Annotated in this window: 57 protein-coding genes (1 of these 57 only partly in view); 25 read left to right on the top strand and 32 right to left on the bottom strand. The window is 61.6% G+C overall.

Annotation, left to right across the window (positions count from 1 at the left end):
* From AC1DNW_RS28770 to AC1DNW_RS28755, 4 genes are all read right to left on the bottom strand, one after another.
* Positions 1–319, bottom strand: the 5' end (the start) of a protein-coding gene (locus tag AC1DNW_RS28770; protein ID WP_477855147.1) for a GTP-binding protein. It extends 914 nt beyond the left edge of the window; the window shows 319 of its 1,233 coding nt (coding positions 1–319); it begins with the start codon at positions 317–319; its stop codon lies beyond the left edge, outside the window.
* Between the two features lie 22 nt (positions 320–341).
* Positions 342–5,633, bottom strand: coding sequence for a DUF4082 domain-containing protein (locus AC1DNW_RS28765; protein WP_477855146.1), 5,292 nt, complete (start codon positions 5,631–5,633; stop codon positions 342–344).
* 264 nt (positions 5,634–5,897) lie between these two features.
* Positions 5,898–6,428, bottom strand: coding sequence for a dihydrofolate reductase family protein (locus AC1DNW_RS28760; RefSeq protein ID WP_113312258.1), 531 nt, complete (start codon positions 6,426–6,428; stop codon positions 5,898–5,900).
* A gap of 253 nt (positions 6,429–6,681) precedes the next feature.
* Positions 6,682–6,912 (bottom strand): hypothetical protein, encoded by a 231-nt coding sequence (locus tag AC1DNW_RS28755; protein ID WP_113312257.1) that lies wholly within the window; start codon positions 6,910–6,912, stop codon positions 6,682–6,684.
* Between the two features lie 328 nt (positions 6,913–7,240).
* On the opposite strand from AC1DNW_RS28755, the gene AC1DNW_RS28750 reads away from it, so the two are divergent.
* On the top strand, positions 7,241–7,714 hold the full coding sequence (locus AC1DNW_RS28750; protein ID WP_477855145.1) for an NUDIX domain-containing protein: 474 nt from the start codon (positions 7,241–7,243) through the stop codon (positions 7,712–7,714).
* Positions 7,715–7,776: 62 nt separating this feature from the next.
* Here AC1DNW_RS28750 and AC1DNW_RS28745 read toward each other — a convergent pair whose 3' ends face one another.
* Together AC1DNW_RS28745 and AC1DNW_RS28740 are read right to left on the bottom strand one after the other, a co-directional pair.
* Positions 7,777–8,745: an MBL fold metallo-hydrolase gene (locus AC1DNW_RS28745; RefSeq protein WP_477855144.1), complete on the bottom strand. Its 969-nt coding sequence runs from the start codon at positions 8,743–8,745 to the stop codon at positions 7,777–7,779.
* 394 nt (positions 8,746–9,139) lie between these two features.
* Complete coding sequence (locus AC1DNW_RS28740; protein WP_113301926.1) at positions 9,140–9,520, bottom strand: winged helix-turn-helix transcriptional regulator; 381 nt, start codon at positions 9,518–9,520, stop codon at positions 9,140–9,142.
* A gap of 155 nt (positions 9,521–9,675) precedes the next feature.
* Here AC1DNW_RS28740 and AC1DNW_RS28735 point away from each other — a divergent pair, with 155 nt between their 5' ends.
* Positions 9,676–10,068 carry a DoxX family protein gene (locus tag AC1DNW_RS28735; protein ID WP_477855143.1) on the top strand — a complete coding sequence of 131 codons (393 nt, stop codon included), beginning with the start codon at positions 9,676–9,678 and terminating at the stop codon, positions 10,066–10,068.
* 35 nt (positions 10,069–10,103) lie between these two features.
* Positions 10,104–10,850 (top strand): SDR family NAD(P)-dependent oxidoreductase, encoded by a 747-nt coding sequence (locus tag AC1DNW_RS28730; protein ID WP_477855142.1) that lies wholly within the window; start codon positions 10,104–10,106, stop codon positions 10,848–10,850.
* Between the two features lie 37 nt (positions 10,851–10,887).
* Here AC1DNW_RS28730 and AC1DNW_RS28725 read toward each other — a convergent pair whose 3' ends face one another.
* The 3 genes from AC1DNW_RS28725 to AC1DNW_RS28715 form a co-directional block, all read right to left on the bottom strand.
* On the bottom strand, positions 10,888–11,412 hold the full coding sequence (locus AC1DNW_RS28725) for a hypothetical protein (protein WP_477855158.1): 525 nt from the start codon (positions 11,410–11,412) through the stop codon (positions 10,888–10,890).
* A 100-nt stretch (positions 11,413–11,512) separates the two neighbouring features.
* Positions 11,513–12,094 carry a dienelactone hydrolase family protein gene (locus AC1DNW_RS28720; RefSeq protein WP_477855141.1) on the bottom strand — a complete coding sequence of 194 codons (582 nt, stop codon included), beginning with the start codon at positions 12,092–12,094 and terminating at the stop codon, positions 11,513–11,515.
* 138 nt (positions 12,095–12,232) lie between these two features.
* Positions 12,233–13,366 carry an FAD-dependent oxidoreductase gene (locus tag AC1DNW_RS28715; protein ID WP_477855140.1) on the bottom strand — a complete coding sequence of 378 codons (1,134 nt, stop codon included), beginning with the start codon at positions 13,364–13,366 and terminating at the stop codon, positions 12,233–12,235.
* 83 nt (positions 13,367–13,449) lie between these two features.
* Here AC1DNW_RS28715 and AC1DNW_RS28710 point away from each other — a divergent pair, with 83 nt between their 5' ends.
* Positions 13,450–14,154 (top strand): TetR/AcrR family transcriptional regulator C-terminal domain-containing protein, encoded by a 705-nt coding sequence (locus AC1DNW_RS28710; RefSeq protein WP_113311898.1) that lies wholly within the window; start codon positions 13,450–13,452, stop codon positions 14,152–14,154.
* Between the two features lie 77 nt (positions 14,155–14,231).
* On the opposite strand, the gene AC1DNW_RS28705 is transcribed toward AC1DNW_RS28710, so the two are convergent.
* Positions 14,232–17,789, bottom strand: a complete 3,558-nt coding sequence (locus tag AC1DNW_RS28705; protein ID WP_477855139.1) for a type 2 periplasmic-binding domain-containing protein — start codon at positions 17,787–17,789, stop codon at positions 14,232–14,234.
* 755 nt (positions 17,790–18,544) lie between these two features.
* Positions 18,545–18,796 (bottom strand): KTSC domain-containing protein, encoded by a 252-nt coding sequence (locus AC1DNW_RS28700; protein ID WP_113301916.1) that lies wholly within the window; start codon positions 18,794–18,796, stop codon positions 18,545–18,547.
* Between the two features lie 261 nt (positions 18,797–19,057).
* On the opposite strand from AC1DNW_RS28700, the gene AC1DNW_RS28695 reads away from it, so the two are divergent.
* From AC1DNW_RS28695 to AC1DNW_RS28685, 3 genes are all read left to right on the top strand, one after another.
* Positions 19,058–19,420 carry a hypothetical protein gene (locus AC1DNW_RS28695; RefSeq protein WP_162748638.1) on the top strand — a complete coding sequence of 121 codons (363 nt, stop codon included), beginning with the start codon at positions 19,058–19,060 and terminating at the stop codon, positions 19,418–19,420.
* Positions 19,421–19,648: 228 nt separating this feature from the next.
* Positions 19,649–20,200, top strand: a complete 552-nt coding sequence (locus AC1DNW_RS28690; protein WP_477855138.1) for a terminase small subunit — start codon at positions 19,649–19,651, stop codon at positions 20,198–20,200.
* Positions 20,201–20,206: 6 nt separating this feature from the next.
* The gene (locus AC1DNW_RS28685; protein WP_113311899.1) at positions 20,207–21,691 is read left to right on the top strand and encodes a terminase; all 1,485 of its coding nucleotides are present in this window, start codon (positions 20,207–20,209) and stop codon (positions 21,689–21,691) included.
* A 165-nt stretch (positions 21,692–21,856) separates the two neighbouring features.
* On the opposite strand, the gene AC1DNW_RS28680 is transcribed toward AC1DNW_RS28685, so the two are convergent.
* Complete coding sequence (locus AC1DNW_RS28680) at positions 21,857–22,318, bottom strand: Lrp/AsnC ligand binding domain-containing protein (protein WP_477855137.1); 462 nt, start codon at positions 22,316–22,318, stop codon at positions 21,857–21,859.
* A gap of 110 nt (positions 22,319–22,428) precedes the next feature.
* Between AC1DNW_RS28680 and AC1DNW_RS28675 the strand changes: the two genes are divergently transcribed.
* On the top strand, positions 22,429–23,382 hold the full coding sequence (locus AC1DNW_RS28675) for a DMT family transporter (protein WP_477855136.1): 954 nt from the start codon (positions 22,429–22,431) through the stop codon (positions 23,380–23,382).
* Positions 23,383–23,596: 214 nt separating this feature from the next.
* Here the strand turns inward: AC1DNW_RS28675 and AC1DNW_RS28670 are convergent, their stop codons facing one another.
* On the bottom strand, positions 23,597–24,910 hold the full coding sequence (locus AC1DNW_RS28670) for a Clp protease/crotonase-like domain-containing protein (RefSeq protein ID WP_113311895.1): 1,314 nt from the start codon (positions 24,908–24,910) through the stop codon (positions 23,597–23,599).
* Positions 24,911–25,460: 550 nt separating this feature from the next.
* Between AC1DNW_RS28670 and AC1DNW_RS28665 the strand changes: the two genes are divergently transcribed.
* Complete coding sequence (locus tag AC1DNW_RS28665) at positions 25,461–25,775, top strand: hypothetical protein (protein WP_477855135.1); 315 nt, start codon at positions 25,461–25,463, stop codon at positions 25,773–25,775.
* A 112-nt stretch (positions 25,776–25,887) separates the two neighbouring features.
* Here the strand turns inward: AC1DNW_RS28665 and AC1DNW_RS28660 are convergent, their stop codons facing one another.
* Positions 25,888–26,415, bottom strand: coding sequence for an RBBP9/YdeN family alpha/beta hydrolase (locus AC1DNW_RS28660; RefSeq protein WP_113311897.1), 528 nt, complete (start codon positions 26,413–26,415; stop codon positions 25,888–25,890).
* Between the two features lie 105 nt (positions 26,416–26,520).
* On the opposite strand from AC1DNW_RS28660, the gene AC1DNW_RS28655 reads away from it, so the two are divergent.
* Entirely contained in the window at positions 26,521–26,997 is a 477-nt protein-coding gene (locus AC1DNW_RS28655) for an Lrp/AsnC family transcriptional regulator (RefSeq protein ID WP_113311900.1), read from the top strand.
* Between the two features lie 543 nt (positions 26,998–27,540).
* Here the strand turns inward: AC1DNW_RS28655 and AC1DNW_RS28650 are convergent.
* Positions 27,541–29,133 (bottom strand): hypothetical protein, encoded by a 1,593-nt coding sequence (locus AC1DNW_RS28650; RefSeq protein WP_477855134.1) that lies wholly within the window; start codon positions 29,131–29,133, stop codon positions 27,541–27,543.
* 190 nt (positions 29,134–29,323) lie between these two features.
* On the opposite strand from AC1DNW_RS28650, the gene AC1DNW_RS28645 reads away from it, so the two are divergent.
* From AC1DNW_RS28645 to AC1DNW_RS28635, 3 genes are all read left to right on the top strand, one after another.
* Positions 29,324–29,899, top strand: a complete 576-nt coding sequence (locus AC1DNW_RS28645) for a transglutaminase-like cysteine peptidase (protein WP_477855133.1) — start codon at positions 29,324–29,326, stop codon at positions 29,897–29,899.
* A gap of 297 nt (positions 29,900–30,196) precedes the next feature.
* A complete protein-coding gene (locus tag AC1DNW_RS28640; RefSeq protein ID WP_477855132.1) occupies positions 30,197–30,820 on the top strand; it encodes an outer membrane protein in 624 nt (207 codons plus the stop codon).
* A gap of 313 nt (positions 30,821–31,133) precedes the next feature.
* Positions 31,134–31,598: a DUF3597 domain-containing protein gene (locus AC1DNW_RS28635; RefSeq protein WP_113311943.1), complete on the top strand. Its 465-nt coding sequence runs from the start codon at positions 31,134–31,136 to the stop codon at positions 31,596–31,598.
* A 120-nt stretch (positions 31,599–31,718) separates the two neighbouring features.
* Here AC1DNW_RS28635 and AC1DNW_RS28630 read toward each other — a convergent pair whose 3' ends face one another.
* The 4 genes from AC1DNW_RS28630 to AC1DNW_RS28615 form a co-directional block, all read right to left on the bottom strand.
* The gene (locus AC1DNW_RS28630) at positions 31,719–32,015 is read right to left on the bottom strand and encodes a YkgJ family cysteine cluster protein (protein WP_113302091.1); all 297 of its coding nucleotides are present in this window, start codon (positions 32,013–32,015) and stop codon (positions 31,719–31,721) included.
* Between the two features lie 107 nt (positions 32,016–32,122).
* A complete protein-coding gene (locus tag AC1DNW_RS28625) occupies positions 32,123–36,373 on the bottom strand; it encodes a P-loop NTPase fold protein (RefSeq protein ID WP_477855131.1) in 4,251 nt (1,416 codons plus the stop codon).
* Positions 36,374–36,456: 83 nt separating this feature from the next.
* Positions 36,457–36,702, bottom strand: a complete 246-nt coding sequence (locus tag AC1DNW_RS28620; RefSeq protein WP_113312178.1) for a hypothetical protein — start codon at positions 36,700–36,702, stop codon at positions 36,457–36,459.
* Complete coding sequence (locus tag AC1DNW_RS28615; protein ID WP_113312179.1) at positions 36,702–37,145, bottom strand: hypothetical protein; 444 nt, start codon at positions 37,143–37,145, stop codon at positions 36,702–36,704. Before AC1DNW_RS28615 ends, AC1DNW_RS28620 begins: the two co-directional genes overlap by 1 nt.
* 231 nt (positions 37,146–37,376) lie before the next feature.
* Between AC1DNW_RS28615 and AC1DNW_RS28610 the strand changes: the two genes are divergently transcribed.
* Positions 37,377–37,580 (top strand): hypothetical protein, encoded by a 204-nt coding sequence (locus AC1DNW_RS28610; RefSeq protein ID WP_113312180.1) that lies wholly within the window; start codon positions 37,377–37,379, stop codon positions 37,578–37,580.
* Positions 37,581–37,593: 13 nt separating this feature from the next.
* Here AC1DNW_RS28610 and AC1DNW_RS28605 read toward each other — a convergent pair whose 3' ends face one another.
* Positions 37,594–37,893: a hypothetical protein gene (locus tag AC1DNW_RS28605; RefSeq protein ID WP_113312181.1), complete on the bottom strand. Its 300-nt coding sequence runs from the start codon at positions 37,891–37,893 to the stop codon at positions 37,594–37,596.
* Positions 37,894–38,020: 127 nt separating this feature from the next.
* Entirely contained in the window at positions 38,021–38,161 is a 141-nt protein-coding gene (locus tag AC1DNW_RS28600; RefSeq protein ID WP_162748659.1) for a hypothetical protein, read from the bottom strand.
* Between the two features lie 587 nt (positions 38,162–38,748).
* Between AC1DNW_RS28600 and AC1DNW_RS28595 the strand changes: the two genes are divergently transcribed.
* Positions 38,749–39,012, top strand: coding sequence for a hypothetical protein (locus tag AC1DNW_RS28595; protein ID WP_113312183.1), 264 nt, complete (start codon positions 38,749–38,751; stop codon positions 39,010–39,012).
* 130 nt (positions 39,013–39,142) lie between these two features.
* Positions 39,143–39,661 (top strand): hypothetical protein, encoded by a 519-nt coding sequence (locus AC1DNW_RS28590; RefSeq protein WP_113312184.1) that lies wholly within the window; start codon positions 39,143–39,145, stop codon positions 39,659–39,661.
* Positions 39,662–39,722: 61 nt separating this feature from the next.
* Here AC1DNW_RS28590 and AC1DNW_RS28585 read toward each other — a convergent pair whose 3' ends face one another.
* From AC1DNW_RS28585 to AC1DNW_RS28570, 4 genes are all read right to left on the bottom strand, one after another.
* Complete coding sequence (locus tag AC1DNW_RS28585; protein ID WP_113302084.1) at positions 39,723–39,941, bottom strand: hypothetical protein; 219 nt, start codon at positions 39,939–39,941, stop codon at positions 39,723–39,725.
* Complete coding sequence (locus AC1DNW_RS28580) at positions 39,938–40,690, bottom strand: COG4280 domain-containing protein (RefSeq protein ID WP_113302083.1); 753 nt, start codon at positions 40,688–40,690, stop codon at positions 39,938–39,940. The genes AC1DNW_RS28585 and AC1DNW_RS28580 overlap by 4 nt, the downstream gene beginning before the upstream one ends.
* Before the next feature lie 315 nt (positions 40,691–41,005).
* A complete protein-coding gene (locus tag AC1DNW_RS28575) occupies positions 41,006–41,812 on the bottom strand; it encodes a COG4705 family protein (RefSeq protein ID WP_113302082.1) in 807 nt (268 codons plus the stop codon).
* 24 nt (positions 41,813–41,836) lie between these two features.
* Positions 41,837–42,115, bottom strand: a complete 279-nt coding sequence (locus tag AC1DNW_RS28570) for a hypothetical protein (protein WP_113302081.1) — start codon at positions 42,113–42,115, stop codon at positions 41,837–41,839.
* Between the two features lie 283 nt (positions 42,116–42,398).
* On the opposite strand from AC1DNW_RS28570, the gene AC1DNW_RS28565 reads away from it, so the two are divergent.
* From AC1DNW_RS28565 to AC1DNW_RS28555, 3 genes are all read left to right on the top strand, one after another.
* A complete protein-coding gene (locus AC1DNW_RS28565) occupies positions 42,399–43,076 on the top strand; it encodes a winged helix-turn-helix domain-containing protein (protein WP_477855157.1) in 678 nt (225 codons plus the stop codon).
* A 156-nt stretch (positions 43,077–43,232) separates the two neighbouring features.
* The gene (locus tag AC1DNW_RS28560; protein WP_477833066.1) at positions 43,233–44,624 is read left to right on the top strand and encodes a HAMP domain-containing sensor histidine kinase; all 1,392 of its coding nucleotides are present in this window, start codon (positions 43,233–43,235) and stop codon (positions 44,622–44,624) included.
* A 22-nt stretch (positions 44,625–44,646) separates the two neighbouring features.
* On the top strand, positions 44,647–45,204 hold the full coding sequence (locus AC1DNW_RS28555; protein WP_113302079.1) for a dual specificity protein phosphatase family protein: 558 nt from the start codon (positions 44,647–44,649) through the stop codon (positions 45,202–45,204).
* Positions 45,205–45,401: 197 nt separating this feature from the next.
* On the opposite strand, the gene AC1DNW_RS28550 is transcribed toward AC1DNW_RS28555, so the two are convergent.
* Positions 45,402–45,782, bottom strand: a complete 381-nt coding sequence (locus tag AC1DNW_RS28550; protein ID WP_113312186.1) for a pentapeptide repeat-containing protein — start codon at positions 45,780–45,782, stop codon at positions 45,402–45,404.
* 612 nt (positions 45,783–46,394) lie between these two features.
* Positions 46,395–47,102, bottom strand: coding sequence for a phosphatase PAP2 family protein (locus AC1DNW_RS28545; protein ID WP_113312187.1), 708 nt, complete (start codon positions 47,100–47,102; stop codon positions 46,395–46,397).
* 311 nt (positions 47,103–47,413) lie between these two features.
* Between AC1DNW_RS28545 and AC1DNW_RS28540 the strand changes: the two genes are divergently transcribed.
* The 3 genes from AC1DNW_RS28540 to AC1DNW_RS28530 all read left to right on the top strand — a co-directional run bounded on the left by AC1DNW_RS28540 (position 47,414) and on the right by AC1DNW_RS28530 (position 49,965).
* Positions 47,414–47,938, top strand: coding sequence for a hypothetical protein (locus AC1DNW_RS28540; RefSeq protein WP_113312188.1), 525 nt, complete (start codon positions 47,414–47,416; stop codon positions 47,936–47,938).
* Between the two features lie 101 nt (positions 47,939–48,039).
* The gene (locus AC1DNW_RS28535; RefSeq protein ID WP_113302074.1) at positions 48,040–48,432 is read left to right on the top strand and encodes a COG4315 family predicted lipoprotein; all 393 of its coding nucleotides are present in this window, start codon (positions 48,040–48,042) and stop codon (positions 48,430–48,432) included.
* A gap of 177 nt (positions 48,433–48,609) precedes the next feature.
* On the top strand, positions 48,610–49,965 hold the full coding sequence (locus AC1DNW_RS28530; RefSeq protein ID WP_113312189.1) for a carbohydrate porin: 1,356 nt from the start codon (positions 48,610–48,612) through the stop codon (positions 49,963–49,965).
* A gap of 30 nt (positions 49,966–49,995) precedes the next feature.
* Here the strand turns inward: AC1DNW_RS28530 and AC1DNW_RS28525 are convergent, their stop codons facing one another.
* Complete coding sequence (locus tag AC1DNW_RS28525; RefSeq protein ID WP_113302099.1) at positions 49,996–50,448, bottom strand: Lrp/AsnC family transcriptional regulator; 453 nt, start codon at positions 50,446–50,448, stop codon at positions 49,996–49,998.
* A gap of 120 nt (positions 50,449–50,568) precedes the next feature.
* Here AC1DNW_RS28525 and AC1DNW_RS28520 point away from each other — a divergent pair, with 120 nt between their 5' ends.
* Positions 50,569–51,546, top strand: a complete 978-nt coding sequence (locus AC1DNW_RS28520) for a nucleoside recognition domain-containing protein (RefSeq protein WP_477855130.1) — start codon at positions 50,569–50,571, stop codon at positions 51,544–51,546.
* 236 nt (positions 51,547–51,782) lie between these two features.
* On the opposite strand, the gene AC1DNW_RS28515 is transcribed toward AC1DNW_RS28520, so the two are convergent.
* On the bottom strand, positions 51,783–52,664 hold the full coding sequence (locus tag AC1DNW_RS28515) for a hypothetical protein (RefSeq protein ID WP_477855156.1): 882 nt from the start codon (positions 52,662–52,664) through the stop codon (positions 51,783–51,785).
* Positions 52,665–52,957: 293 nt separating this feature from the next.
* Between AC1DNW_RS28515 and AC1DNW_RS28510 the strand changes: the two genes are divergently transcribed.
* Together AC1DNW_RS28510 and AC1DNW_RS28505 are read left to right on the top strand one after the other, a co-directional pair.
* A complete protein-coding gene (locus AC1DNW_RS28510) occupies positions 52,958–53,164 on the top strand; it encodes a hypothetical protein (RefSeq protein WP_113312271.1) in 207 nt (68 codons plus the stop codon).
* A gap of 125 nt (positions 53,165–53,289) precedes the next feature.
* Positions 53,290–54,081, top strand: a complete 792-nt coding sequence (locus AC1DNW_RS28505; protein ID WP_113302070.1) for a potassium channel family protein — start codon at positions 53,290–53,292, stop codon at positions 54,079–54,081.
* A gap of 57 nt (positions 54,082–54,138) precedes the next feature.
* On the opposite strand, the gene AC1DNW_RS28500 is transcribed toward AC1DNW_RS28505, so the two are convergent.
* The 3 genes from AC1DNW_RS28500 to AC1DNW_RS28490 all read right to left on the bottom strand — a co-directional run bounded on the left by AC1DNW_RS28500 (position 54,139) and on the right by AC1DNW_RS28490 (position 56,317).
* Positions 54,139–55,050 (bottom strand): ankyrin repeat domain-containing protein, encoded by a 912-nt coding sequence (locus AC1DNW_RS28500; RefSeq protein WP_113312270.1) that lies wholly within the window; start codon positions 55,048–55,050, stop codon positions 54,139–54,141.
* Between the two features lie 104 nt (positions 55,051–55,154).
* Positions 55,155–55,358 carry a hypothetical protein gene (locus AC1DNW_RS28495; RefSeq protein ID WP_113312269.1) on the bottom strand — a complete coding sequence of 68 codons (204 nt, stop codon included), beginning with the start codon at positions 55,356–55,358 and terminating at the stop codon, positions 55,155–55,157.
* Positions 55,359–55,516: 158 nt separating this feature from the next.
* Complete coding sequence (locus AC1DNW_RS28490) at positions 55,517–56,317, bottom strand: SDR family NAD(P)-dependent oxidoreductase (protein ID WP_477855129.1); 801 nt, start codon at positions 56,315–56,317, stop codon at positions 55,517–55,519.
* Between the last annotated feature and the right edge of the window lie 125 nt (positions 56,318–56,442).

Here is a 56,442-nt window from a genome sequence, read left to right as displayed (position 1 = left end):
TGCCGGTGCCCTCGATCAGCAGATAGTCGAAGCGGCCGGCGGCGGCGAGCCGGCGCACCTCGCTCAGGAGATCGTCGCGCAAGGTGCAGCAGATGCAGCCATTGGTGAGCTCCACCAGCGTCTCGTCCGTCCGCGACAGGTTGGCGCCTCCGTCGCGCACGAGATCGGCATCGATATTGATCTCGCTCATGTCGTTGACGATCACGGCGACCCGGCGCCCCTCGCGATTGCGCAGGACATGGTTGAGGATCGTCGTCTTGCCGGCGCCGAGAAAACCGGCAAGGACCGTCACCGGAAGTCTGTTGTCTGCACGCGTCATCGGTACTCCCCGCCCGCTTCCTTTACGCCGCGAGCTGCGGTCTGAATGCTACGTCCACGTAGTAGTTCGTGCTGTTATAGCTGGCGCTCGGGAACAGCCCGCTCGACCCATAGGCATAGACGCCGTTGCTGCCGCCGAGCCCCCTCAGGTCGCCGTTCGTCACATCGGCGCTGAAGTAATTGCCGGTCGCCGAATAATTGCCGTTGGTGCTGTAGGAAACGACGTAGGTCGTATCCGCTGCGACCGCGACCTGATGGGTGAGTGTCGCGGTCTGCCAGCCGCTTGCCGTTTCGTTGTCGAAGCTGACACTGCCGAGCAGCGTGCCCGAGGAGGTCCAGAGATAGCCGGAATGCGGGCCTGTATTGTCGGCCCCCTTGTAGAAGCGGATGCCCGTGACCCAGCCTGCGGTATCGGCCTGGAATTTCATGCCGAGATTGACCGGCTGGTTGTCGTTGGTCGAAACGATTGCAGGGGTCGCGCCGGCGCTGAAGAGGTTCTGCTCAGGGCCGGGATTGTTGATGGCAAGCGAGACATCGGCCGTTGCCGTGCCGCCATGGCCGTCGGCGATGGCATAGCTGAAGCTCGCAGGCCCGGTATATCCCGCAGTCGGCGTGAAGGTGATGGTCTGCGCCTGGCTGTCATAGGAGACCGAGCCGTTGACCGCGCCGCTGACGCCGGTGATCGAGATCGCATCGCCATCGGCATCACTGTCATTGGCGGTGAGCGCCGAAGCCTGGATGGTGATCGGCGTGCMGACATTGGTCGAGAAGCCGCTGTCGTTTGCGGCGACCGGACCCGCATTCTGCACCGGCTCCCGGTAGAGCACATCGACCCAGTAATTGGTCGCATTGTAGCTCGCCGTCGGAAACAGGCTGCCCGTGCCATAGGCATAGAGGCCGTTGCCGCCGCTTGCCGTGCTCGACGGCGCCGTCAGCGCGCCATTCGTATGGTCCGACGTGAAGTAGTTCGCGGTTGCCGAGTAGAAGCCGTTGGAATGGTAGCTCGCCACATAGGTGACGCCTGCCGAAACGGCGATCGGCTGCGCGAAGGTCACTGTCTGCCAGCCGCTGGCCGTCTCGCTGAAGAAGGTCGCCTGCCCCAGAAGCTGGCCGCTGCTGGTCCAGAGCGAGCCGACATGCGTGCCGGTGTCCTGCGCGCTCTTGTAGTAGCGCAGTCCGGTGATCTCGCCACGGGCCGACGCGATGAACTTGACGCCGAGTTCGACGGACGAATTGTCGTCGGTAGCGCTTGCCGGTGCGTCGGAAGCCGAAAACAGGCCCGTGCCGTCAGGCTGCTGTCCGACATTGAGGCTGACGGTAGCCGAAGCCGTGCCGCCATGCCCGTCCGAGATCGAATAGGAGAAGCTTGCCGAACCCGTATAGCCTGCTGTCGGCGTGAAGATGACGGTGTTGTTCTGGCTGTTGAAGGTCACCGTTCCGTTGACCGCGCCGTTTGCGCCGGTGATGCTGAGTGGATCGCCATCGGCATCGCTGTCATTGGCGAGCAGGTTGGCAGCGGCAATCGACAGGGCCGTGTTGGCATAGGTCGTATAGCCGTTGTCATTGGCCGCGACCGGCACCATGTTGCCCGTCGACTGGTTGTAGACGACATCGACCCAGTAGTTCGTCGACTGGTAGCTCGATGTCGGGAAGGTCGAGCCAGATCCGACGGCGTAGACGCCGTTCGCACCTGCTAGCGCCGTCAGCGAGCCGTTGGTATGGGCCGTGTTGAAATAGCCTGCCGTCGCCACATAGCTGCCGGTCGTGTGGTAGGAGGCGACATAGGTCGCACCCGCCGTGATCTGCAGCGGCGTGGAGAAGATCGCGGTCTGCCAGCCGGAGTGCGACTCGTTGATAAAGGTAACAGTGGCAACGAGCGTGCCGTCCGCCTTCCAGATGGAGCCGGTATGCACACTGGTATCGCCGGCAGCCTTGTAATAGCGGATGCCCGAGATCGTGCCGCTTGAGGAAGCGACGAACTTCATGCCGAGTTCCATCGCCGTATTGTCGTTCAAGCCGCCGCCGGTCGGTCCCTCGCTGCCCGTAAACAGCGTCTCGCCGGCCGGACCCGGCTGAACGGTGAGGCTGACACTGCCCTGATCCGTGCCGCCGCGCCCGTCCGACAGCGTATAGGTAAAGCTTGCCGGGCCTGAATAATTGTTGGCCGGTGTGAAGATGATGGTTCCGGTCTGCGTGTTGAGAGCGACCGTGCCGTTCAGCGCATTGCCGACGGCGGTAATGGTCATCGCATCGCCGTTGGGATCGGTATCGTTTGCCACGAGCGCGGCAATAGAGATCGTCAGGTTCCCGTTGTGGCCGATGATCAGCCCGCTGTCGTCGGTCGCGACCGGTTGGCTGTTGGGGCCGGCATCGAAGACCACGTCCACCCAGTAATTGGTGCCGCCGGGGCTCTGGCCTGGGAATGTGCTGGCATTGGTGCCGTAGGCGAAGACGCCGCCGCCATCGACGGCCTTCAGCGCGCCGCTGGCATAGGGCTCGTTGAAATAGTTCTCGGTGACGGAGAAGAACCCGTTGCTGTGATAGGAGGCCACATAGGTCGTGCCGGCCGCGATCTGGATCGGACTGGAGAACATCACCGTCTGCCAGCCGGAAAGCGATTCATTCACCGACACGCCCGTTGCCAGCAGCGTTCCGTTGCTCGACCAGAGGCTGACGACATGCTCGCCGATGTTGTAGAAGCCCTTGTAGAAGCGGATGYCCTGCACGGCGCCAGCCGTCGTTGCCTGAAAGCGCAGGCCGAGCTCAACCGGATCGCGGTCGATCGCCACTTCGGTTGCCGGCTTTTCCGCAAGCGTCCACAGGCCCTGGGTGCCCGGCAGCACGACGGTGACCTGCTTTCCGACCGAAGGCGTTTCAAGGTTCACGCTGTCGTCGACGGCGCGCGACATGATCGTATAGGTGCCACTTGCCTGGACGACCCAGTTAAAGCTCCAGCTCTCGCGGCCGGTCGCCTTGAACCAGTGCTGTCCGCCATCAGTGGAGACTTCCACGCCGGCGATGATGCCGCCGCCGAAATCCTGCGCCGTACCGGTGATCGTCACGTGCTGGCCTTCGAGGAAGCTCGCGCCAATGATGGGCGAACTGATCGACGAGGTCGGCTTCAGCGTGTCGGTCGATTGCGTCGCCAGGATCAGGCTCGCATCGAGCGTGGTCGGCTGGATGCCCATGTCGGCGAACATGTTGACCATCGCCTGCTGGACGTTGCGATCGGTCGATGTCGTCGGCCCCTGGTGGTTGTCGCTGAGCCCCCAGGACCAGAAGACGGTGCCGGCGCCGAAGACGAGCGCGCCGCTTGCCGCCCGGTACATGGTGAGGCTGTGGGTGGCGACGGCCGAACCGACTGTCGCGCCGTAATCGCGCAGATAGGTGTCCACCGAGATGGACGAAAGCGACAGATTGACGAGCCCATCCGGCCGGAAGCCGTTCTCGACATCGGAATCCCACTCGTAGCCGAGCAGGTTCTGCACGAGATTGTAGGTATCCCCTTCGTTCAGCTGGGAGACTTCGGTATTGCGCCAGAAGCGCAGGTTCGAATAGTCGTAGGGGATGGAGATCGTATCCTGGCGGTAGCTGTCCACCTGGAACATCGTGCCCGTCAGCGAATTCTCCGGCTCCTGGCCCGCATCGGCATAGCGCGGATCGCGCCAGGTGCCGGTGCCGACATCGCTCGGGTCTGTGCTCGTGCCCCAGGTCTCCTTGTAGCAGACCATGGTGCGGTAGGCCTGGCCGCTGCCGTCGATGCTGCTTTCCCAGCGGACCTTCCAGTAACACTCGTTGCCGCTCCAGAAGGCGAGATTGACGCCGGAATCACGCGCGGCCTCGACATTGGCGCGCTGCTCTGCCGACCAGTATTCGTCATGGCCGACGGAGAGATAGGCATCGTGATTGAGCAGCAGCGCGCCGTTGCGCGAGGCATCGACGCCCGAAATATAGGACACGTCGTAGCCGTTCTGCTCCAGCCAGGAGATGGCGGAGGATTCGACGCCGAAGATAAAATCGTGCGAGCCGCCGATCGGGCTCGTATTGGTGATGATCGGCCTGTTGTAGCTGACCGCCGAGGCGCGGCCGATTGCGGTCAGGCCGCAGCTGCAGTTCGGCGGCAGGTAGCCGATCATGTCGGCCGGATCKACGGGGACTTCGCCGTAATAGAGGCTGGCGCCGCCCCAGGCATTATAGGCCTGCCATGTCGTATCGGACGTCTGGAAGACGATATCGCTGGTCGAGGCGTCGTCGCGCACGACGAAGGGGATGATGCTGGCATCCTCGACCCCGTCCTCGCGCACCAGCTTGGCGAAATAGACGCCCGAGACGAAATCGTCAGGAATCTGCCAGCTCGCCGACACGGACCAGTTGCCGCAATCGATGAGGCCGAGCGACATGTCGACGATCGGATGCGGCTGGATCTGCGCCGTGGTCAGCGATTTCTCGATCGAGTCGACCTTGCGCGCCCCGTCCCCGCCATAATAGCCCATGCGGTAGATATCGATGCGGTAATGGGTGGAATCCGTGGCGATCTTGAAATCGACCGTCCCGCCGATATTGGTGCTGATTTCAGTGGCGAAACCCTGGATCGTGCCGTTGCCGTCGCCTTCGATACCCCACTCGCTGATCGGGTTGCCCTGTTTCAGGTTTTCGAGCGCGATCTTGTTGGGCCCCGCCGCGGCCGCAGCCGTCGCCATCGGTGCCACCAGTGCTGTCGGGGCCGCCTCGGTCGTCTCGGCGGAAACGTCCTGGCTCGACTCCACCGAGATGGAAGCTATCGAGGCCTGAAGGCGCACCGCAGCAATGTTGACACTGCTGGCGGAACCGACCGGTGCCGCCGTGCTGGTGCTGCCGGTACCGGCATCGCCGGTAACACCCGTCAGCGCCGGAGCGACAGGCAGTGTCGCAGCCTCCTCGAGCGGATCCGGGCCAAGCACGGTGCGTTGCGATGTCGAGGAAGGTGTCTGGAAGACCGTCGCAGCCGACGCCGTCTTCGTGGACGTGTCCTGCGTGCCGCCATCGGCCGCAGGCGCCGGCATCACCGACGACGATGTCGGGGACGATTGCATGTCGCCTGATGGGATCAGGGGAGATGTGACCGTGCCGGTAAAGGAGGATTGGACTGTTGCGCTGCCCTGTTTGGCAAAGCTTGGGGAACCATCGGTACTCGTGGAAGATACGACCGTCGCGGATCCCAGAACTGCACTCCAGGCAGAGGGTGCACGACCGATACTCAACGCTCCACCAAATGTACTCAGGTACTCACGGTTACTAACATGAATTCTCCGCATCAGCGGCGTCCCCTTCCGCATCGCCGGCCCTTCGACCGCTATTGCAAGACGCTCATTCTGGCACCTTTCCTAAGGGAACGTACGACAGCAATCCGGGGTATGAGGGTGGTGCCTCCCTACGTCCATGTGATGACCCTCCCGCCTGCCCGAGCTGGCATGGCGGCATGGCCTTCTCCAGCGCCGGTCATCCCGCCCGTCAGCGCAAAGCGCCTCCACGACGGGACGGGCTTTTCGGAAGCGCCAGGAGTGCGGCGATGCAGAGGACGACGGCGGCTGTTATCGCCGTCAGGCCGGAACGTAGGTCAGCCTGATCACGTCCTCGTCGAGACGATCGCTGGCGACAAGGCGGAGCGGCGGCCGGGGGCCGGCGAAGAAGGGCGTGCCGTGGCCGAGCACGACAGGGTGGAGGTACAGTTGATACTCATCGATAAGGCCAAGATCGGTCAGGCTTCGCGCCAGGTCTGATCCGCCAACGCCGATCTCCCCGGTAAGCCGCGCCTTCAGCCCGCGAACCGCCGCCTCCAGGTCATCATCCACAAGCGTGGCATTGGGTCCGACCGATGTCAGCGAGCGCGATACGACCCACTTCGGGTGGCCCCGCCACGCCGCCGCGAAGTCGCGGGCCGCCGCATCCCAGTCGGCATGGTCTTCGTCCCAGTAACGCATGATCTCGTACAGGCGGCGACCGTACACGCTGCCCGTCAGGTCGCGCACTTTTTCGATGAAGTGACGGAAGAGCGTGGGACCGGGCGCAAATCGCTGGTGGTCGATATAGCCGTCCAGCGACTGGTTCATTCCGAACACAAGCTTGGCCATGCCCTTTTCCTCCTCCCAGACGCCACGCCACGGCGGCGGCTCTGATTGCACGATACAATCAGCTGCAGAATAGCTTGACTGGTTTCAATCCGCAATCGGTTTTTGGGATACGCATGAACACTCATTTCTCGCGCTGCCCGATCAATCCACTAGAGCAATTCCAGCAAAAGTGGGAACCGGTTTTGCATCCGGAATTGCTGAGAAAACAATAAGCTAGAGCATTGAAGGCGAGTCCGTTTTCGCCGGAAAGGCTCTAGATATCGGCAAGCCTGAGTTCGATCAGCTCACGCGCCAGCTCGTAGGTTCCGTCCTCGTCGTCGCCGGAAGCCTCGTCGATCAACTCGGCGGCGGCGCGATAGACTTCCCGCTCTTCTTCGGGGGAAAGCAGGCCCTTATTGCCAAGAGCGGAGATGAGTGAGTTCAGAACGGCCGCGGCCGACAGTGTAATGGCCTCGGATGTGAGACGCGTGGATTCTGAAGACATCTTTATTCCTCGATCGGTAGAACAACGCCTAGACAATACGTTGGGCCTGCAACAAGTTCCAAGTGGAGGCCCGACGCGAGATCGGCTTGATCTTATCGCGACAATAACGGCTCCACCACCCCTGATGATTGCAAGAATTGCGCCGGACCTCACTGGTAGATTTTATCTTGCGGACGCCATCATTTAGGCCATCCTGCCGGGGAGTTTCCGTAGTGTGCAACTTGACCTGCGTGGGAATGGCACAGTCTTTGGTAGCGGATTTGTGTCATGGAGTTGATGGTGTGCGCTGCCTGTCGGAGGATGGGCTCTATCCATTTGGAGGGGAAACATGGAATCCAGTCAGGATCGCTTCTTTCAGGCCGTGGCATCGAGGCAGATCCCAAGGATCAGGGTTGCGGGCATCGTGGTGGAGGACGGAAAACTGCTGGTTCAGCAGCCCGCCGACGATCCATCCTCCTGCTATGCCTTCATCGGCGGCGAATATGAGATCGGCGATACGTTCGAGACGCGGCTGCGCAGGGAATTCGAGGAGGAGACGAATGCCAGGGTGACAGAGGCGCGTTACCTTTTCTGCGTCGAGAACCATTTCCGCTATCGCGGCCGGATCATCCAGCAGGCCGAACACTATTTCCTCGTGTCGCTGGATCGCCATGACGTCGTCAGCCGCGAGACGCACCTGAAACAATATTGGCTGCCGTTATCGTCACTCGCCGAATTGGACCTGCGGCCTTTGGTGGTGAGAGATGCGGTGGCGCGCGGAAGCTACCGGACGGACAGGCACCTTATCCAGATGCCTGATTGATGCCGTACAGCCTCTTGCCGGGAGGCACCCGGCAAGAGGCATGGCGTCATAACCGGTAGCGGTCAGTAGTCCCAGAATATCGGTACCCAGCGAAAGGCTTCGCCGTCGACTGCCACATGGCCGATCGAGGGGAACGGCAGATGGGTGGCCACCAGCAATTCGCCGGTCGCTGCCAGCTCGCGCAGAAGCCGGATACGAACGCGGACCGCCTCCTCGGGATCGTGTTCGAAACCGTTGAACCAGTCGGGATGTTCGAACCCGACGGCGAACACGGCGTCGCCGGCAAACATCAGCTTGTCGCCGCCGGATGCCACGCGCACCACGCTATGCCCGGGGGTGTGGCCGCCGGTGCGGGTGACGACCACGCCCGGCGCCACCTCATATTCCTCATCGAACAGCCGTAGCTGGCCTTTATACTCATCGGCAAAGCGCTTGGCGGCCGCCCGGAGCGCATCCGGAAAGCCCGGCGGCATGGAGACGTGGGAGAAATCGGGCGACTCCCAGAATTTGACCTCGGCGGCAGCCACGTGGATGCGCAAGTCAGGACGCAGCCGCTCCTTCACCCCTTCGACGAGCAGCCCGCCGACATGGTCCATGTGCATGTGGGTCAGCACCACGTCCGTCACCGATGCCAGATCGATGCCTGCGGCTTCCAGTCGCTTGATCAACTGGCCGGCCCGCGGCAAATTCAGATCCGGGTCGATCCCGAGCCCGGCGTCGACGAGGATGGTCTGCTTGCCGCTGCGCACCACGACCACGTTCAGCGACCAGTCGAAAGCGTCCGGCGGCAGGAACATGTCGCCGAGCCAGGCGGCGCGGACGGCCGGTTCGGCATTGTGTCCCAACATCGCGGTTGGCAGCGGCAGCACGCCATCGCTGACCACCAGCACCTCGATATCGCCGATATCAAGCGCGTAGCGCGACGGAACCAGCTCGCCGGACGCCGGTGCACCGGCCTGCGAGGTGTTCTGCGAGGGCATATTTGTCTGCTGTGGGCCCGAGGGACGGGTTTTTGTTTCTGATTGCGACATGACGCGCTCCTGTGTTGTGTGGACACCARCCTGTCACTCTCCATTCGGCAGCACGCTGATGTTGCATGCCGCCATGGATCCGGCGCTCGAACCTGTGCTTGCGGACGTTTCCGTTTTCGAGCGCTTCTCGGGTGGCGGCCCTCAACACCTACAGCCGCCCTCAGGCCTCCGTAATCCAAACTTACGTTTGGGGGAGTGGCGGCCGGCCGCAGGTAGCCCTCCCGGTCTTCTCTCTCGATGAGCCGCATGCGGTTAAAACAGGCAATGAAACCAGTCTCTTGCGGCTGCGGCCAGGCCGGAGCGCTTCCATCGAATGCTGAACCGTTCGAAGGGATCGACGGTGGGAGAAAGCGTTTTGCCGCTCGGCCCAAAGGCAATCCAGCTATCTCTCGTTTCAGCTGTCTCCGGTTTTGCGGCCGCGCGCGCTCGGTCTCGCCGGCACGCTTTTCCCATGCTCCGTCCACCAGGCCGTCAACGCCTCCATAGTGGGGCCGAGCCCGCGGGCCTTTTGCGTGATCTCATATTCGACGCGCGGAGGAACCTCGGCAAAGACGGTGCGGGACACCAGCCCGTCTGCTTCGAGCTCGCGCAGTTGCGCAGTCAGCATGTGCTGGGTGATGCCGGGGATAGCCTTGCGCAATTCGCCGAACCGGTAGACCCGCTGATTGAGCAGCCACATGATTTCCAGCTTCCATTTGCCGGAAAGCAGTGCGAACGCCCGCCGCATCTCCTCATGCATATTGACTTCGTCTTCGGCCATGGTCTGCTTTTCCATACTAACCGCAAGTAATTCATCCTACTTGCAAATATAGATCTCAGACGACATTTTCCCGGCATGCACAAGGGAGCGCGGTAAAAGCGCCTCTCAAGAAAAACCGACAGACTCGACGAGAGGAATGTTGCTGCGCGGGCAGTGACAGGGATGAACCTATGACTGAATTTTACCTGTACTGGATCAGCACGGCCCTTCTATCCGTGCTCTACCTCGCTTCGGCCTGCATCTATGTCACCAGGGGCGACTGGGTTCGCGGGGTGCTGGCGGAGCTTGGATACAAGGCTCCCTATCTCGTTCCGTTCATGATCGTCATCAAGGTTCTCGGCCCGATCGCGATCCTTTCACGCATCAGCGTGCCGCTCAGCGATCTCGCCTATGCCGGCATCTTATTTCACCTGCTGCTGTCGGGCCTAGCCCATATCGGTGTCCGGAAACCCGCCGGCGCTCTGCCGGCGGCGATCGGCCTGGCGCTGCTGGCCACCTCCTTCATGACGCAGAACGACGCCCGCGACATACCCTCCCCCTACCTGCCGGCGGCAGCGCGCTGACGCCCGATAACCCAATCCAACTCAAGGAGATAGAAATGGGTCGACTCAATGGAAAAACTGCCATCGTCACCGGCGCAAGCCGCGGCATTGGCCGCGCCACCGCAAAGCTGCTTGCGGCCGAAGGCGCGAAGGTCGCGGTTCTTTCACGCACGCCCGAAGGCGTCGAACGCGCTGTCGCCGAGATCGTCGAAGCCGGCGGCACGGCACTCGCCGTCGTCTGCGATGTCGGTAGGGCCGACCAGATCACGGCTGCGGTAGACAAGGTTGTCGCTGCCTACGGTCGCATCGACATTCTCGTGAACAATGCCTTCGATGGTTCTGCGGTCCTGTCTTCGATCATCGATCTCTCGCTCGAGCAGCTGCAACGCAACTTCGACACCGGGCCGATTGCCTATCTGCGCTTCATGCAGGCTTGCTATCCTCACCTGAAGGAAAGCGGCGAAGGCCGGATCATCAACTTCGGTTCAATGGCCGGTACCGTCGGATTGGCCGGTTATGGTCCCTACAACATGGCCAAGGAGGCCGTGCGCGCGCTGACCCGCACGGCGGCGCGCGAATGGGGTGCCGACAAGATCACCGTGAACAATGTCCTGCCGATCGCAGACACCTGGGGCGCTGCGCAAAAGGATGTCCCGCCGCCAGCCAATGCGCTTGCGCGTTTCGGCTCGCCGGAAGACGACATTGCCCCGGTGGTCCTGTTCCTTGCCAGCAGGGATTCGCAGTTCATCACGGGCTACAGCCTCACCCCTGATGGCGGCGCAATCATCGACAGCGCTCGCTGACGACCCGAGCGGAGGGGCGCAGCCAATTGCGCCCCTGTCACACTCCACCCCGACCACCGGCCCGCTGCCCGCCATCCAGCCCCTTCGCAAACGCCTCGAACCGCCGGTCATAGGCCCCGAACGCACCCTCGCCTTCAAAAATCCCCCAATATTTCCGAAATGACGGCTTCTCGATCTGCCGGCGCAGGAACGTCTCCCAGCCCGGCCAGAAATGCTCCGATATCTCGGGCGTCTTGTGCCGCTCCAGATAGGCGCGCTCGAAGATCGAGATCATCATCTCGTAGAAAATGTCGCGCCTGACGAGGTCGTCGGCTGAGAGGTCGGCGGGTTCTTCCTGCCAGGGAAAGATGCCGAGATGGGGATATTCGACGGAGAGTTCGAGCAGCCGGTGATAGGCATCGCTGATCGTCAGGTAGGAGCTGTTGAACTCCTGCTCCTTCTCCTTCACATGGTCGCGGCGCACCTTGATGAGCTCGACGACGCCRGCGACGATCGCGACGAAGGTGCCGAMGGCCGTCAGCAGCGAAATGAGATCGGCATATTCGATCAGCGTGTCGTGCATGGACACAGGCTACATCTTCGCCCTGGCAGGTCAATTGCTGCCTGTCACCCGGCCTGACGCACGCCTTCCCCGTCCATGCCTGCCGATCTCATGGAATGGATCAAACGCGATCCAGAAACGCGCGCACCCTGATCGTGAGCAGCGCTGTGGCATCCGCATCATAGGACGGGAGCGAGCTGTCGGCGAAATAGTGCTGATCGCCGGGATACAGGAAAAGCTCCGCGTCATCGACCGTCTCGACGATTTCGCGGGCGGCGTCGATATCGCCCTCGCCGACGAAGACCGGGTCCTTGTCCATGCCGTGAATCTGCACCGGAACGCCCTCCGGCCAGGGTCCGAAAGCCCACTCGCCGCTGATCGGCAGGCAGGAGTAGAAAAGCAGGGCTCCGCGGGCCCCTGCCCGTGTCTGCGCCAGCTTCTGCGCCGGCAGCACACCGAACGAGAACCCGGCATAGACGACACCCGCAGGCAATCCGTCGGCGAAGCGGACGCCGCGCTCCCGCATGGCGTCGAATCCTGTCTCGCCGATAAAGGCGAGACCCTGATCGATGCTCTGGAAGGTGCGTCCGTCGAAGAGGTCAGGCGTGTGCACGATATGACCGGCAGCCCTGATATCGTCGGCGAAGGCACGCACGCCCGGGGTCAGCCCCTGTGCGTGGTGGAACAACAAGACCTCGGCCATAGTGAGCCTCCGGGTGAGATGATCTGGCGCGCGTTCGGCCACTCTACCGAACCACCGCTTTGCCGGGAAGAGTGATGCCGTTTGGTTCGGCTCGATTGCTGCCGCCATCAAAGCAGCCGGCGCTGCGGGCTCAGCGCCTCATCCCTGCCCGAGCTTGCCGGCCAGGAAATCGACCAGCCCATAGGGTGCGCGCTCGCCGACGCAGAGGTCCAGGATGAAGCGCGCGCCTTCCGCCTCGGTGGCGCTACGGGCAAACATCGGCTCTTCATAGGCGGCAAGCGCCGCTTCGATCTTGTCGGGCTGCGCGGCGATTGCCTTTGCGAGCTCCGCGCCGTCGAACATGGCAAGGTTTGCTCCCTCGCCCGATGGCGCCATCAGGTGGGCGGCGTCGCCGATGAGCGTCACGCCAGGTAGACGCGGCCACCGGTGCGCATCCGGCAGCGCATGGATCAGGCGCGGGGCGAGCGCCGTATCGCTTTCGGTGATCAGCGCGGTAAGCGCCGGCGCCCAGCCGGCGAATTCCCCGGCGATCCGCGCCTTTGCCGCGGCGGTATCAGAAAAGTCGATGCCGGCGATCCATTCGGGCGAGCGGTTCATCTGGATATAGGCGTGCAGGACGCCGCCCGCTTCGCGATGGGCGACGATGCCCTTGCCCGGCGAAAGCGCAAACATCGCGCCGAGGCCGACAGCTTCCGCCGTGGCCGTGTGGCTGATATCGGCATCGTGGAGATAGGCCTCGACAAAGGCCGTGCCGACATAGGCGGGCGTTGCATCCGAAAGCAGCGGCCGCACCTTCGACCACGCGCCATCGGCCCCGACGAGCAGATCGCTGATGACGCCGGTGCCGTCGGCAAAGCGCAGTTCGTGCCGGCCGGCGCCGAGCGCTTCAACGCCGGTGAGTTTCTTGCCCCACCGGATCGTGCCATCAGGCAGGGAGCTGATGAGGATGCGGCGCAGATCGCCGCGCAGCACTTCCGGCCGCGACAGCGTGCCGTCATCGGCCTTCTCCAGCAGCACCGCGCCATGCTGGTCAAGCGCGCGTGCGGCCTCTGCGCCGTGATGGATGATGGCGCGGAACGCTTCGGTGAGGCCGGCAGCCTCCAGCGCCCGCTGGCCGTTATGGACGTGAATATCGAGCTGGCCGCCCTGTGTGCGGGCCTCGGCCGAAGGCTCCGCCTCGTAGATCGTCGCCTTTATACCGTTGACGGCGAGGACGCGGGCAAGCGTAAGGCCGCCGAGGCCGGCCCCGACGATCGTGACTGTTGCAGTCATTGTCTTCCTTTCCGAAGGTGATTGGAACRACGTTCCATAGCTAGTAGTTGGAACGTCGTTCCATTCATGTCAAGATGCGGCCCATGAAAATAAAGACTCAGCAGACACGGACCCCGCGCGGCGAACGGCGCACCGACGCGCTCTCCAAGGAGCGCATCGTCGAAGCGGCCATCATGATCCTCGATGCCGAGGGCGAAAACGCCCTGACTTTCCGCGCGCTTGCGGCGCGTCTGTCGACAGGCAGCGGAGCGATCTACTGGCATGTCGCCGACAAGAGCGAATTGCTGACCGCCGCCACCGACGCCATTATCGGCCGCGTCCTGACCGATGTCGCTGTAGATGCCGAGCCGGGCCAGGCGATCCGCACCTTTGCCCTCGGTCTGTTTGACGCCATCGACGCCCACCCCTGGGTCGGCACCCATCTTTTTCGCGAGCCGTGGCAGGCGGCGATGCTGGAGATCTTCGAAGCGATCGGCGGCAGGCTGCAGGCGCTTGGCGTTGCCGAAGATGCACTGTTCAATGCCGGCTCGGCGCTGGTCAATTACATCCTCGGCGTTGCCGGACAGAATGCCGCCAATGCCCGCCTGCTGCCGCAAGGCACGGACAGGACCGCCGCCCTCGACACTATTGCCGCAAGCTGGACCGAGCTCGACCCGGCACGATATCCCTTCATCCATCACCTGGCGACGAAGCTGCGCGACCATGACGACCGCGAGCAATTCCTCGCCGGCATAGACCTGATCCTCGCCGGCATCGGCACGATCGGCCGGGCGGGTAGAGGCAGCTGAGACGTTGAGCGGGCGGCTCTCGCCCAATCGGGGTTTCGACGCAGCCTTGAGCCGGCTGCGGCCACGGCAATGCTCATTCACTCCACGATTCCCAAGGCGCGCAGCAGCGAGGCTACCGCCGCGGTAAGACCGGACTTCTGTCCGGCCTCCGCATCATGTGCGCAGGGCCGGATGTCGTCAGCAGCACCAAGCGCCGCCAAGGATGGGCCGGGTCCGCCGCTCTGCTCCTTGTCAGGCAGGCTGCAGGGAACAAGATAGCTCTCCTCCGGATCGACAGCGTTAAGAAGGTGGAGATAGGCGAGCGCCGGAGACATCTTGCGCTTGGGGAAATAGGAGGCGAAGCGCGCCGTTGCCGTCGAGCGGTGGGAAAAGATCTGGTAGATGCGCGTCTGCACGAATTGCACCAGCTCGGGATCGTCCCGACTGACGAGAAGCGCATAGGGTTCGTAGGTCAGATATTCGGCGCCAACCAACTGTTCCACCGCGCAGGGCGTATTGCGGGCGTTCCAGCTGTCGAGCTTGCCGAGGATCAACTCCCGATCGCCCATGAAGATCTGCCTCAGGCGGGGATTCGGGCTGCAGAACCACTGGATGAGTTCCCTGTAATCCTTCATCGGGCAGAAATGATATTCACGCCAGGATCTCTTTAGTGGCCTCTCAGAAGGATGGGCTGACAGGCAAAACGGATCGGTGATGGCGGCGGATACCAGCTTGAGCCGATCGGCCTTCAGCGCCTCGTCGCACACGACGACCGGTGGCTCGGCCTGGTCGCCCGCCTTCTTCGGGCCAGGCGGACAAATCTCCTTCAGCGTGGCGATGAGATTGTCCGCCATCTTCTGGGACGGCAGCGGCAGAAAGGATGTCGTATCAGGCTGAATCGGAAGGTTCGCGAGATTCTGCGCGCTTTCCAGCGCCTTTTCAAGCGATGGCCTGATATCATCCGGCAGCGCCTTTTCAGGCGATACGCTGATATCACTTGGCAGCACCTTTTCAGGCGATGCGCTGATATCGCTTGGCAGCGCCTTTTCAGGCGATGCCGGGGCAGAAGCAGGCGGGCCGGGATTGTCGGGCAGCAGCATCTCGATCCTGCTCCTKGCCGCCGCCGCCGCATCGAGGAAATGGCACCGCTCGTACATCGCCTTTCTCTGGGTCGGCGCCAGCGCCCTGAAGAAGTCGACCTGGCAGCTCTTGAAGGCAACGTCTGCGGCCGTCGTTGCCGAAACATAACCGATCGCGGCGTCGCCGTAATACAGCGGCGCACCTCGCGTGTACCGGACGAGATAGGAGACGCCGGAGGCAAAGACGATCGGCGAGTAGATGCTGTTCCTGTCGCGTTTGGACCAGCCATCGGCATCGCTGCCTGAATCGCCATTGGCGCTGAGTGACGCCCCGGCAAAGCGCATCGTCACCGTATCGCAGAGAACCTCGACGGGCTTCTTTTTGCCGACCGTCTCCCCGTTGACCAGCTTGAAGCGTTCGGCCGTCGTAACCGACACTTCCTCGATCGTATATTCGCCAACCGAAAATATCTCGTGGCAGAGGTCCGCCAGATAGCCGATATGATGCGCCTTTCCGTGCCCATCATCGACCAGATAGGAGAACGGCTCGATATTGTCGCGGAAGCCGACGCGCACGTCGCGAGCGAAAACGGGCGTGCTCAGCACGAAGGTGGCGGCCATGATGACAGCGCAGGCAAGCTCCGCCTGCTTTCGGTCGATCCGCCGCCGCGTTCGGCTGAAGCCGGGCTGGCCGAGGTTCCAGCCTGCAAGGAACGTCAGGACCGTCAGGATAAGCCGGCTCAGCGTATCCGACCGCCGGCTGCATTCTGCGGTCGCAATCGTCTCCGCCCTGAAACATGCCTCCGGCCAGTTGGGATCCCAGAACCAGCTATGGGCGATGGAAAGCACCAGCACCGAAGCGGCGCAGAGCACCGCATGGCCAAGGACCGGCCTTCCATGCGCCCGCGCATCGGCCGCCGCCAGGCATATCGGCACCATGGGGAGAAGGGTGATGGCAAGGGTCGGATAGTAGAGCATGAAGGGAGCCGATCCATCGACGAGCAGCGCGTTGAAATAATTGGCATTCGGAGCGATGGAAAAGGCCCGCAGCATCGCAACGCCGATCAGCCCGATGACCGAGGCGGCGAGCGCAAGCGCAAGACAGCCCATCATCTGCGACAGGCGCGAGGAACTTCTATGGTCCCAACCCCGCTGGGCGCCGACCCAGTCCTTCGTGTCCCACCGGTATTGACGCAGCGAAAAGGCCGCCAGAAGCGGCAGCCAGGTCAGCGAGGCGATCTTCAAGGTTTCGAGCAGTGCCGTCAGCAGCACGCCGCCGAGGTTCGTCGTCTCCACATATAGACCGACGAGTTCCTGCGTGCCCCGCCAGGCGCTGGCGGCAAACAGGATAAAGACCGGGATGAGCGACAACAGCAGCCCCGCCTCCGGCCCGCTGCCGACGGCATCCGGCCGGTCGGTTTCCAGGAGCAGATCGGCAAGCGCGTCGATCGCGTGGGCCTGGCCGGGCTTCGGCGCCCTGGCCGGCCCGCGAAAATCCGGATCGCGTTCGAGGAAGATCGCCAGCAGCGTCACCAGTTCGAAACGAGCCGACGTCGCTTCCTTCATGACCTGCGAGATATAATCGTCGAACCGGGCTTCGCTCGCATGCAGAGCGGCATTGGCCGGCTGGGCTTCACTTGCATGCGGATCGGCATTGGCCGGATCGGTGGCATTGGGATCGCCGGTTTCCTGTAGCCGTCGCTGAAAGCTGTTCAGCAGAGCATCGGCCTTATCGACGAATTTGGCCTCGGTCTCCCGTACGCGGGCTGAAACCTCGGCACCCGGCCAGCTGCCGCGCGTAGTCTTTGCCCAGACGATCAGCAGCTCCAGTTGTGACAGCAGCGAGAGCAGCTCGCGGGTTCGCGACGTCCGCTTTCCGAGCAGCCGCATGACGCGTGGATAGCCATTGATCTGGTCCCCCCAGTTMCTGCGAAAGCGCTCCAGCATTTCGGCAAGCGCGCCCCTGCACCTGTTGCGCAAATGCTCCCGGCGCTCGCCGTTGCGCGCCGACGGCTCCTCCAGCGTGGCGATGAGGCTGCGCGTGGTCTGTTCGATGCGCACGGGGATGCCGGCTGCCCGGTAGGCGCGATTGCGCAGCCACTCCTCGGCGATCCGCACTGGTGGCAGCAGATCCGCCAGGCCCGCGAAGGCGAAAGCAAGGGTCAGCGGCCATTGCGGACTGTCGAATTTCAGTTCGGCAATATCGACGGAAATGCCGGCAACGGGGATCATCTGCGTTGCCTGGAAGATCAGTTTGCCGAAGAAGGTAAGCGACACATAGATGATGAGCATCGCACCGGCATAGATGAAATAGGCCCTGTGGAGTGAATTCTGGCCGCCGAGATCCGTCGGGTCGAAATCGCGCAGCGCTTCCGAGGTGGCAGTGATATTCCGCCCCCTCGCCTTGAACCGCGGCCAGGAAAAGAAGGCGACGAAAAAGCAGCCGAAAGCGAAAGCGTAAAGGAAAGCGGGCTCGAACCGGACGCCCATCATGGGCAGTTGCGGCATGTCGGTAAGGGTCAGGCCCTGGTAGTTCCAGAGCGACCACGGGATATCCGCCGGCCAGGGATTATCCATCCGCCTCTCCAGAGATAGTGGCGTTCGCAGGTTCTCAAGCGGGACCAGTCAGTGCCGGTGGATCCGGATTTTTCTGGCTAGCAGTTAGCGACATTCGGGTCGCATGGCCCCGCCACCGCAGCAGGCGGAACGAGTGCGACGGTCGATACGCTGAGGCCAATGGCGATGAGCAGAACGAAGATACGCATGTTACCCTCCCTAACTCACTTTATAGTAGCATATTTGAAGTAACGGGGGAAGAGTGCAGACCGCAACGGGTAATTCGGAAAAAAGAAAGACGCCAGGAAATAAAGTAGTTATCGGCCCGCAAGCTGAGTTTCCACTTAAGCTCACTGCTATCTTTCATTGAATTAGCAATTTCCAAAATATAGTTGATCCGTGTTTGGGTTAGCCGGAGGGCAGGCTCGGCGCAGTCCATAACCCAAAAAGCTGCGACATCACCTCGAATTCCCCCTCTTCCACCCCCACTAACCAACTGAAAATGAATAACAAATCGGCAAAATGCGGCAAAAAAGCCCGAAATTCCGGCTAAGTCATTGATTCTGAATAAGTGATCCACTTACCCCTGAAAATACGCGTAAAGAAATCCAATTCAGCAAACAGCTCGGGATGACGAAAAAAATATAAAAGTTTTTTGGCCTTCATGCGTCACTTATTCATTTTCAAAGACTTAGCCCATTGTTGCAGCCATGCCGGCAGCATTGCACACTCATGGTGCGGGGCTGAAGGCGCGGCGATCGGAATTCCGCCTGCGATCAGTGATGGCGGCGGATGCTGAGCCAGGGAAAGGAAAAGCGCTTGCGGGATTTGTCGTCGGCGCGGGGGAAAGCATCGCGGATGTGCTGCGTGTAATACCAGCCGGGCGACGCTGCGGTGATCAGGTTATTGAAGACGGAGGAAGGCACGTTGAAAAAGCGGCGGCGGCCTTTCAGGCGGAGTTCGACCTCCAGGATTTGCGTCGCCGGATCATAGGTGATCTCCTTGATCAGTCGTGATGAGACTTCCATGGTCGCTACTCTGAAGCGGACGCAGGGACCTCAGGTGAGATCTCAGGACTGCGCCCTGCGCTTTTCGGAAACTGCCGCCGCTCTCGTTCCCATGCTCACAGCCCTCTTACTCGTGCGCCCAATACCCATTGCTCCCATACTCGGGGCTCCCATACTCGGGGCTCCCATACTCGGAGCCCCCATGCTCGGGGCTCCCATACTCGTAGCCGCCAKACTAGTGGCCCCCAGGCTCATGAACCCCGCGCTCACATTTGGCCTGATATGGATGCTCGCTTTCGTGCTCGTATTTGCAATGGTCCTTGCGCCTGCGATTTCGAGCGCCAGATTGTCGGGCGCAATCTGGGATTCGTAATAGTCAAGCTTGTCGGCCGCCACCCGCAGGCCGACGATATGGCCCGGCAGGACATTGAGATGGGTGCGCGTGGTGCCATCGGTAAATTCGATAACGAGCCTGGATGGCTTTTCGGCATAGCCGATCCAGTTTATCTCTCTCTCACGGCGGTCTTTGGCGGACATACCAAGAGATCTTCTGAGTTTTTCAAGCATCGTAAAGCTCCCTCTCGTCTCTGTTGCGATATTATCAAATCGATTTTCTCTGCAACGAAGAGCTTTTCTTTCGGTTAAAAGCGGTGGTTGGTCCCTGTGGCCGCGATCCAGATCCACGCCGGGGCGAGCATCGTCCGGACACGACATGCTCACGGGCTCATCCTTCCAGAAACGCAGGGAACGAGGTCTGGCTGGAGCGCATAACGCCGCTCATCCGAAAAAGTTCCCGCCGGGCTGTCCCGGTGTGCGCTTTCGCCTCGACAACCATTGCCCGGCTATCTCTCCGGCAAACCGGGGTATGATGGCATGATGGAACTGACGGCGCGGCAGCAGCGCTTTGTGGAAGAATATCCTGTCGATCTCGATGGAGAGCAGGCGGCAATCCGCGCCGGCTATTCCACGCGCAGGGCGAAAGCGACGGCGCGCGCGCTTTTGCAGGAGCCGGCCATCGCCGCCGCCATCGAGGCCGGCAAGGCGGAGCGCTCCGGGCGCACGAAGGTCGATGCGGACTGGCTGCTGACGCGGCTCGCCGCCGAGGCCGATCTCGGCGATCTCTATGACGAGAATGGCGACCTCCTGCCGATCAGGGAATGGCCTGCCATCTGGCGCCAGGGGCTGGTGACGGATCTGGAGATTTCCGCGCTCTACGAGGGCACGGGCAAGGAGCGCCGGGAGATCGGCCATGTGAAGAAGGTGAAATTCGCCGAGCGGCTGCGCCGGCTGGAACTGATCGGCAAGCATATCCGCATCAATGCCTTCAAGGAGATCGTCGAGCACAAGGGCCTGAGCGCGCTGGCCGAACGACTGGAGCGGGCCCAGAAGCGGAATGACGAGCGGAATGACGGGGAGGCTGAGTAGGTGACCATGGCCCTGCCCGCTTCAGGCGAAAGCCGCGATCCCAACGACGATATCATCGAGCTTGCCGCTTCCTGCGGTTTCAGCCCGAAGCGCTGGAGCCGGCTTGCCTGGGACTGGGGGATGGGTGAGCTCGCAGGCTACGACGGCCCCCGCCCCTGGCAGGACGAGATCAACGAACTGATCGGCGCTCATCTGGCCGACCCCGCCACGCGCTACCAGCCGCTGCAGATATCTGTCGCCTCCGGCCACGGCATCGGCAAATCGGCCGAGATGGGCATGCTGTCCAACTGGGCGATGTCCTGTTTTGCCGATTGCAAGGTGGTCACGACAGCCAATACCGAGGGCCAGCTGCGCACCAAGACCGCACCGGAGATCGGCAAATGGTTTCGCCTGTCGATCACCGCGCACTGGTTCGATGTGCAGGCGATGTCCATCAAGTCACGCGATCCCGAGCGCAACGAAAGCTGGCGGCAGGATTTCATCTCCTGGAGCGAACACAATACCGAAGCCTTCGCCGGCCTGCACAACAAGGGCAGGATCATCCTGCTGCTCTTCGACGAAGCCTCGAAGATCCATGACAAGGTGTGGGAAGTGGCCGAGGGCGCGCTGACGGACGAGGATACCGTCATCATCTGGATCGTCTTCGGTAACCCGACGAGAAACAGTGGCCGCTTCCGCGAATGTTTCCGCCGCTTCCGCCACCGCTGGGTAGGACGGCAGATCGACAGCCGCTCGGTGCCCGGCACCAACAAGCAGTTCCTTCAACGTCTCGTGGACGATCACGGCGAGGATAGCGATATCGTCAAGGTGCGCGTGCGCGGCCAGTTTCCGAGCCAGTCCGCCATGCAGTTCATCTCGTCAGACGATGCCGACCGGGCGCGCGCCGTGCATCTGCGCTCGGAGCAATATGCCTTCGCGCCGGTCATATTGGGCGTCGATCCCGCCTGGACCGGCGACGACCCGACGGTGATCATGCTGCGCCAGGGACTCTATTCGAAGCGGCTGGCGACCATTGCCCGCAACGACAACGATATCGAGGTCGCAAACCTCATCGCCCGGCTGGAGGATGAATATCAGGCCGACGCGGTCTTCATCGACGCCGGCTACGGAACCGGCATCGTCAGCGCCGGCACAGTCATGGGCCGTTCGTGGCAGCTCGTCTGGTTCGGCTCCACCAAGGTTCTGGACGCCGGCTACTACAATATGCGCGCCTATATCTGGGGCCAGATGAAACGCTGGCTGAAGGCCGGYGGCGCGATCGATCCCGCCAATGAACTGCTCTACCAGGATCTGGTCGGGCCCGAGACCGTGGCGCGGCTGGATGGCAAGATCCAGCTCGAAAGCAAGGACGACATGAAGGAGCGCGGCCTGCCCTCGCCCAACGAGGGCGATGCGCTGGCGCTGACCTTCACGCAGCCGGTGGTGAAGAAGGCGCGTCACCGAGCGGGTGATGGGGTGAAGGCGGCGGTGGAGTATGATGTCTATGGGTAGGCGCGTAGCGGATTTGCGGGATTCGGCCGCAGGTGCGACACGATATCATGGCCGCTTGGCGCCAACAGCAGGCATTGCCGGCATCGCAAAACCGTCTGATCTGCGACCTTGCAAAAGTCAGGAAAACAAGTGTCGCCTAATCGGGATTTGGGCGACAATAACGGGTCAAACAGGCAACATGGTATCTGGCTTCACATCAGCAACGGAAGCATAGGTATGTGTCTCTCTAACGCCGGGTAGCGGGAGGATCACCCGTTGCAGGAAGTCCTGAAACAGAGACATGTCGGCTATCCTCGCCTTCACCAGATAATCGAAGCCGCCGACGACCATATGGCATTCCAGAACCTCCGGGGCTTTCGCCACCGCCTCGGCAAAGYGGTCGAAGACGTGAGGGGCTGTCTGATCGAGCCGAACCTGAATGAAGACCAGCGTTCCGCGACCGATCTTTTGCGGGTCGAGAACAGCTCTGACCGCCGTGATGAAGCCTTCCCGGAAAAGACGTTTGACACGCTGGCTGGTGCCGGTCGGGGATAGTCCTACCCGCCGTGCCAGATCAAGGGTGATCCGGCGGCCATCCTCCTGAAGCAGGCGAAGGAGACTTCGATCTACGCTATCAAGATCGATCATTTCATCATTCACGCTTTTGGCCCATAATTTGTGTGATATTCACTCAAACGTCCGCAATTGAGCATATTTCATAGCGCCAGATTCCACAATAACCTGTGCTTTCGCAAGGCATGGGGTCGAATGAAAGCAATCCTCCACACGCCCGAATCAACGTTCCGATGGAGGATCAAATGCGACCAGCGGCCGAGCCGGAGAGCCGTAACACAAAGCTTGCCATCATCGCGGGATTGATGATGGTCATCATCACCGCCATACAATTCGTCGCTGCGCGGTTCAGCTTGAGGGAGCATCTGACAGCCTCGGACATAGCCAGCCTGCGTTTTGTGGGTGCCGGCGTGATCTTCCTCCCGATCATCTGGAGAACCGGCCTTGCGAAGTTGAAAGCTCTCGGCTGGCGGCGGGCTTCAATCCTGACCCTCCTTGTGGGGCTGCCCTATCCGCTCATCATCAATTGGGGCCTGAGCTACGCACCCGCCGCCCACGCTGCCGCCCTTTGCCCGGCCTCGATCGTCTTCTTCTCGTTTGTGCTGTCCCGGATCGTTTTCAAAGATAGGGTTTCAAATGCGCGACTGGTGGGGATCGCTGCGATTATCGTGGGGTTGCTGATCTTCGTCCTTCATTCGGGGATCGAAATTGGCAACACCCTGTTCGGTGATCTGTTGTTCAGCGGATCGGGCATCATGTTCTCTGCCTATGCCGTCCTTGTGCGGCGATGGGCTGTCGATCCCGTTACAGCCACGGCGGCAATCGTGCTGCTGTCCTGCCTGCTGCTCCCATTCCTGCATATCTTTGCAACGAGCGGCCTGAACGCGGCATCAGCAGCGGAAATCGGCGCGCAGATTGTGATACAGGGCTTCCTCGCCGGCGCGGCGGCGATGTTTCTCTATACCTACGCTGTCAGGCAGTTGGGACCACAGATTGCATCGCTGTTCATGCCCTGCGTGCCGGTCGCCACAGCCCTGACCGGCATGATCGTGCTGGGGGAGATTCCCGCCCCGGCCCAGCTTCTGGCCATCACCATCATGACGGCGGGCATGATCCTTCCCGCATTGCAGAGGTCGTGACCTGTCGCGGAAATCCTGACTTTTGCGACACTCCGGTCTTTCCTGAAAACGTTCGAGGATTCTCGCCACAAAACTTTGTCGCAAAAGTTGGAGTTTCGCGGCAGATTTTTGCGACGGCCAATCACCGGTTTGGGCCGATAGCCGCCTTCACAACGCAACGATGATGGTCATCCACTCGCTTATCGGCCTTTTGCACGCGTTCTCTCGGACCCTCCTACTGCTGGATGTCCTCGGCGGGAGGAGCGACCACACGAGTGGCGTCGTAGTCCATGGTTGCTGATAACGTCTTGGATGGAAGCTTAGGATGATCGCTGGCAAAGCGTCGAATGACCTTGCTTAGCCTCTGGGCGTCGGGAGTGAGCCACACTTCGGCACTGGCCATGCCGTTCGAATCACGGTTGTGCCAATATGCGCGAAAGTGCGGCCCCTCGCTGTTGTCGACATAGATGCAGGACGTGTATCTGGGATAGTCTTCCACGGCCTCTGGAGCGGTATCCCCAGTCCATTTCAAATCGCTTCCTTTTCGCGAAAAGACTCCCGAGGCAGTCCTTCGCCCTTCCAGGAACGGAACGAGACCGGTTGGCTCTACATAGCTGATTGTCTCGCTGTAGATGTCGGTCTTTCTGGTCCGGACATAGGCTTGGTTGACAATGTGGCACATGTTGTCCGGCTTCTTCATGTCAAACGCGTCGTCGGGTTCCCCGCCTGCCTGCATCGATGCCTTGGCAACGTTTTTGCCTCTGACCGCCCCCGGCTCATCGGAGACCGAGTAGACTTTGGTAACGATGGCTGTTTTGAGCGCTTCGGCGTCCTGCACGTGGTAGAGCCCGGCAGGCGTGGCCAATCCCATCATGGCAAAAACGTCCTGACTGCTGACACCCATCTCGTGCAGATAGGCGGAGAGCATCCTCTTCAGCGCCGGATCGGGCACCGTCGATATCTCATCGAGGTTCCGCCTTGCCGCCTCCGCACGGCTGAGTTTCCTTCTTCCGTTCGCTATCTGATTGAGGCCAATGGAGGCACCCACGGCCGTAGCGCGGACGGTGCCTCCCGCCAGAGCCAGCGGGCACGTCGAAAAACAGTACGACCCTCCAGCACGAACTTCGCCCTGCGACCACCCGCCAAGGACAAGCTTTTCCACGCAGCGCGGATCCAATATCGGGCAGTCGTTCAACCGTGTCCTGCCCACGGCCGTTTCGAGACCGGCTGCCCGGATCATGCGCCCAATCGAGATCGCGGCGTTTACGTCTCCGCCAAAAGACTGAAAGACGACGGGAAGCTTTTGGCCCTTGAGGCTCCTCAGCAGCTTCTTCAATCGCCTGGGCGCGTCGGGCGTTATCCAGCCTTCGGCAGATATCCACTCTATGCAGGTTTCGCTGCAATTGCCGTTCCGGACGAGAGCGAAATTCATCGGTCGCTCTTCGGCAACCGGCTGGTTCGCTGCCGTTGGCGTGATCACAACCAGCGGAAGAAGAAGGAGTGCGGTGACAAAATAACAAACAGGCAGGATGGCGGAGCGAAAAGTCATCGAAGTTTCCAGAAACAGCAGAATAATTCCTATCGTCTTCGCCTCGAATAATGCAACCAGTTTTAGAAGTCCGCGGGAGAAGCAGCAAATGCGCGGCCCCAAGCATTTACGGCCGCTTCGAGACATTTGCGGTCATTCGCGAGGAGCTTTTCAGCGATTTTCAACCGCACGACGACAAGGGTGACGGCAGCGGTGGATTATGATCCCTATGGGTAGACGGGCGGCATCGGTGCCCAAGGATTAGACCGGTGCTCGCATCAGGCTAATCACAATGAACCGGTCCGATTTTATCCACAGGTATATTCCCGGCTCCAGGCGTAAAAAATCCCGCAGAAGCTGGATTCCCTGCCGCCAACTGCCGAGCTAATCCCACTGGTCGAATTGCTGCGCTTCAGGCGCGGGGGTCTACTCGTGATGTCGCGGTGGAGGGCTTAGATGACAAAAACACCGGGGCTGGGGCTCGTCTTTGTGCTGGGTGGCGAGCCCCACAGTTTCGCCGGCCATCTGACGAAACTGCGTTGGGGAACACTGCCTCAGGGGGGACTTAAGGATGAACTCCATCTTAAAAGGTCCGCCAATGCCGCCCTTGCCCTATGCCGACGACCCGAACAGCCTCGATATTGTATGMGATGTCATCCTGTTTGACTGGTTCAACGCAGGCRTGGACAGCTTCGATATCAGAGACTTCAGGGAAGAAATGGAGTCGCATTACAGAGAGATGGGCAGGCCCGTCCCCGCTGGGATTGCGGACCCTCGAAAGCTCGTTCCGACGCTGCGGCTGTTGCAGGCTCGCATGCACCTCGTCAAGCCGACGCGGATTACCGGGATCGAGTGGCAATTCCTCAGAAATGGTGACCGGGATTGAAGGCGCCCGTCGTCAGAATATCGAGCCGCCTGTCCATCGCTCCCTGGAAGAGTAGAGAATGTCGCGGCGAAAATCCCCGCTTTCGGACGCTGCCAAAGACGGGAGGTCTGTGTCAGCCTGCGAACACTCTCAGCAATCCCCGCCCCTCGGGCCAGTCCTCCAGGCCGCTCTGCCCGTTGATATGGCCGAAGGCGCCGATGATTTCGAGGTCGCTTCCCCATTGAGCCGCCCGCATCTCGGCATAAGGGAGCGAGCCGTAGGGATCGTCGGTGCTTGCCACGATCAGGGATGGAAAACGAAACCGCTCCTGCGGCACGGCTGCAAAGCCCGCCGCCTGTGCGGGGAATGCCGCCGAGGAAGGATCGGGCACGGCCACCAGAAATGCACCCCTGGCTGGCGCGTCCGATACCTTTTGCCAATGCGCGACAAGCAGGCATGCGAGACTGTGGGCGACCAGAACGGGCGGGGTTGCGGCAGACCGCACGACCCGTTCCAGCGCCGCGATCCAATCGGGAAGATCAGGCGCATCCCAGCTTGCCGGCGAGAAGCGACGGATGGACGTGTCGGCCTCCTCCCAGCGGCTTTGCCAATGGGTATTTCCGGAATTGCCAATGCCAGGCAGATGAATGAATTCGCTCACCGCTTAACCTCTTCGTTGCGTTCGGCTCATTCTKGCCGTTTACAGGCGCAAACAGAATTGGCATTCATCGGAAAAGAGAAGCACAAACCGATGGATTCAAGGCAGATGGCGAAGGTTACTGATAATCGTACCGCACTTGATCCGACAGATATCGCCATGATCGAAATTCTTCAGGATGACGGACGTATCAGCGTTTCGGAGCTGGGCAGAAAGGTCGGCCTCTCCCAGCCCGCAGCCTCGGAACGGCTCAAGCGGCTTGAGGAACGCGGCATCGTCACAGGCTACAGGGCGGTCGTCGACCCTGCCTCCCTCGGGTTCGGAATGATGGCGGTGATCCGCCTGCGCACGACGCACGAACATATCAAACCGTGTTTGAAGCAGTTTTCCGAAATGCCGGAGATCATCGAGGTGTTGCGGCTTACGGGCGAGGACTGTTTCCACCTTAAAGTCATCGTGCCCTCGCCGGCCGACCTTGAAGGCATCGTCGATTCGATTGCCCGCTACGGCCCCGTTACGACGGCGATCGTCCTGCGCAGCGAACGCCCCAAACCTATCGGCCGCGATCTGATCGCGGAACGCTAGCCTTGCACGATTCTCACGTTCCACGACGAAACCGGGATCACGATTTTCAAGGGAAATCCGCCTTGCGAACCTCTCGCACAAGTCAGCACGTCCAGGCCTGATTTTGCGGCGGCCATGTGCCCGGCCTGGGCCGAAAGCGGCCATGGTGGCGCTGCCCACACGGCATGAAAAAGGGCTTCATCGCTGAAGCCCCGTTTCGGTTACGTATGTCGGCTCGAACCGATTCTGGTATGCCTCCCTTTCCTCCCTCGTCTCCGTGTTCCCGGCCCAGCCCGGGTTATCTCACGCAGACCCAGCGCGCCCGCTCCCCTCGGGCGCAGATGACTCCGACGCAATACATTTGAGCCATCACCGCGCCGAGGCGCGATGCCTGGATTCCCGTGACTTCCTTCGCGCCAGCACGCGGGCACAGGAATGAGGAAGGAAAGGGAATGCGTCCTTTGGATGATGGCAAGAAGTCACCGTCACCGGGCCGCATTTCCGATACCGCCATTGAAGAAGGGCTTCACTTCTGAAGCCCTTCCTCCGGTTCAGGATGCCGGATCAGCCGGGCTTGTGTCCGCCCTTGTCGGAGCCGCCGTTATCAGAGCCACCCTTGTCTGAGCCACCCTTGTCTGAGCCGCCCCTGTCCGAGCCGCCCTTGTCCGAGCCGCCCTTGTCCGAGCCGCCCTTGTCCGAGCCGCCCTTGTCAGACCCGCCCTTGTCAGACCCGCCCTTGTCGGAGCCGCTGTTGCCACCGCCGTTGTCCGAGCCGCCGCTATTGCCGCCGCCGTTGTCGGAGCCGCCGCTGCTGCCACCGCTGTTACCGCCGCTGTTGCCGGAACCGCCACCACTGTTGCCGCTGCTGCCACCGTTATTGCCGGAGCCGCCACCACTATTGCCGCTGCTGCCACCGTTGTTGCCGGAGCCGCCGCCACTGCTGCTGCTGCCACCGCTATTGTCGGAACGGCCACCGCTATTGCCGCTGCTGCCGCCCTTGTCGGAGCCGCTATTACCGCTATTGCCGCTCTTGTCAGAGCCGCCCTTATCGTTGCGGTCGTTGCCACCCTTGTCGTTGCGGTCGTTTCCGCCCTTATCGTTGCGGTCGCTACCGCCCTTATCGTTGCGGTCGTTTCCGCCCTTGTCGTTACGGTCGTTGCCGCCCTTGTCGTTGCGGTCGTTTCCGCCCTTATCGTTGCGGTCGTTGCCGCCCTTATCRTTGCGGTCGTTGCCGCCCTTGTCGTTGCGRTCGTTGCCGCCCTTGTCGTTGCGGTCGTTTCCGCTCTTGTCGTTGCGGTCGTTTCCGCCCTTGTCGTTGCGATCGTTTCCGCCCTTGTCGTTGCGATCGTTTCCGCCCTTGTCGTTGCGATCGTTTCCGCCCTTGTCGTTGCGGTCGTTGCCGCCCTTATCATTGCGGTCGTTGCCGCCCTTATCATTGCGGTCGTTGCCGCCCTTATCGTTGCGATCCTTGCCACCCTCGTGGTCACGGTCCTTGCCACCCTGATGGTCGCGATCCTTGCCACCATCGTGGTCACGGTCCTTGCCACCCTGATGGTCGCGGTCCTTGCCACCATCGTGGTCACGGTCCTTGCCACCCTGATGGTCGCGGTCCTTGCCACCATCGTGGTCACGGTCCTTGCCATCGTGGTCACGGTCCTTGCCATCGTGATGGTCGCGATCCTTGCCACCATGATGATCGCGGTCCTTGCCACCATGATGGTCACGATCCTTGCCACCATGATGATCGCGGTCCTTGCCGCCGTGATGATCATGGTCCTTGCCGCCGTGGTGACCGTGGTCCTTGCCGCCAGGATGGCCGCCATGATCGCCGTCGCCGTCGCCAGGGCCGGAGCCGCCGGTGTTGCCGTCGCCGTCATCGCCGCCATTGCCCTGATCGCCGGAAGAATTCTGGTTCGACGCCTGTTTGCCGGAGCCGGAGCCGTTGCGGTTGCCGGAGCGGTTGCCGCTGCTGTCATCATTGACAGTGCGGCTGTCATCGTCGGTGCGGATGGATTTCGTCGGCAGGCACAGTCTTGCCTCAATCGAACCCGGCGCTGCCGTGGCGCAGTTGACAACTGCCGGCGCGGCCATTGTGAGGCTGCTGCTTGCCAGAAGGTAAGCAACGGCGACGCTATACTTCGCTKCTTTGCGGATCATCTATTTTCTCCCAAAGTTAACAGACCGTTAACGAGGAGAATTCCTATATTAGCAAACTGTTAATTCCAAGAATAAACTGTGGATAATGGCACAGGTTCTTAATCTATAGTTAATTACGTAAGTAATAATTTTTATTAAAGTTTTAGTATAAACTATGTTACCTTCTCCGCGAACAATAGAGGGGTGATTCATGCGATGGCTGGTTTGTCTTGTTTCCCTTGTGTTCTTTCCCACGCAATTTCAGGCATTTGCCGGACAGGTCCTGCCCGTCGGCAGGAGCATCGGCGCGCCGGTGGGATTCGCGTCGGCCTGTGCGAKCTACCGCTGGCTTTGCCGTGCGACTTCGGCGCGACCGGCAGCGGATGAGGCGGGCATGCCGCTTCTGCGCAAGGTCACGCGCGCCGTGAACCTCCGCGTCCGCTCGACGGAGGACCGCTCCGCCTCCGGAAACGACGATGTCTGGACCCTGCCTTCAAGCGGCCGGGGCGACTGCGAGGATTACGCTCTTCAGAAGATGAAGGACCTGATCGACGCCGGCTTTCCGGCAAACCGCCTGGCGCTTTCGGTGGTGATCGGCCCGCATGACGAAAACCATGTCGTGCTGATCGCCCGCATGGACGACGGCGACTATGTGCTCGACAATCTCGACAACGGGGTAAAACCCTGGAGAGCCACGCCCTATACTTTTCTGGCAACCCAGGATTTCCTGAAACGATCGACCTGGCGGGTAACGCTTGCGGGGCCAAGGGCGAACGAGTTTTCGTGAGATTGGGATGGGGGCCTGACAGGCTCCCCATCCGCCGACCCGGCATCCGCCTCGCGTACAAGCTGCAAAATGGAAATCCGGCCGCTGCGTCTCTGCGCAGTGGAGTGCCGACTTGCCGTCAGGAAAAATTCTTCTTGCTCAAAGCCTTGGCAGACAGGGCGTCTCGCGGTTCAACACGCAATGCGGGTCCGTACGCTAGCGTACAGTTCTGCTGGTGTGTCTTTGCCGCTACAGCCTTTTGGTGCAGGGCTGCTACCTGTTGGTTTGTCAAAACTGAGCATATTCCGGGGTACACACATGAAGACGACTATCGCCACTCTCCTTTTCGCCCTTGCTGCCGGCACGTCTTTCGCCGCCGATCTGGTGGAAGACGTTCCATCCGCACCCGTTGCGATGGCACCTGTTTTCACCTGGTCGGGGCCTTACTTCGGCATCGATGGCGGCGCCGGCTTCCTTGACGGCGATTTCAGCATCGGCGGCGTGAGCGCTTCCGAAGATTTCGACGGCGGCGTCTTCGGGGCATTTGGGGGCTATAACTTCCAGTTCGACAATATCGTCGTCGGCATCGAAGGCAACATCGAGCACAACTGGAATGATGAGGACCTGCTGGGCGCAAGCATCGGAACCGATTGGTCCGGCGCCGTCCGCGGCCGGGTCGGATACGCCTTCGACAAGGCGCTGTTCTATGGTGCGGCAGGCTGGACCGCGACGCGCGGCTTCATCGACGTGCCGGGCGGCGACAAGGAAACCGAGACGTTCAACGGCTATACCGTCGGCGCCGGCATCGACTACGCCTTCACCAACAACGTCTTCGTTCGCGGCGAATATCGCTTCAACKACTATGGCGACAAGGACATTCTCGGCGTGAATGTCGATCTCGACCAGCAGGAAATCAAGCTGGGCATCGGCGTCAAGTTCTAGGAACCGGCGACCGTATCCGTCGAAAGCCCCGCCATGTTGCGGGGCTTTTGCATTTCTGGCCGATCTTCCAAATCCTGTTCCGGGCTCGCCCCTCTCGCCCGAAGGTGGCACACGCGCTGCCGACCGTCACCCGGCCGATGACGAAGACGCGGCATCACCGAACGGGAACAACAGCGCGGTGCAGCTGAACCATGTTTCCTGCCGGCGGGCTTTGCGGATCGCGTTACCACCCTAGTTCTCTCCCGGTCAGCATTTGGGAAGCCGGCTCCGTACGGCGTTTGCCCATCGCAACCACAAGAGGAGGGTTTCCCCCGTGAGCGTCTTCGACCGCATCAAGAACGCGATTTTCGGCAAAGCGCAGGCGGCACCCGTGCCGGAGCCTGCGGCCGCCGCCCCGCAAGCCTCCAGTACGCCCGCAGCTTCCCCTTCCGCTCAGCCCACCGCGGCCAAGCCCGCACCGGTGACCGAGCCCGCAACCGGCGCGCCGCCGCCGGCTCAAGCGAGCCCCGCCCAATCCAGCAGCGCCGATATCGAGCAGATCCTCAACGCGGCCGTCAAGAAATCCGGCCAGAAGCTCGATTGGCGCCATTCGATCGTCGATCTCATGAAGGCGCTCGGAATGGATGCCAGCCTTGCGGAGCGCAAGGAGCTCGCAGCCGAACTCGGCTATTCCGGCGATACCAATGACAGCGCGAAGATGAACATCTTCCTGCACAAGGCGCTCATGAAGAAACTGTCGGAAAACGGCGGCAAGGTGCCGGCCGATCTTCTGGATTGATTTGCGGGCTGGATTGAATGGCGGGCGGCAGCAAAGACTGCCGCCTCCTGCAACGCAAATCCTGGGCTGGCGGCAAGGATATCATTATCGACAGGCACACCGGCAGAGCCAGGATCAGCGCTACGCCAGCCCGAAGGCCTTACGCGCCGTCGTACAGGCGTCGTCTCCGGGAAGGCATGTKCGGCAGACGTCCGGCCTGAGGCCGTAGATCACGCATGATACTTGCTTACCGATGGTGCCTGAGAGCGCAGAGCAACGCTCACCATCACAGCGCATGCCTGATTGATCCGCCGAGACGAACTGAGCCGGCAGCAAATCGAGGTCCTCGTCGCTCTCGGTCGAGAATCTCGGCCATTCGTGCGAATAGGAACAGCACGCGCCGCAGGCCTGACAGTCTAGCTCGGTTGATAGGGTCATGGCCTGCTCTTAACACTGTATCCGCCACAGATGCAAAACCATTGGCGCCCCCACCTCCCGATGCCGGCGGGTCGACCATCTCCCGGACCTGTGAAACGTAAGGCATATCAAGGCATGTCCGGCAACGCCGGGCTGACGATCGAGGTGTAGGTGCGGCGGTCATCCGCGGTGACGGCGGCAAGGAGGTCGCCTGGCATCTTGTCGCCGCAGATCTCGTTTGCGCCGAGGATGAGCAGCTTTGTCTCGTCGAGCGCCGGCGGCTTGCGGTCGAACCAGCCGGCCGGAAGGAAGCGGCGGACGATCCTGTCGAGAATATCCGGCCGGTGCGGATTTGCGTCCGCATCGAGGCGCGCGGCCAGATAGCGCATCCGGTTTTCAAACAGCTTGACCGCCCGTGGCGTCGGGTTCACCGCATGGACTGACGGAGTGACCTTTCTAAGCGTGTCGGCGAAGGCGGAGCTGTCCTTCTCGATATCCATCCGCCGCCGCGCCAGGTCGACGAGCAGGAACAGCAGGAGGAAGATCACGAGCAGCACGTCGCCCGCCCACCATGCCCAGCGCGGCATCAGCTCCCGCTCGGTCTGCCACTCAGCCGGCTGGAAGCGGAAGGGCTTTTCGGCAGGCGCGGGTGCCAGATCCGGCTGGCCGGTCCCGCCATTTGTCGGCGTCGGGGCGGCAACAGTCGCGCTCCCGGGCCGGCTGATAGTGGATGGGACGGCCGCCCCGCCAAGCTCTGGTGTTGCAAATGGCTGCAGCAGCAATGCGGCGCCACCGCCGATCAGGGCTGCAAACGCCGCCGTACGGCAAAAATCCAGAAAGAAGGAGGCCGTCGTCTTGAAGGGAGCGAGCCAGCGCGGATCGGCATCCGGCTCCGGCCCCTCCTCCACCAGCATGCTGACGGCAGCATCGGGCTGCAGCGGCGGCACAGCGGTCTCGATATTGATCAGCTTTTCGAGGTAACGCCGGGCGAAGGCCCGCCGCCGGGCCACCGTGCGAACGGCGGGATCGGTAGCATCTGCGGCCGGCAGCATCGCGCCCCCGAGCTCGCGATCGGGCAGCCCGTCGACGATATCCTTGAAACCCAGACCGACGGCATGTTCGATCTGCTTGCGGTCGATGCCGAGCACGACGAAACAGGAACCGGCGGACACGAGATAGTTCACCGCTTCAAGCACGGCGAGCACGGCATCGGGCGGACAGCGGTCGAGATCATCGATGATGATGATGATCCCCGGATTTCTCGATGTTCGCGCCGTGCGGCAGACATCGCTGAAGGCGCTTGCAAACTGGCTTCGGAAGCTGAGCTTGTCGCGGTAGTCGGTGACGGATGCGCGGTTGCGCAGCTGGCTCAGCAGTTTGGCCGGCTCCACCGGGAATGCGATGAGCTTGCTGCGCACGAACAGCAGGGCGGCGAAGGCGAGAATCGCGCCGATCCCCGTCTTCGGGTCGAGGCCCAGCCAGGCAAGCGGCTTTTCCAGCCAATGCGCCACATCGTCGGTCGCCTTCTCCGCCGTCTCCTGAGCGGCGCCAGCAGTATCAGCAGCACCGGCAGTCTTCTCACCCGCCTGAGGGCTTGCGGCCTTCTCCGCCGGGGCCGGGCCGGCAGCGCCGCCTGCCGATTGCGTCTGCGAAACATTGAAGACGAGATCGGTCAAGGCCGAACCGAGCCTGCCCTGCAGGCCCATATTGGCGACGGCGAGCGCGATCAACAGCAGCACGCCGGCCGCAAGCGCGCTCTGCAACGGCCCGCGCAGCCTGAGTGCCAGCAGGCGCATCCGAAACACCATGCCGCTCCAGGTGTACCAGTGCGGCACCACCGTGCTGCGAACCGCCTCGAGCAGCGCCGCCAGCAGCGAGACCTCCTCGCGGTGATGCCAGGCATTGAACCAGACCGGGCGCGCGCCATAGCGGCGCAGATCCTCGCGTAGCAGGTTCATCAGCGAACTCTTGCCGGTGCCCCACCCTCCGGTCACCGCGATCGTCAGCGGCGGCTTGGTATCGACGTTGCGGATGAAGCGCGACATGGCGAGCGCGATCGGCTTGAGCCGCAGGACGTCGCGGTCCCGCCAGCCGATCGGGCTATCCGAACTCGGCGCATCCTCGATGCCGCGCCGCTCGACGGCAACGCCGCGCGCGAAGGCAACGCCGGCATAACCCAGCATCAGAAAGACGACCGGTGCGGCCGCAAAGGTCCAGGGCGCCGGAAAGCTCTTCAGTTCCCGCCAGGTCTCGACAAGCGGATGCTGCGCATAGAGCACGAAGGTCTCCGTAACAGGCGTATTGCCGGTCAGACCGGAGAATGGCCAGATGGCGAAGGGCTGCCGCTGCCGCTCGCCCGCCACCCAGGCTGCCTTGTCGCCGTCGAAGCGGATCGCCGTCAATGTCTCGCCGGGTACCAGGCGCAGCTGCCGGAACGTGGCCGCGCCTGACGTGAGCTGTTCGGATACCAGGATGAGGCCATCGCCGCCGACCACGAACAGCGTCGTGGCATCGAGAAACCCCAGCGCCCGGAAGGTGGCGCTCGCCGGCAGGCCGGCAGGCAAACCCAGTTGGGCGGGAGGCGGAGGATTCAGCTCCTGCTGCTGGATCTGCTGTTGTTGCTGCTGCTGCTGTTGCTGCTGTTGTTGCTGCTGCTGTTGCTGCTGTTGCTGCTGCGTCTGTGTCTGCTGTTGCTGCTGATTTTGGACCTCCTGTTTCTGCTGCTGTTGCGGCTGAGCCTGCTGCAATTGTTGCTGCTGCTGATTTTGAACCTGCTGTTCTGTCTGCTGGACCTGCTGCTGCTGGATCTGCTGGCCCTTCTCGTCGAACACGACAGCCGGTCTGCCGGGATCGGCGGAGGGAGCAAGCGGTCCGCCTCTGGCGTGTTCGTCCATTCGCAGGCTGAGCAGGACCGAACGGAGCGGTGCATCGTAAGAACAATCCCAGGACGCTGCATCCGCGGTCCAGCAGACAACGTCATCTGGCAGCCGGACACCCGCCGAAGGCGCCAAACCCTGCAAAACGCTATAGACCCTGATGGTGCCGTCGGCCGAAGCGGTGACGATGCGGCTGCCGTCAGGAGAGAACGCGGCACTGGTCGCACCTGTCCTTGGCATTTCCACGACGTCGCGCCGTTTTCCGGCGACGGTCACCCAGATCCGCGCCGCACCATCCGCGGAGGCGGTGACGATGTTTCGGCCGTCAGGAGAGAAAGCCGCCGTGTAGACTGTATCGGTATAGCCGCTCAGGACGTCGGTATTCTCCGCGGCGCCACTGTTCCAGATCCGTATGGTGCGATCCATAGAGGCGGTGACGATGTTCCTGCCGTCGGGAGAGAACATGGCGCTGGTCACCGGCCCTTCGTGGCCGCGCAACACCTTGAGTTCGCTGCCGGTGGCCACGTCCCAGATCCGCGCGGTTGCCTCTGACGGAGAGCCGGAAACACCCGCGCTGCCTCCCAGAGCCGTGACGATCTGCGCGCCGTCAGGCGAGAAAGCGGCGCTCATGACCGGCCCATCGTGACCACGCAGCACCCTGAGTTCGCTGCCGGTCGCAGCGTCCCAGATCCACGCGGTGCCGTCGAGCGCAGCCGTAACGATGCGGCTGCCGTCAGGAGAGTACGCGGCGCTCATGACCKGCCCATCATGACCACGCAGCACCCTGACCTCGCTGCCGGTCGCCGCGTCCCAAATCCGCACGGTACCATCGGCCGCGGCCGTAACGATGCGGCTGCCGTCAGGAGAGAACGCGGCGCCCGCCACGCTCCCCGTATGACCGCTGAGCTCGTCGAGCCTGTCCCCGGTGGCGGCGTTCCAGATCCGCGCGGTGCCGTCGGCCGAAGCCGTCAAGATGCGCGCGCCATCGGGCGAGAAGACGGCGCTGGCCACTGGCCCTGCATGAGCCTTGAATTCCAGGATCTGGATCGGGCGGATGTCGATCCTGGCCGTCTCGAGCGGCGGCTGATCGCGACGATAGATGCGCCCGTCCGCTCCGATGAGCGCGCCGGTCTCGTCACTCCACAGGGCCAGAGTGGGATAACGGCCCTCCGGCCGCAGCTGCAGGGCGCCCTCGCCGATCCAGGCCGCCTGCGCCTCGCCAAGCGCCCTTGGCGCCCAGCCGGTGCCTGGGGTGCCGAGCGGGCGCTGTCCGAGTCCGTTGATCTCTGTTGCCGGCAGCKGGTGGAGGAACCAGTCGATCCAGTTCGCCGGTTTTGCAAACGGATCCGGCCGCGCCGGCTGCCAAAGGAAACCGTAGAGGACCAGAACCAGTCCGGCGAGCGCAAGCGCAAGAACCCAATAGGGATTGACTGCCGACGCCACCAGCGAACGCCGCGTGCGCACCGTCCCCGATGCTTCCGTTGCCGGGTCCCTGCTGTCCATGCGATGCCCCCACATGCCGCCGACACGCCCTCAGGTTGCCATCCTATCACGAATGCTAGCCGCATAAAATTGCCGCAGCAGCCTCACTTCGCTTTCTGTGGCACCGGAAAATCGTTCATCAGGTCGAGCATGCAGAGGGAAAAATCGAGCTCCGTTTCCTTCGAGCGCACCCGTTCCCCGTTTGGCTTGACATTCGTCACGTCGAGCTCGATCGGAACGGTAATCATCCTGTCCCCGTAAAACTGGTTGAAGGCGACACTGATCGCATGAGAGGAKGTCGTCGCCTCCTTGAGGATTTTCAGCGCCGGATCGGCATCGAGGACCATCATCACGCTCCCGGGCGTTTCGGTGCCTCTCCGTTCCGAGCGCATGTCCGGATGGCTTTCCGTAGCCGCCCCGAGGAGATAGACCTTCGACGGCGCCGATGGCGTGAAATGGATATCGCCATCTTCCCCCTCCAAGCCTCTTCAACGGTGAGATACAAGGTGGTGCTCCACGGGGGAAGTATGTCCGTCTCGCCCACGAAGGAACGGGTCTTGAGCAGATTGAGGTGCCCGGTCACCCGAAGATATTGTCCCGGCCGATAGACATGATCCCGCTTTATCGCGACGAACGAATAGGTACAGCCTCCAGTCTTGCCATCCTCCATCACCAATGGCTGAGCCTGCGCTTTCAACGTGCCGTGCAGGATATCGAGCACGTCTCTTGCCTTTGCCGGCGCCACGGCGAGGCAGGCCGCAAGCAATGCCCCGGCCAGCGAAATCCACTTCATGCCAATTCCTCAACCCCTTGATATGGGCGCACCATAAAGTGGTAGAAATGACTTGAACAGGGTCATAGCACGATCCGGGATGAAGAGAATCCGGGGGCTTCGGCGCCTGCCGGCAACCGCGTCATCAGGTGCATCCGGAACGCTTGCCTGCCACCTCTTCCCTCGTTCGCATCCGATGCATCCTTTTCCCGCTCGAAAGTTTCAAGACCGAACGCGAATGAGGAGACCGAAATGCCGAGCACTGCAGGCAGCGACGCCATCGAAGGCAAGGACGAGGTGAAGGATGTGGGCGAGCAGCCGCCGAACGACCGTGTCGCGCCGCCTGTCATGAGGGCTTCGGGAGCGAGGCGGAATATCGGGCCTATCCGGATGACATCATCAATTTTCGGGAATGCCGCGCCGAACGTGAAGAAGCTGTCGGAAAACGGCGGCTAAGTACCGGCCGACCTTATCGATCGGGCTTGCCTGTTCGGGCGTCGGCGGCGCGGACAGCGCCTCCTTCGTTTTCCCATGATGCCAGGGCTTTCGCATCGGCATTCAGCTTGCGACGCCTCGACGCCGGATAGCCGGGCGGAGACATCGTCGCCTCCTTGATGCGTCGTATCATCACCACGTTTTCGTGATGTTCACCACTCTCGGACGTCACGAGATCGGATGTCGCATAGTCCGCGCGCCTGAGCACGCCCAGGAGCCGCCAGCGCGCCAAGCTCGCCGCAGCGGATCCATCGGGGAGGAAGATCGTTACCATGGCCAACCGTTCTCGCAATCGCGATGAAAATGTTTGAAGGGGGAAGACATGTCGTCCTCCTTTGATTGAAGCGAAGGCAATGACCCCCGCTTCGTTGACTGCCGATCAGGAAGGCTGCATCACGATGTCACGCTGATTGCGACGTCGCATCGAGGAAGTCTTCGATCCGCTTCAGGCGGTAGAGAACCCGCCTCTTGCTGTCATAGAGCCTGCCCAGCAGCGCATGCTCCAGATCCAGCGGCCCGCCGATCATGCGCAGCCGTCTCACGATGACTTCCTGCCTGCTGATGCGCTGCTCCGCCCTCACGACATGGAGCCTTGCAAACTTCAGGTCTTTTTTTCTGTATCGCGCCAATTGCATCTGCCTCGCCAATCATTGTCGTTAAGCGCCTGGCCGAGACGCTGTTCTCGCGGCCATGACCCCTGGGGGTTTCGACGGCACGAACGTTATGATCCGCGCTTCTGCAGCAGGTTCCCGCCCGTTTGGGGTACCGCTGCGAGTCAAATTGGTTGTCTGCAAAACAAAGGATAGCACGCCCTCTCAACATTTTCAGAAAAATAAATATTAATATTCGGAGCGTCGAATTTCATGAATACATGAAATGAAATAACCGAAAAAATCCTGTCAAATGATTGGGACAACTTCGCATTTTATTCTAAAAATCTAGGTCGATTTACAGAAATTATACACTGCGATGCCCGTTATATCAGGAGATATGCTGCTCCACAGCCCATAGTATAACCCCTCGTGAGGAGAGCAGAGAAGCGCCCACCCATGCGGGTGATACCCATGCGATTACCCGAGGCGTAAAGTTTCTCCGGCTCTGATATCAAGAGCAGCAAGAGGAGGACGCAATGCCGACCATCCTAGCTCATCACGACGTCAAGGACGTCAAACACTGGCTCGCCTCGCCCCGTCGCAAGGAAATTTTCGAACCGATCGGCTGCACGAACATTCGCACCTTCGTCGATCCGCAATCGTCCAACAAGGTTGGCCTCGTCATGGACGTTGCCGACATGGGCCGGCTGGCGGAATTCATGAAGGGCAGGCAGGCGGCCGATGCGATGGAATATGACGGCGTATTGCCCGAGACCCTGGTGATCCTCGTTCAGTCCTAGAGTATCCGTGTTGGTCAAGTGAGGGATCAACCGTCTGTCGGCGTAACGCGCCGGTAATCAATCCCTGCCGCCCATGCATCCTTTTTCCGCCTCGAACGTTTGAATTCCGTCAGCGAAAGAGGAGACTGAAATGGCGAGCACGACAGGCAGGGACGCCATCGAAGGCATGGACGAGATCAGAGACGCGAGCGAGCCCACGCCAGCCCCCGAACGTGAAGAAAAAACCGAACAGGAAAAAGCCGATCAGCACGCGAACGCCGAGGGTTTTGCAAGCGAAGCGGCCTATGAAGACTATCTGGATGCGGTAGCCGAGGATGCGCCGGTCGAGGAGATCGTCGTCGATATCGAACGCGCCGCCGCCCGTGAGGAACTCGAGCGGCAGATCGAGGATGTGCGCTACGAGATCGACAATCTGCGCGCCCGGCTGCACATCATCCGCCATCAGGCGGGCAATGTGGTGGAAGAAAATATTCGCTGGGTGGATGCGAGCGCCCATGCGCAGCTTGGCGTTTACCCCTGGCTGAAGCTTTCGGGCGCCATGGCCGCAGCCTTCTTCGTGGGCAAGGCCTTGCAGCAGTTGCCCTTCGGCTCTCTCGCCACCACTGTCACGCCACTGGTGCTGGCAGCGGCGCGCGAAAGACGCCGGTAAGATCGCCCTGCCCCATACCGCACGCTTGCCGCCGCCGACCTCGATCGAGGCGGCGGTTCGGTCAGCGCCTGAACTTGCGCCGTGCTGCCCGCGCGACACTTTCGGCAAGCACCGAAAGACAGCCGGCGACGAGAAGCACGGCACCCGCCGTCGGACCGATGAGGCCAAATTTTGCCGCGAGGCCGACCCCGAGAACGAGCAGCAGGCAGAACAGCGCCAGCGCCCCGTCATCGATGAACATGCCGATCAATTCCTTGAAGGCGATCCTGAGAATGCTCATCGGGCGGGCTCCGCATGCGTATGATGATACTGCCGCAGCCACCGGACCGCGATGAAGGAGAAGGCGGCAAGCAAGCCGAAGATTGCGACCAGCGAGAGGTCTTCGCCCGGCCATTCCGTGCCGATGCCCTCGCCCACCCAGAAGATGCCGAAAGCCGTCAGCAGCAGGCCGACGATGAATTTCAGCGTGTTTTCCGGCACCGATGACAGCGGCTTGTGGACGAAGAAGCCGATGACGAGCACGGCGATACAGGCGATCAGCGCTCCGATACTGGCATAGGGCAGCATGCCTGGCCGCGCGCCTGTCGCGATGACGATGAACACCACTTCGATGCCTTCGAGCAGCACCGCCTTGAATGCGGCCGTGCCGGCCAGGAAGTCGGCCCGCCGGTCCGCGGACTGGCGGGCAAGCGCATCGGTCTCCGCCGCAAAGGCCCTCTCCTCGTCGTGCAGCGCAATGAAGCCCGCAGCCCTGAGGATCGCCTTTCTCAGCCACCGCATGCCGAACAGGATCAGCAGCGTGCCGATGGTGAATTGCAGGATGTCGATCGGGATAAGGCCGAGCAAGGGGCCGAAGACCAGCACCAGCACCGCCAGCACGAACAGCGCCAGCCCCGTGCCGATAAAGGCCGGCCGCCAGCTCCGTGTGACGCCGACGGCCAGAATGATGGTGAAGGCCTCCACGACTTCCACGAAGGAGCCGAGGAAGGAGGCGGTCATCGTCGAGGTTATGCTTGTGATCGTCGTCATCGTCTACTCGGTTTTCTTGGCTTCGATCCGGACAGGCAGGCGAGAAGGACCGGGCATCGCTCCCGCGGCAGGGAGAATGCCAGCAGCGAACCCGGCATGTCCATCACTCTCATAGCTCGGCCGGCAGACACCGTCTCTGTCGGGTGGGAGGATTGCCATAATGGAAGGATAGGCATGTGGCGGGCAGAAGTCGTGTCACCGGCTGTAGGTCAAAAACCTGTCGCGCGCTTTTCCGCGATCTTACAAATCCGTAAGCGCTCGCCTCGCCCCCATGGCTGAGCCATGACAGGGCGAGGCGAGCACATCGGGCAACCCTTAACGCAACGGCTCTTCCGGGCTGCCTTCGATCTCGGGTTCGTAGTTGAAGCTCATGTAGATGACGATGAAGGCGATGATCGCGAGGAACATCAGGCTCGTATAGATCGTGCCGAGCCCGAGCCCGCCATAGTCCGAAGGCTGCGAGAGATAGTCGCCAAGCGAGGCGCCGAGCGGCCGGGTGAAGATATAGGCGAGCCAGAAGGACAGGATGCCATCGAGCCTCAGCGCGAAATGGGCAAAGGCGATGACGGCGATGATGGCGCCGAAGATGAGGCCTGTGGTGATGTAGCCGAAACCGAACACCTCGGAGATCAGGTCGCCGACAGCAGTGCCGAGCGCGAAGGTGAAGAGCACTACCAGCCAGTAGAAGGCCTCGCGCCGTGCCGTGAAGATCGAGTGGATCGACAGCGTCCCCTCCTTGGCCTTCCAGAGGGTGAAGGTGAGGATCAGCGCGATCGAGAAGGCGATGGTCGAGGTCAAGAGCGGTACGCCGAAATTATCGGTGAGATTATCGGTCACCAGCGTGCCGACGACGCTGATCAGCACCACCGCCAGCCAGTAGACCCAAGGGACGTAACGCCTCTGGGTAAACTGCAGCACGATCGCGCCGATGAGGATCGCCGTCATGATGATGGAGGTCATCGTCAGGCCGAGGCCCATATTGACCGCCAGGTAATCGGCCGCCGTCTCGCCCATCGTCACCGCCATCAGCTTGATCAGCCAGAAATCGACGGTGACGCGCGGCACGCGGTTGATGTCATCAGCCGGCATGTTCGCCGGCCTGTCAGATGGTCTTTCTGCCATTGGATCTCTCCTCGCTTGCTGCAATCACTTGCCGATCAGCGCCATGGCTTCGGTCAGGAACTTGTCCGAACGGGTGTCGTCATCGGCATTGCAGCGCTCGACGGCCTTGGCTTCGAGATCGTTGACCTTGGCCATGTCGGCATCGCTGAGCCTGGCCTTCGCCTTGGCGGCGCGCATATCCTTCAGCATGTCTTCGCAGGGCACGGTGGCGGCATGGGCGGGCATGGCAACGGCGATGAAACCGGCCATGACGAGGGCATTGAGCAGGCCTGCGCCAACACGTGTCGTGGGGAGTGTCTTCATGGGATATCTCCTTGAATGCGGCGCCCGGCGCCGGCAATTTGAAAAGCGATGGCGTTCGCGTTTTCCGCCACCGTGTCCCAGCTTCTAGCCGCCGGTCCATACACAGCCTTTGCCGGGAAGATACGCTTTCGTAAGAAAGGTCAGGTTGCAGCAAGAGCCGGGATCGGATCGGTTCCGCCGACTTACGAATCCGTAAGAATTCGATAAGGTGCAGGACACAATTATGCGCGAATTGTGCGGCGTGAGAGTAATCTTCCGATCAGGTGAAGGGTTTGGACCGGCCATGCGCATTCTCGTCGTCGAGGACGATAAAAAGACGGCCGATTTTGTCGCTMGCGGCATGATCGAGGCGGGCCACGTCTGCGACGTCATCGACGACGGGCGCGATGCGCTTTTCCAGGCGACACGTGAGCAATATGACGTGCTGGTCGTCGACAGGATGGTGCCCGGCCTCGACGGGCTGTCGCTGATCAAGGCGGTACGCGCCGCAAAGATCGGCACGCCGGCGATTTTCCTCACCTCGGTCAGCGGCGTCGACGACCGCGTCGAAGGGCTGGAGGCCGGCGGCGACGATTACCTCACCAAACCCTTCGCCTTTTCCGAGCTGCTCGCCCGCGTCAATGCGCTGGCGCGCCGCCCGCCCGTGCAGGACCAGAAGACGGTGCTGCGTGTGGCCGATCTCGAGCTCGACCTGGTGCGCCGGCAGGTGACGCGACAGGGCCAGACGATCGAGCTGCAGCCGCGCGAATTCACCCTGCTCGAAGTGCTGATGCGCGGCGAAGGCCGGGTGCTGACCCGCACCATGCTGCTCGAACGCGTCTGGGATTTCCATTTCGACCCGAAGACCAGCGTCGTCGAAACCCATGTCAGCCGCCTGCGCGCCAAGATCGACAGGCCTTTCGACATCCCGCTGCTTCATACCGTGCGCAATACCGGATACAGCCTGCATGCGCCGCGCTAGAGCATCGGACCGAAAAGTGTGTAGCGGTTTTCGGATAATCCGATGCTTGAGCAGACAGGCATCGGACCGAAAAGTGTACAGCGGTTTTCGGGTCATCCGATGCTTGAACAAAAGAGCATCGGACCGAAAAGTGTATAGCGGTTTTCGGATAATCCGATGCTGAAGGAAAAAGCCGTTTCCAGGAAAAGATCCAGGCTGCTGCGCAGCACGCCTTTCCGGCTGGCGCTGGCCTTCGGCCTGCTCTTCATCCTGGCCTTTCTGGTGGCGGGCATCATCACCTACCAGCTCCTGAAACGCGATCTGGCTGCGGCGCTCGACGATTCCGTGCGCGAGACCTATTCGGTCGTCGCCTCCACCTATTCGCCGGCCGACATCGAAGACCTCGTTGCCGCTGTCACAGCCTATGCTCGCCTCAACAATGCCGAGGACAGCATTTTCCTGCTTTCGGGCGAAAAGGGTAAGCGGCTTGCCGGCAATGTCTTGCCGTTTGCGGCAGAAGATGGCCTTTCGACCATCGAGGCCGGCGACATCGGGCAGAAGGGCGACGACCGCATCCGCATCCTGGCAGGCACCGTCGGCGGCAACCGGCTGATCGTCGGCGAAAGCTTTGCCGAAACCGAGGATCTGGAACATATCGCGCTGATGAGCTTCGGCTGGGCCACCGGCGGCATCGTCATTCTCGCCTGCGGCGGCGGCGCTTTTCTAGCCGCCCGCGCCCAGCGGCGGCTTGACGGCATCGAGCGGGCGATGAGCGATGTTTCGGCCGGCGATCTGGCGCGGCGCATTCCGCTCGAAGGCAATGGCGATGATATCGATGTCGTCGCAACCCATATGAACCAGGCGCTGGACCGGCTGTCGGCCCTCGTCGAAGGCATGCGGCAGGTGAGCGCCGATATCGCCCACGACCTGAAGACGCCGCTCAATCGCATGAAGATGACCGTCGAGCAGGCAATCGAACAGGGCGGGCGCGGCGAGGATGTCCAGACCCTGCTGATCGACGCCCGCGAGGAAAGCGACCGCATCAACGCCACGTTCGAGGCGCTGTTGCGCATCTCGCAGATCGAGGCCGGCGCCCGCAAGGCGCGCTTCCAGCCGGTCGATATCAGCGACATCATGAGTTCGGTTGCGGAAATCTACGGCAGCGTTGCCGAGGATAACGGCCAGTCTCTCGACTTTACCACCAGACCAGCCTCCCCCTGCATGGTCAATGGTGACCGGGAACTGCTGACCCAGCTCTTCGTCAACCTCGTGGAAAATGCCATCAACCATTGCCCGCCGATGACCAGGATCACGCTTGCGCTCCGGGCCGACGATGACGGCTTTTCGGCTGGTGTTTCCGATGACGGCCCCGGCATTCCCGAAGCGGAGCGCGAACTGGTCTTCCGCCGCCTCTATCGCCTCGACAAGAGCCGCACGACCTCAGGCAGCGGCCTGGGCCTCAGCCTCGTCAAGGCGATCGCCGATCTGCATTCCGCCCACATCACGCTCGCCGACCGGCATCCCGGCCTCGGCATCACGCTCGATTTTCCCGCCCAATCTCAGGCATAAAGCCCAATACCAAGGATCAGGAATGAAACGACGTTGGAGAATCCCCGCCGCTTTCGGCATCGCCGCGCTGTTGTTTGGAGCCTATCTCGGCGCGCTGCAACTATCGGGCAATTTCCATGAAGTGCTGCCGGGCGAACTCTACCGCTCGGCCCAACCCTCCGGCGCCGATATCGACACCTATGCCGCCCGCTACGGCATCAAGACCGTCTTGAACCTGCGCGGCGAAAACACCGCCAACTGGTACATGCAGGAAACCGAGGCAGCGAAGAAAGCCGGCATCACCCACATAAACTACCCGCTGTCAGCCTCCCGGGACGTGACGCCGGAACAGGCGCACGAACTGCTGGCGCTGATGCGCGATGCGCCAAAACCGATCCTTATCCACTGCCAGGCGGGTGCGGACCGCACGGGCCTCGTCTCGGTGCTCTATCTGCAGCAGATAGCCGGCATAGACGAGGAAACCGCCGAAGAGCAGCTTTCCGTCCGCTTCGGCCATATCGGCATTCCGTATCTGTCGTCGACCTTTGCCATGGACCGCAGCTGGGAGAATCTCGAGAAGGTGTTTGGGCTGGATAGCTAGGCTTGGCCGGCACGTGCAAGAGCGTTGCGGGAAGCGTCTGTTCACGCCATGATCGGGGGGTGAGGAGATCATTGCGGAATTATGTAGCAATTGCCACCGATATCCGCTTCCGGCCCATTGCGGGAGCCGATCATGTTTCAGATTGCTCCGAAATGTCACTTTCGAGCTTTGTCTATCGTCGACCCAACAACTGACCCTCAGCTTTTCGCCTGGTCATAAGCCTTGAATAGATCGGTGACGAGAACTCCGTTGATCCGCATCCCGGTCAAATCGGCATCTGCGATTTCCGCGTCCGCCAATGTGACACCGCTTATGGTCAATCGCGACAGGTTCGCATTCGTGACGGTGGCTCCAGACAGATTGACGATGTTAAAGCGCGCACCCTCAAGGTTGACATCGTCAAAATTCGCTTCGGACAAATTGGTGTCGATGAATTTTGCCTTCGTCAAAACAGCGTAAAATCGTGCGTCCGCGAGATGGACGCCATCGAAATTAGCGCCTGACATATCTGCCCGCTCATAATGCACGCCTTGCATTTGAGGGCCATCAAACGGGTTGCATCCTTGCTGATCAGTCATTGTCGTTTCCTCCAGCCGATTATGATCGATTCAAAGAATACCTAACCTGTGGTAGTGTTGCAAAATTCCTGAATAAAGCAAAACTTGTTTTCCTGGCTTGCGCAAAGTCGCAGAATTGGCAGTTTCGCGATACCCGCAAATTGCTGACATGACCGATGGGTGCTCTCGGGCTTACAGCAGCCACCGCCGAAGCGCTTTCGGTTGGTGGCATCTGCTACATAATTCCGGATCATTGTGCCGAGCCGCGTTGCCCGCACGCCACTTCAGAGCTTTCGTGGGGTCGGCGGAGCACAATCTCCCCTCCGTCATCAAGACAGAAATTAGGAAGCGTTGTGCGTGTGGACCCCTCACCCTAACCCTCCCCCCGCTGGGGCGAGGGGACGTGGCATGCGATGCCTTTCGGGACGCGGGAACGGCGCGGCATATGTCTTCTCCCCATCGGGGAGAAAGTGCCGGCAGGCGGATGAGGGGGCCATGCGCGTAAACAGAAACCTCCCATCACCAGATCATCACCCTGCCCTGCTAAACGCTCGCCACAGCGCCTCGAACTGATCAGCTCAAAGGCCTTCCCGCGGGGCTCGGTGGTGCATATCTATCGGCCGGCACGAACCATCACTGCCGCTCGCTCTGCACTTCATCAGCCGTCCGCGCGATGAAGCGTTTCGAGACCAGCCAGCATAAGAGCGCCCAGAGCGAACCGGCGACCCAGCCGGCGAGAACATCGGTCGGATAATGGACGCCGAGATAGACGCGGCTGAGGCCGATGATGACGGCGAGGAAGATGCCCGCCGCCATGACGAAGACGCGTGTTGCGCGGTAATGCTGGGTGCGGGCCAGCAGCGCGCCGAGCGTGAGATAGGTGACGGCCGAGACCATCGCATGGCCGCTCGGAAAGCTGAGATCGTTGACATCGACGAGGTGCGGCACGATGTCCGGCCTGGCGCGGGCGATGATGATCTTGAGGCCGGTGCTCGCCAGCCAGCCCGTGAGAACCGAGAGGAACAGGAAGACGGCAATCGTGGTCTTGCGGTTGAGCAGCAGATAGGCGGTCGCAAGCAGCGTCAGCAGCGTGAGAACGGTGATGCCGCCGAGGCTGGTGATATCGCCCATCGCATGAACGAGCCATTGCGGGCCGATCGGCCGGCCAAGATCGCCGGGCTGGCGCAGCCAGAGCAGGATCGTCTGGTCGAAGCCCAGCGTTTCTCCCTCCAGCACCTCGCTCGTCAGCCGCTGCAGCAGGAAGAACCCGCCGGCAAGGCAGGCGAAGGTGATGAGCGTCATCGGCTCATACTGGTTCAGCCAGGTCCTGATACGCTGCATTCTGCTCCCTTCGAACGGTGTCACGCGCCGGGAAAGCTCCGGTCGCCGGAACTCATCAACTGTGTGCAGTGGCTTGATTTTGCAAGGGGGCGACGCACCTCGAATCCACTCGCAAGCCGCGGCCGCGCTGCCGGCGCCGATGAATATGACGGAAGCCGTCACGACGGCAGACCGACACGATCACATAGGGCTCACCGAACTTTGTACCCACGCCTTCATCTACGGCTCTCTCGACCTTCGTATAGTTACAAATCCCGGCTAACCGGATGATCCTGATGCGGCTGAAGGACGGTCGCTCACGGAGTAACGACATGCACAGGACATTATCAGTTGCGGCCATCGTCCTGGCCGTTTCCGCCGCGCCCTCGGCTGCTGCTTCCGCCGACAAAAGACCGCTGAACGCCGAGGCCGCCAGCAAGATCAGGGCGGAATTCACAAGGCTGATGGATCTCGCCAACCGGCACGACTTCAAGGGTCTTCACGCCATGTTCTGGCAATCCCCCTCAGCCCTTCTCGTCGCCAAGAGCGCCGTTCCCGCCGAGGGAAACTGGGCAGGTTTCTGGGGCAACGAAGCGATCGACCGGAAGCTGCACGACATCGGCACATCCGGCCCGGTCGTGCTCGAGCCGGACTACACGAAGCTCAAGATCGTCGGCTTGACGCCTGACGTGGCGAAATCCTACGCGCCGATGAACATCACCGTCTCATACGCGGGCCAAGACGGGACGCCCAAACCGTTCCTGATGATCATCGACTGGCTGCATATCGGAAAGGACTGGAAGGTTGCTTCAGAAATCATTCTGCCGGTGCCGCCGGCACCTGCTGCAAAGGGTTAGCTGCCCGCAAACTGGACCTCACCACCCCTGAACCAAACGCCGMCTGTGACCGGCAGGAACCCACCTGTTCAGGCACAGAGGAGCGGCAGAAAGGACCAGAAATGTCTGGAACCACGAAAAGCCTGGTAATCTCGCTTGGCCTCGCCCTGATCTCGCTATCGGCTGCAGAGGCAAAGACCGCGTCGCCCGCCACGGTCGTCACCAGCGGACAGCAAAAGCTGCTGGCAGACGCCGACGGCCAGTCGCTTTACACTTTCGACAAGGATCAGCCCGGAAAATCGGCATGCACCCTGCTCTGCGCCCTCGCCTGGCCTCCCTTCGCAGCACCGGCCGGCGCCAAGGCATCCGGTCCCTGGAGCGTTGTCACCCGACCGACAGGGGTAACCCAGTGGGCTTATAACGGCTCGCCGCTCTATACCTATCACTTCGATTCCAGGCCTGGAGATATCCACGGCGACGGCGCCGAAGGTGTCTGGCATATCGCCAAGCCGTGAAGGCATAGTGTCTGGCAAAGCGTACCGAACTGGCGGCAGGACAAGCCGGGTCTACAATACCGTAGCCGACAAACTTGCCCTGCTGCGCAATTCGTTCCAAGGATAGCAAGCTCATATTCGCGCAAAGGCGCTATCAGTCAGCGCCTCCCGACGTCAGCCCCCGGAAGAGGGAAGAGAATGAGACAGGTATCCGGCGCCGCCTTTGCGTTTGCGATTGCGATTGCTGCCTGCGGCACGGGCGCACGGGCGGACGATACGGCACCGCCATCCTATGCGGAGACGACGCTCACCGGTGATTGGCACGGCTACCGCAACTGGCTGCGGGATCAGGGCGTCACGTTCACGATGTCGCAGACCAGCGATGTGCTCGGCAATGTCTCGGGCGGCGTGAAAAGGGGCGCGGCCTATGACGGCCTCTTCCAGTTGCAGGGCGACTTCGACATGGGCCGGCTGGCAGGCTGGACCGGCGGCGCCATCCATATTTCCGGTTATGCGATCCAGGGCCAGGGCCTGTCCGGCAAGGATGTCGGCAACCTCCTGACGGTCACCTCGGTGGAGGCCGATCCCGGCTTCAGGCTGGGAGAATTCTATCTCTCACAGAGCCTGATGAACGACACGGTGACGCTGAAGCTCGGCCAGATTCTGGCGGACCAGAATTTCGCGATCAGCAATACGGCCAGCCTTTTCGTCAACTCGACATTCGGATGGCCCGGCATTTTTGCCGCCGATCTTCCCGGTGGAGGACCGGCCTATCCCTTCGCCGTTCCGGGCGCTCAGATCATCATCAAGCCCGACGATGCCTGGACGCTGCAGGCTGCCGTCTTCAATGGCAGCCCGACCGGTTCTGACCCCGATGGCAATGCCAATGGACTGGGCTTTCCGATTGGCGATGGGGTGCTGGCCATTGCCGAGGCGGCCTATGCCTATGCGCCCGGAAAGGGCGAGCCCGGCTTGCCGGGCACCTACAAGATCGGCGCCTGGTATAATTCGGAGCAGTTCGACAGCCTGACCACCGCATCGAACGGCGTTTCACTCGCCGATCCCCTGTCGAGCGGCAGCCCGCGCCGCCTCTCGGGCAATTTTGCGGTCTATGCCGTCGTCGATCAGACGCTCTGGCAGGAGCCTGACAGCAAGGACAATGGCCTCAACGGATTTGTGCGTGTCGCGGTGGCGCCGCAGCAGGAGCGCAACAGCATGAACTGGTATTTCGATCTGGGCCTTGCCTATAAGGGGCTTCTGCCGGGCCGCGACGATGACACCGCCGGCATCAGCTTTGCCTATGCCAGCATGAGTTCGGGCATGTCGGATCAGGTAAGGGCTGAAAATGCCTTAACCGGGACGTCGCAGCCGGTTCCGAGTTCCGAGGCGGTGATCGAAGCCACATACCAGGCTGCCGTGACGCCATGGTTTACGGCGCAGCCATTCTTTCAATATGTCATCCGCCCCGGCGGCAATGCAGCCGATCCCGACAAGCCGAATTCGCGGATACAGAATGCAGCGATTTTCGGATTCAGGGCCGTGACATCCTTTTGAAACCGGCAGCCGGCAGCCACGGCGCACCGATCAGAGCCTGATGGCCGTTTCCTCTTTCGCCGTCCGGATAACGATCATGGTGAAATAGCGGGCAACATTGTTTTCGTCGCGGAAAAGACCTTCGCACAAAGAGTCGAATTCCTCCATATCGCGCAGGCGCAGCATCAGAACGACATCGGTTTCCCCGGTGACGGCATAGGCTTGCGAGACGGCCTCCTCGGCGATCGCGATATCCAGGAAGCGGCGCATATGCGCTTCTCCGTGCAGCTTCAGTTCCACCGTCACCAGCGCCTTGATCCCGCGTCCGGCCCTGGCGGGATTGAGGATTGCGACGATGCGGTCGATCACACCCGATTTGTGGAGCCGCTGCACGCGGCGCAGGCAGCTGGAGGGAGACAGGCCCACCTCCTCGGCCATGTCGATATTCGTGCGCGATGCGTCGCGCTGCATCAGGTTCAGAAGTTTTCGGTCGATACGATCCATTCCCCGGAGCATATCGGTCAAACGCGCCATTGCAATAAAATTGCACGGATCTGCAATCTTTGATCACAAATTCGAAGTGATCGGGGCTACCAGATTGAGGCACCATAAAGGGGGTCTCAAATGTCGTTCTTATCGCTCATCCGGCGCAACACMACGGAAACGCTCGCAATCTACTGGGTGCTTGCCCGCATAACGGTTCCAATCGCGATCCTTGCCGAGCTGCTATCGAGGATGGGAGCGGTGAAGGCTGTCGCCCCCGCGTTTGCGCCCATCATGAACCTGATCGGGCTGCCTCCGGAGCTGGGCCTCGCCTGGCTGACGGGCATGCTGGTGGGGATCTGGGGTGCGGTTCCACTCGTTTTCACCCTCGTTCCCGCATCCTCGCTCAGCGTCGCCAATATCACGGTATTCTCGGCCCTCATCCTCTTCGCGCATGGCCTGCCGATCGAACAGAAGATCATCCAGAAGGCGGGTCCGGRCATGATCGCGACGACCACGCTGCGCATTGCGGGCGGCCTGCTCTATGCCTTCCTGCTGCACCATGTTCTCACCGCGACAGGCTGGCTGTCCTCTCAGGTCCATCCTGTCTGGCTCCCCATCAGCGCAACGCCGGACTGGGCCGACTACTTTCTTGGACTTGCGCAGACCATGGTCTGGATGCTGGTCATACTCGTCGTCCTCTCCTGGGCTCTTGAAATCCTCAAGGTGACCGGGCTGCTGGGCCTGATGATGAAGGCTCTTTCGCCTGTGCTGCGCCTCGCCGGCATTAGGGGCGAGGCCGAACATCTCACGGCTATCGGCCTGTTTCTGGGCATTTCCTATGGCGCMGGCCTGCTGATCCGCGAGGCGCAATCGGGAGCGATATCACCGCGCCAGATCTTTCTGTCCTGCGTGTTCATGGGCTTCGCGCATAGCGTGATCGAGGATACGATCGTGGTGATGTCGCTCGGCGCGGATCTGCACGGGGTCCTGACCGGCCGGCTCATTTTCGCCGTAGCGGCATGTGCCGCGATTGCCGCCCTGCTTCGCCGCCTGCCCKACAAGGCATTCTTCGCGCAGATGTTTCGCCTGAGAAATATGGAAGCCGAACGGCGATAGCACCGGACGCCCCGTGGATTGCGGCTGTGGGAAAGCGGTCGGACCGGTCGCTAAAGCAATTCCAGCAAAAGTGCGAAGCGGTTTTGCGTCTGGAATTGCGTGAAAACACAGAGATAGAGCATCTCCGTGTTTCTGAGAAAGACGGAGATGCTCTAATGCAGCGCGCCCCTTGCCTTCCCCGGGGGGAGAGCAAGGAGCGCGATACCTTCCGGAACGCCGGGACGATGCGTGACCCGCTAAACCAGCGGACCGCGGCTTGTCGCGATCAGGTCCTCTTCCTCATCCCGCTGATGCCCGCCAAAAGCGGCGGCGGCAGCGGCGATGAACGCGCCGACGAGCAGTGACAGCGATCCGATCAGCGCCGATGTCGCGGCCGCCTTTCGTGCCTTGTCGGMAGCTTCCTGCGCAGCAACCTTCGCATCGTCGATCTGCTTCAGCACGGTATCGACCCTGGCGCGGGCATCGGCTTCGGAAAGCCCGGTGCGGGCCGAAACGATGCTGGCGATATAGGTCTTGTCGCCGTCAGGCACCGAGCCGTTCACCGCTCCCTGCAGCAGGATGCGGGAAATCTGGGCAGCGGCGGCGCTATCGTCCTCGTTGGCGCGATTGGCGACGTTTTGCGGCCTGAGCAGCGCATCCGTGAAGTAGGACGTGGAGGCATCAGGCGTATCCGAAGAGGCCGCTGCGGCAGAGGTGCCGGCGACCCCGGCGGCCATCGCAGCCTGGCCGGCAGCACTGGCGCCGGCGCCCGCGAGCGAGCTCAGCGACGATGCCAGGAAGCCGGCGACGAAGACGGTGGCAAGCGCCCAGCTGAGGAATCCGTGCGCCGTATCRCGGAAGAAGACCTCGTTGGTGTGGACGGCGGCCCACTTGGTCCGCAGCCGGCCGGTAATATAGCCGCCGAAGGCCGACGACAGCCATTGCACGACGACCAGCCAGATCGCCGCGGTGACGCCGATTGTGGCGGCCGAGCTGCTCTGTCCCGACCACGGAGATACCATGGTGAGACCGACGCCCGAGCCGAGCAGCAACAGAATGAGCGTAATGCCCGTCGCCGCCACGGCGCCGCCGATGATCGGCCCCCAGGCGACGGCTGATTTCGAGGATTCGACCGGCATCACGCCGGTTTGCCCGCCTTCGAGGGCGGAGCCCTGGATAACAGGTCTGTCTGCAGCAAGAGACATGTGAGCCTCCTATCGCATGAACAGGACGAGCAGGATGACGATCGGCAACGGGATACCCAGAAGCCAGAGAAGAATACCGCGACCCATGAGAAAATCCTCCGTGATTAGAATGTGTTCGCGAGGACCGAACGCCGGCACATGCTGTTTGTTCCCGAGCCCGCAATTCCCGTCTTCGATGGAACGGGCGAGTCCGCGCCGCGTTGGGTCTCTATAGAAAGGAGGCCCACATGGCCCATAAAACAAAACCGCTCGTCGAAGTCGCCGCCAGGACCGAGGACGGCCGCGTGCCGCTCGGCATCATGAACACCAAGCAGGCACTCGACCTGCCCGAAGAGCTGGATGTGGAAATCTCGCACCCCGACAAAGAGGCTGGGGTGACCGATCATTTCATCGACAGGAATGAACTGCGAAAGATCAGACGCAAACGACAGTGACCTTGGCCCGTGGTGGCCCCTGCCTCCTCCTCCGAGCCGGAGAGGATGTGATCTCTTCGAGAACTCGGAGACGGCGCTTCACCACCAGCCATTGATGCCCGCCATCCGCGAGCTATTTCGCCGTCATGGATCATCTCTTCGACGACGACACGCATCACAAGAGCCTGCGCGCGGGGCTGCGGCGCATTGAACGGGGCGAAGGCCGCAAGGCCATTCTCCTGCAGTCCATCTTTACCGTCATAGATATCGCGATCCTCGCCTTCTTCGTGCTCGGCCCCTATTTTCGGGCGGCGCCCACCTATCTGGTCATCGATTACGTCATCGCCGTCTGGATCGCCGCCGAGATCGCGGCGCGCGCCATTGCGGCACCCTCGCTGCGCAGCTGGATCCTGCGGCCGATGACCTGGATCGATTTCATCGTGCTGGCGACGCTGCTCTTCCCCGATGCGCTCTTCAACTTCGCCTTCCTGCGGGTCATGCGGCTCTGGGCGATCGGACGAAGCCCGCTCCTGAAGGAAGTGTTGCGCCGGATGAGCTGCGGCTATGCGCTGGATGTCGTGCGCGCGGTGATCAATTTCCTGGTCTTCCTCTTCCTCGTCACCGGCTTCGTCTACACCTCCTTCTTCTATAACCAGCCAGGCGGCGAAGGCTTCGTGGACGCGCTCTATTTCACCGTCGCGACCGTCACCACGACAGGCTTCGGCGACATCACCCTGCCCGGCACGCTCGGCAAGCTGACCTCCGTCGTGACGATGATCGTCGGCATTTCGCTCTTCGTGCGGCTGGCCCAAGCTGTGGTGCGGCCGAACAAGGTGACCTTTGCCTGCCCGCAATGCGGGCTGCAGCGCCACGATGCCGATGCCGTTCACTGCAAGGCCTGCGGCGAGGTACTGAACATTCCCGATGAGGGCGCGTGAGACCTTTTGAAGCGCCTTGCATGGACAATCCAGCGATGGACCGAGCCGGACGCCTGCTCAGGGCAATGGAACCGGCGAGTCGCTGAGCGACCGCAGATAGGCGATCACATCCAATCGATCGGTTTCATCGGGCGCACCGCGAACCTCCATGTTGACGCCTGGCGTCGTGAGAGTGGGGCCAGCGATGAAAATGTTGAGGTCCTCGTAGGTCCAGAAGCCACCCCAGGCCGACAGGGTTCGGGAATAGCCGCCGAATTTTGTGGATGCCTTTTTGCGTCCGACGACGTTCCACAGGTTCGGCCCCCTGTTGGGGACATCCTTCGGACGCGTGACATGACAGGATGAGCAGTTGGTGGCGAACAACTTCGCCCCTTTTGCCGCGTCACCATTCGCCAGCTTCGCAGAAATCGGCGCGGGCTTCTGAACGATGACGCCATGCGTCAGCAGATATTCGGCGATTTCGGCATGGTCGTCATGCCTCGCAAGATGATAAGGCGTGATGATAGCGGGCAGCCGCGCGGGATCGCCACGCACCCAGATGGCGTTGACGTCTGCGCCGGCTTCAACGAGTGCCTTGACGCAATCAAGACAGCCGCCCGCGACGGCGAAGTGCAACATCCCCTCACCCCTCGCCGCAGCGTTGGCGTCAGCACCACGCGCCAGCAGAAGYCGGATGAGATCGGCGGAGTTTTTCACCACGGCGCCGGTGATCGGCAGGCCGATTGCCGACTGGTGGTTCACATTTGCCCCACGCTCGATCAGCAATGTTACGGCTTCGAGATTCCCGTTGCGAACTGCGAGAAAGAGCGGAGTGGCTCCCTTGTCCTGCTCCTCAATGTCGGCGCCTGCATCGAGGGCGGCCGCGATGGCTGTGATGTCACCGGTCTTTGCCGCCTCGTGGAGTGGGCCGCCCTGAGAACTGGTCAGAGCACAAAGATAGATCAGCACGCTTCCAATCAACCCACGCATCCGGCTGTCCCTCCGCCAACATGGTGATCGGCAATCATATACCCGATCTCCCTGCCGGGACAGGATGAACACATCAGGCGAAGCTGCAGGATCGCGGGGGCCTGCTACAGGGCAGCCGGCGCCGCTCCATGCCTCGGCAATTGCGGCAGCTGCGCTGCAGGATGCCTGACGCCCTCGCCGTCAGCCTCGTCGTGGCAGGTCGCCTGCAGCTTCACGGCGCTGCCTTCGATTTCGTCGAGCAGGGTTTGAACGCTATCGAACCGGACAAGAAGGCGGTGGGTGAGTTTCTTGAATTTCCGTTGGGACATGATCGGGCTCCTTTGATCCGGGAACGCTGGACATGGCTGAAAGTTCAGGGTGGTTGGTGGTCATGGCGACTGGGTCTCGACCGTCAATCCAGGCGCCAGGTACCGAAAACCCCGCCCCACTTGTAGGGAGGGGTTTTTGGGAGGTACGGCCTTACCTTTCAAAAGGCCGAGCGGATCGTGCCGCCATCGACGCGCAGTGTCGCGCCGCTGATATAGGCGCCATGGCCGCTCGCAAGATAGACAACGGCGGCGGCGATCTCCTCGGGACGGCCGAGGCGGCCGATATCGTTCGGCACCATGTCCTTGACGCAGCCGCTTTCGATATCCTCCCAGCGATCGCCCCAGCCATGCGCGGGCGCTATCTTTTCCAGGAGCTCCTTCACCGCCGGCACGAGAATGGCGCCCGGCGAGACGATGTTGGAGGTAACGCCCGTATCCTTCAGCCGCCGCGCCAGCGAGACCGCGAGATTGTGGCGCKCGGCAAGCGAGGCCTCGTAATCCGGCTGCATCGGGATCGGCTGCGATGCCAACCCGCCGCCGATCTGGATCACCCTGCCCCAACCGCGCCTGACCATGGCGGGCACGATCGCCTGGATCATCCGCACCGCCGAGATGACATTGATCTCATAGGTCTCGGCCCATTTTTCCGGCGTTGCCGTATGCCAGTCGAGATGGTGATAGTGGCCGGCATTGTTGACGAGAATATCGATCTCGCCGCCCGCAAGCGTCTGGGCGACCACCGCTTCGGCCTCATCGCCCCTGGCGAGATCGCCGATCGCCACATCCGCCGTGCCGCCGGAAGCGGTGATGGCGCCGGCAATCGCCTCGGCCCGCGCCCGGTCGCGCCCATGCACGACGACGGCAGCCCCTTCCGCGGCCAGCATTCGCACCATCGCTTCGCCAAGCCCCGCCGAAGAGCCCGTCACCAGCGCCCGTTTGCCGGAAAGCTGCATATCCATTGTCTTTCTCCATCTGCTGATCTTGGATGGATCGACAATAAGCGATAGGAATTATCCCGATTAGATGTTTAAACCGGGACGATTCATGCCGATATCCCGCATAATACAGAGCAGCGGATTTACCG

It is taken from the genome of Rhizobium sp. 05L429 (assembly GCF_056397645.1).
Note: the sequence above shows the minus strand (reverse complement) of the source record. Positions and strands in the feature narration are given on the sequence as shown.

Bases quoted from the DNA above. Each gene is read 5' to 3' on its own strand.
- AC1DNW_RS28760 (WP_113312258.1), bottom strand. From the start codon at position 6,428: ATGGCCAAGCTTGTGTTCGGAATGAACCAGTCGCTGGACGGCTATATC.
- AC1DNW_RS28755 (WP_113312257.1), bottom strand. From the start codon at position 6,912: ATGTCTTCAGAATCCACGCGTCTCACATCCGAGGCCATTACACTGTCG.
- AC1DNW_RS28750 (WP_477855145.1), top strand. From the start codon at position 7,241: ATGGAATCCAGTCAGGATCGCTTCTTTCAGGCCGTGGCATCGAGGCAG.
- AC1DNW_RS28745 (WP_477855144.1), bottom strand. From the start codon at position 8,745: ATGTCGCAATCAGAAACAAAAACCCGTCCCTCGGGCCCACAGCAGACA.
- AC1DNW_RS28740 (WP_113301926.1), bottom strand. From the start codon at position 9,520: ATGGAAAAGCAGACCATGGCCGAAGACGAAGTCAATATGCATGAGGAG.
- AC1DNW_RS28735 (WP_477855143.1), top strand. From the start codon at position 9,676: ATGACTGAATTTTACCTGTACTGGATCAGCACGGCCCTTCTATCCGTG.
- AC1DNW_RS28730 (WP_477855142.1), top strand. From the start codon at position 10,104: ATGGGTCGACTCAATGGAAAAACTGCCATCGTCACCGGCGCAAGCCGC.
- AC1DNW_RS28720 (WP_477855141.1), bottom strand. From the start codon at position 12,094: ATGGCCGAGGTCTTGTTGTTCCACCACGCACAGGGGCTGACCCCGGGC.
- AC1DNW_RS28715 (WP_477855140.1), bottom strand. From the start codon at position 13,366: ATGACTGCAACAGTCACGATCGTCGGGGCCGGCCTCGGCGGCCTTACG.
- AC1DNW_RS28710 (WP_113311898.1), top strand. From the start codon at position 13,450: ATGAAAATAAAGACTCAGCAGACACGGACCCCGCGCGGCGAACGGCGC.
- AC1DNW_RS28700 (WP_113301916.1), bottom strand. From the start codon at position 18,796: ATGGAAGTCTCATCACGACTGATCAAGGAGATCACCTATGATCCGGCG.
- AC1DNW_RS28695 (WP_162748638.1), top strand. From the start codon at position 19,058: ATGGATGCTCGCTTTCGTGCTCGTATTTGCAATGGTCCTTGCGCCTGC.
- AC1DNW_RS28690 (WP_477855138.1), top strand. From the start codon at position 19,649: ATGATGGAACTGACGGCGCGGCAGCAGCGCTTTGTGGAAGAATATCCT.
- AC1DNW_RS28675 (WP_477855136.1), top strand. From the start codon at position 22,429: ATGGGGTCGAATGAAAGCAATCCTCCACACGCCCGAATCAACGTTCCG.
- AC1DNW_RS28670 (WP_113311895.1), bottom strand. From the start codon at position 24,910: ATGACTTTTCGCTCCGCCATCCTGCCTGTTTGTTATTTTGTCACCGCA.
- AC1DNW_RS28655 (WP_113311900.1), top strand. From the start codon at position 26,521: ATGGCGAAGGTTACTGATAATCGTACCGCACTTGATCCGACAGATATC.
- AC1DNW_RS28615 (WP_113312179.1), bottom strand. From the start codon at position 37,145: ATGAAGTGGATTTCGCTGGCCGGGGCATTGCTTGCGGCCTGCCTCGCC.
- AC1DNW_RS28610 (WP_113312180.1), top strand. From the start codon at position 37,377: ATGCCGAGCACTGCAGGCAGCGACGCCATCGAAGGCAAGGACGAGGTG.
- AC1DNW_RS28605 (WP_113312181.1), bottom strand. From the start codon at position 37,893: ATGGTAACGATCTTCCTCCCCGATGGATCCGCTGCGGCGAGCTTGGCG.
- AC1DNW_RS28595 (WP_113312183.1), top strand. From the start codon at position 38,749: ATGCCGACCATCCTAGCTCATCACGACGTCAAGGACGTCAAACACTGG.
- AC1DNW_RS28590 (WP_113312184.1), top strand. From the start codon at position 39,143: ATGGCGAGCACGACAGGCAGGGACGCCATCGAAGGCATGGACGAGATC.
- AC1DNW_RS28585 (WP_113302084.1), bottom strand. From the start codon at position 39,941: ATGAGCATTCTCAGGATCGCCTTCAAGGAATTGATCGGCATGTTCATC.
- AC1DNW_RS28580 (WP_113302083.1), bottom strand. From the start codon at position 40,690: ATGACGACGATCACAAGCATAACCTCGACGATGACCGCCTCCTTCCTC.
- AC1DNW_RS28575 (WP_113302082.1), bottom strand. From the start codon at position 41,812: ATGGCAGAAAGACCATCTGACAGGCCGGCGAACATGCCGGCTGATGAC.
- AC1DNW_RS28570 (WP_113302081.1), bottom strand. From the start codon at position 42,115: ATGAAGACACTCCCCACGACACGTGTTGGCGCAGGCCTGCTCAATGCC.
- AC1DNW_RS28560 (WP_477833066.1), top strand. From the start codon at position 43,233: ATGCTGAAGGAAAAAGCCGTTTCCAGGAAAAGATCCAGGCTGCTGCGC.
- AC1DNW_RS28555 (WP_113302079.1), top strand. From the start codon at position 44,647: ATGAAACGACGTTGGAGAATCCCCGCCGCTTTCGGCATCGCCGCGCTG.
- AC1DNW_RS28550 (WP_113312186.1), bottom strand. From the start codon at position 45,782: ATGACTGATCAGCAAGGATGCAACCCGTTTGATGGCCCTCAAATGCAA.
- AC1DNW_RS28545 (WP_113312187.1), bottom strand. From the start codon at position 47,102: ATGCAGCGTATCAGGACCTGGCTGAACCAGTATGAGCCGATGACGCTC.
- AC1DNW_RS28540 (WP_113312188.1), top strand. From the start codon at position 47,414: ATGCACAGGACATTATCAGTTGCGGCCATCGTCCTGGCCGTTTCCGCC.
- AC1DNW_RS28535 (WP_113302074.1), top strand. From the start codon at position 48,040: ATGTCTGGAACCACGAAAAGCCTGGTAATCTCGCTTGGCCTCGCCCTG.
- AC1DNW_RS28530 (WP_113312189.1), top strand. From the start codon at position 48,610: ATGAGACAGGTATCCGGCGCCGCCTTTGCGTTTGCGATTGCGATTGCT.
- AC1DNW_RS28525 (WP_113302099.1), bottom strand. From the start codon at position 50,448: ATGGATCGTATCGACCGAAAACTTCTGAACCTGATGCAGCGCGACGCA.
- AC1DNW_RS28510 (WP_113312271.1), top strand. From the start codon at position 52,958: ATGGCCCATAAAACAAAACCGCTCGTCGAAGTCGCCGCCAGGACCGAG.
- AC1DNW_RS28505 (WP_113302070.1), top strand. From the start codon at position 53,290: ATGGATCATCTCTTCGACGACGACACGCATCACAAGAGCCTGCGCGCG.
- AC1DNW_RS28495 (WP_113312269.1), bottom strand. From the start codon at position 55,358: ATGTCCCAACGGAAATTCAAGAAACTCACCCACCGCCTTCTTGTCCGG.